The sequence below is a fragment of the Streptomyces sp. NPDC006430 genome (assembly GCF_040612395.1).
Lineage (GTDB): Bacteria > Actinomycetota > Actinomycetes > Streptomycetales > Streptomycetaceae > Streptomyces.
Genome location: NZ_JBEXQA010000005.1, coordinates 56,686 through 111,888, shown reverse-complemented (window position 1 = coordinate 111,888; position 55,203 = coordinate 56,686). Strand labels below are relative to the sequence as shown.

52 protein-coding genes, 3 tRNA genes and 1 pseudogene (2 of these 56 cut by a window edge) are annotated in these 55,203 nt (G+C 71.8%); 26 read left to right on the top strand and 30 right to left on the bottom strand.

All coding sequences use genetic code 11. The annotated features are described in order from the left end of the window. Both cutA and ABZZ20_RS10315 read left to right on the top strand, forming a co-directional pair. Positions 1-249 carry the 3' portion of a divalent-cation tolerance protein CutA gene (cutA, locus tag ABZZ20_RS10320; protein WP_356869135.1) on the top strand. 57 nt of this gene lie to the left of the window's left edge, so the window shows 249 of its 306 coding nt (coding positions 58-306); the start codon falls outside the window, past its left edge; its stop codon occupies positions 247-249. Then, positions 246-665, top strand: coding sequence for a gamma-glutamylcyclotransferase family protein (locus ABZZ20_RS10315; RefSeq protein WP_356868804.1), 420 nt, complete (start codon positions 246-248; stop codon positions 663-665). Before cutA ends, ABZZ20_RS10315 begins: the two co-directional genes overlap by 4 nt. A 67-nt stretch (positions 666-732) precedes the next feature. Here ABZZ20_RS10315 and dnaG read toward each other — a convergent pair whose 3' ends face one another. The 4 genes from dnaG to ABZZ20_RS10295 all read right to left on the bottom strand — a co-directional run bounded on the left by dnaG (position 733) and on the right by ABZZ20_RS10295 (position 6,170). Beyond that, positions 733-2,634 carry a DNA primase gene (gene dnaG / locus ABZZ20_RS10310; RefSeq protein WP_356868802.1) on the bottom strand — a complete coding sequence of 634 codons (1,902 nt, stop codon included), beginning with the start codon at positions 2,632-2,634 and terminating at the stop codon, positions 733-735. A 34-nt stretch (positions 2,635-2,668) separates the two neighbouring features. Continuing rightward, positions 2,669-3,943 (bottom strand): FAD-dependent oxidoreductase, encoded by a 1,275-nt coding sequence (locus ABZZ20_RS10305; protein ID WP_356868800.1) that lies wholly within the window; start codon positions 3,941-3,943, stop codon positions 2,669-2,671. Positions 3,944-4,036: 93 nt separating this feature from the next. Continuing rightward, positions 4,037-5,371 carry a deoxyguanosinetriphosphate triphosphohydrolase gene (locus ABZZ20_RS10300; protein ID WP_356868798.1) on the bottom strand — a complete coding sequence of 445 codons (1,335 nt, stop codon included), beginning with the start codon at positions 5,369-5,371 and terminating at the stop codon, positions 4,037-4,039. A 79-nt stretch (positions 5,372-5,450) separates the two neighbouring features. Beyond that, on the bottom strand, positions 5,451-6,170 hold the full coding sequence (locus ABZZ20_RS10295) for a sirohydrochlorin chelatase (protein WP_356868796.1): 720 nt from the start codon (positions 6,168-6,170) through the stop codon (positions 5,451-5,453). A 410-nt stretch (positions 6,171-6,580) separates the two neighbouring features. Between ABZZ20_RS10295 and ABZZ20_RS10290 the strand changes: the two genes are divergently transcribed. The 3 genes from ABZZ20_RS10290 to ABZZ20_RS10280 all read left to right on the top strand — a co-directional run bounded on the left by ABZZ20_RS10290 (position 6,581) and on the right by ABZZ20_RS10280 (position 10,876). Beyond that, positions 6,581-7,255, top strand: coding sequence for an ElyC/SanA/YdcF family protein (locus ABZZ20_RS10290; RefSeq protein WP_356868794.1), 675 nt, complete (start codon positions 6,581-6,583; stop codon positions 7,253-7,255). A gap of 110 nt (positions 7,256-7,365) precedes the next feature. After that, the gene (locus ABZZ20_RS10285) at positions 7,366-9,444 is read left to right on the top strand and encodes a molybdopterin oxidoreductase family protein (RefSeq protein WP_356868792.1); all 2,079 of its coding nucleotides are present in this window, start codon (positions 7,366-7,368) and stop codon (positions 9,442-9,444) included. A 346-nt stretch (positions 9,445-9,790) separates the two neighbouring features. Continuing rightward, entirely contained in the window at positions 9,791-10,876 is a 1,086-nt protein-coding gene (locus tag ABZZ20_RS10280) for an RNA polymerase sigma factor (RefSeq protein WP_356868790.1), read from the top strand. 80 nt (positions 10,877-10,956) lie between these two features. Here the strand turns inward: ABZZ20_RS10280 and ABZZ20_RS10275 are convergent, their stop codons facing one another. The 4 genes from ABZZ20_RS10275 to ABZZ20_RS10260 all read right to left on the bottom strand — a co-directional run bounded on the left by ABZZ20_RS10275 (position 10,957) and on the right by ABZZ20_RS10260 (position 16,601). After that, positions 10,957-12,879: an ABC transporter ATP-binding protein gene (locus tag ABZZ20_RS10275; RefSeq protein WP_356868788.1), complete on the bottom strand. Its 1,923-nt coding sequence runs from the start codon at positions 12,877-12,879 to the stop codon at positions 10,957-10,959. After that, a complete protein-coding gene (locus ABZZ20_RS10270; RefSeq protein ID WP_356868786.1) occupies positions 12,876-14,609 on the bottom strand; it encodes an ABC transporter ATP-binding protein in 1,734 nt (577 codons plus the stop codon). Before ABZZ20_RS10270 ends, ABZZ20_RS10275 begins: the two co-directional genes overlap by 4 nt. 161 nt (positions 14,610-14,770) lie before the next feature. Next, on the bottom strand, positions 14,771-16,225 hold the full coding sequence (locus ABZZ20_RS10265) for an FGGY family carbohydrate kinase (RefSeq protein ID WP_356868784.1): 1,455 nt from the start codon (positions 16,223-16,225) through the stop codon (positions 14,771-14,773). 73 nt (positions 16,226-16,298) lie between these two features. Next, on the bottom strand, positions 16,299-16,601 hold the full coding sequence (locus tag ABZZ20_RS10260; protein WP_356868782.1) for a YtxH domain-containing protein: 303 nt from the start codon (positions 16,599-16,601) through the stop codon (positions 16,299-16,301). 145 nt (positions 16,602-16,746) lie between these two features. On the opposite strand from ABZZ20_RS10260, the gene ABZZ20_RS10255 reads away from it, so the two are divergent. From ABZZ20_RS10255 to ABZZ20_RS10235, 5 genes are all read left to right on the top strand, one after another. Next, positions 16,747-16,819 (top strand) — tRNA-Asn (locus ABZZ20_RS10255). 5 nt (positions 16,820-16,824) lie between these two features. Beyond that, positions 16,825-16,897: transfer RNA gene (locus tag ABZZ20_RS10250), tRNA-Asn, on the top strand. A gap of 189 nt (positions 16,898-17,086) precedes the next feature. Then, a tRNA-Ile gene (locus ABZZ20_RS10245) sits at positions 17,087-17,163 on the top strand. 434 nt (positions 17,164-17,597) lie between these two features. Continuing rightward, a complete protein-coding gene (locus ABZZ20_RS10240) occupies positions 17,598-17,831 on the top strand; it encodes a type II toxin-antitoxin system VapB family antitoxin (protein WP_356869133.1) in 234 nt (77 codons plus the stop codon). Next, on the top strand, positions 17,828-18,235 hold the full coding sequence (locus tag ABZZ20_RS10235) for a PIN domain nuclease (RefSeq protein ID WP_356868780.1): 408 nt from the start codon (positions 17,828-17,830) through the stop codon (positions 18,233-18,235). The genes ABZZ20_RS10240 and ABZZ20_RS10235 overlap by 4 nt, the downstream gene beginning before the upstream one ends. Before the next feature lie 232 nt (positions 18,236-18,467). Here the strand turns inward: ABZZ20_RS10235 and ABZZ20_RS10230 are convergent, their stop codons facing one another. Beyond that, positions 18,468-19,634, bottom strand: a complete 1,167-nt coding sequence (locus ABZZ20_RS10230; RefSeq protein WP_356868778.1) for a glutamate--cysteine ligase — start codon at positions 19,632-19,634, stop codon at positions 18,468-18,470. A 214-nt stretch (positions 19,635-19,848) separates the two neighbouring features. On the opposite strand from ABZZ20_RS10230, the gene ABZZ20_RS10225 reads away from it, so the two are divergent. Then, on the top strand, positions 19,849-21,120 hold the full coding sequence (locus tag ABZZ20_RS10225) for an MFS transporter (RefSeq protein ID WP_356868776.1): 1,272 nt from the start codon (positions 19,849-19,851) through the stop codon (positions 21,118-21,120). A 77-nt stretch (positions 21,121-21,197) separates the two neighbouring features. Here the strand turns inward: ABZZ20_RS10225 and ABZZ20_RS10220 are convergent, their stop codons facing one another. After that, complete coding sequence (locus ABZZ20_RS10220) at positions 21,198-21,521, bottom strand: cupin domain-containing protein (RefSeq protein WP_356868774.1); 324 nt, start codon at positions 21,519-21,521, stop codon at positions 21,198-21,200. A 100-nt stretch (positions 21,522-21,621) separates the two neighbouring features. On the opposite strand from ABZZ20_RS10220, the gene ABZZ20_RS10215 reads away from it, so the two are divergent. Beyond that, entirely contained in the window at positions 21,622-22,470 is an 849-nt protein-coding gene (locus ABZZ20_RS10215; RefSeq protein WP_356868772.1) for an AraC family transcriptional regulator, read from the top strand. 78 nt (positions 22,471-22,548) lie between these two features. On the opposite strand, the gene ABZZ20_RS10210 is transcribed toward ABZZ20_RS10215, so the two are convergent. Together ABZZ20_RS10210 and ABZZ20_RS10205 are read right to left on the bottom strand one after the other, a co-directional pair. Further along, the gene (locus ABZZ20_RS10210; RefSeq protein WP_356868770.1) at positions 22,549-23,892 is read right to left on the bottom strand and encodes a carboxyl transferase domain-containing protein; all 1,344 of its coding nucleotides are present in this window, start codon (positions 23,890-23,892) and stop codon (positions 22,549-22,551) included. A 17-nt stretch (positions 23,893-23,909) separates the two neighbouring features. Then, on the bottom strand, positions 23,910-24,602 hold the full coding sequence (locus tag ABZZ20_RS10205; protein WP_356868768.1) for a LysE family transporter: 693 nt from the start codon (positions 24,600-24,602) through the stop codon (positions 23,910-23,912). Between the two features lie 70 nt (positions 24,603-24,672). Between ABZZ20_RS10205 and ABZZ20_RS10200 the strand changes: the two genes are divergently transcribed. Further along, on the top strand, positions 24,673-25,122 hold the full coding sequence (locus ABZZ20_RS10200; protein WP_356868766.1) for an Lrp/AsnC family transcriptional regulator: 450 nt from the start codon (positions 24,673-24,675) through the stop codon (positions 25,120-25,122). Positions 25,123-25,234: 112 nt separating this feature from the next. On the opposite strand, the gene ABZZ20_RS10195 is transcribed toward ABZZ20_RS10200, so the two are convergent. The 3 genes from ABZZ20_RS10195 to ABZZ20_RS10185 all read right to left on the bottom strand — a co-directional run bounded on the left by ABZZ20_RS10195 (position 25,235) and on the right by ABZZ20_RS10185 (position 28,788). After that, positions 25,235-26,809, bottom strand: a complete 1,575-nt coding sequence (locus ABZZ20_RS10195; RefSeq protein ID WP_356868764.1) for a GAF domain-containing protein — start codon at positions 26,807-26,809, stop codon at positions 25,235-25,237. Further along, positions 26,806-27,843 (bottom strand): rod shape-determining protein, encoded by a 1,038-nt coding sequence (locus tag ABZZ20_RS10190; protein ID WP_356868762.1) that lies wholly within the window; start codon positions 27,841-27,843, stop codon positions 26,806-26,808. The genes ABZZ20_RS10195 and ABZZ20_RS10190 overlap by 4 nt, the downstream gene beginning before the upstream one ends. A 363-nt stretch (positions 27,844-28,206) precedes the next feature. Beyond that, positions 28,207-28,788 carry a hypothetical protein gene (locus tag ABZZ20_RS10185; RefSeq protein WP_356868760.1) on the bottom strand — a complete coding sequence of 194 codons (582 nt, stop codon included), beginning with the start codon at positions 28,786-28,788 and terminating at the stop codon, positions 28,207-28,209. Positions 28,789-28,867: 79 nt separating this feature from the next. Here ABZZ20_RS10185 and ABZZ20_RS10180 point away from each other — a divergent pair, with 79 nt between their 5' ends. Then, complete coding sequence (locus tag ABZZ20_RS10180) at positions 28,868-29,581, top strand: hypothetical protein (protein ID WP_356868758.1); 714 nt, start codon at positions 28,868-28,870, stop codon at positions 29,579-29,581. Positions 29,582-29,602: 21 nt separating this feature from the next. On the opposite strand, the gene ABZZ20_RS10175 is transcribed toward ABZZ20_RS10180, so the two are convergent. Continuing rightward, positions 29,603-30,025 (bottom strand): MarR family transcriptional regulator, encoded by a 423-nt coding sequence (locus ABZZ20_RS10175; protein ID WP_356868756.1) that lies wholly within the window; start codon positions 30,023-30,025, stop codon positions 29,603-29,605. 98 nt (positions 30,026-30,123) lie between these two features. Here ABZZ20_RS10175 and ABZZ20_RS10170 point away from each other — a divergent pair, with 98 nt between their 5' ends. From ABZZ20_RS10170 to ABZZ20_RS10160, 3 genes are all read left to right on the top strand, one after another. Further along, positions 30,124-31,143, top strand: coding sequence for an NADP-dependent oxidoreductase (locus ABZZ20_RS10170; RefSeq protein WP_356868754.1), 1,020 nt, complete (start codon positions 30,124-30,126; stop codon positions 31,141-31,143). Positions 31,144-31,207: 64 nt separating this feature from the next. Next, positions 31,208-31,630, top strand: a complete 423-nt coding sequence (locus ABZZ20_RS10165; protein WP_356868752.1) for an organic hydroperoxide resistance protein — start codon at positions 31,208-31,210, stop codon at positions 31,628-31,630. 80 nt (positions 31,631-31,710) lie between these two features. Continuing rightward, on the top strand, positions 31,711-32,577 hold the full coding sequence (locus ABZZ20_RS10160; protein ID WP_356868750.1) for an EI24 domain-containing protein: 867 nt from the start codon (positions 31,711-31,713) through the stop codon (positions 32,575-32,577). 124 nt (positions 32,578-32,701) lie between these two features. Here the strand turns inward: ABZZ20_RS10160 and ABZZ20_RS10155 are convergent, their stop codons facing one another. Next, on the bottom strand, positions 32,702-33,427 hold the full coding sequence (locus ABZZ20_RS10155) for a hypothetical protein (RefSeq protein WP_356868748.1): 726 nt from the start codon (positions 33,425-33,427) through the stop codon (positions 32,702-32,704). A 138-nt stretch (positions 33,428-33,565) separates the two neighbouring features. Here ABZZ20_RS10155 and ABZZ20_RS10150 point away from each other — a divergent pair, with 138 nt between their 5' ends. The 3 genes and pseudogenes from ABZZ20_RS10150 to ABZZ20_RS10140 form a co-directional block, all read left to right on the top strand. Further along, positions 33,566-34,168: a DUF1707 and DUF4190 domain-containing protein gene (locus tag ABZZ20_RS10150; RefSeq protein ID WP_356868746.1), complete on the top strand. Its 603-nt coding sequence runs from the start codon at positions 33,566-33,568 to the stop codon at positions 34,166-34,168. Positions 34,169-34,420: 252 nt separating this feature from the next. Further along, a complete protein-coding gene (locus tag ABZZ20_RS10145; protein ID WP_356868744.1) occupies positions 34,421-36,070 on the top strand; it encodes a hypothetical protein in 1,650 nt (549 codons plus the stop codon). A 13-nt stretch (positions 36,071-36,083) separates the two neighbouring features. After that, positions 36,084-37,307 (top strand): annotated as a pseudogene (locus ABZZ20_RS10140) (DUF2142 domain-containing protein); the annotation flags it as partial. A 359-nt stretch (positions 37,308-37,666) separates the two neighbouring features. Here the strand turns inward: ABZZ20_RS10140 and ABZZ20_RS10135 are convergent. Together ABZZ20_RS10135 and ABZZ20_RS10130 are read right to left on the bottom strand one after the other, a co-directional pair. Then, entirely contained in the window at positions 37,667-38,404 is a 738-nt protein-coding gene (locus ABZZ20_RS10135; protein ID WP_356869131.1) for a carbon-nitrogen hydrolase family protein, read from the bottom strand. Positions 38,405-38,641: 237 nt separating this feature from the next. Beyond that, positions 38,642-39,538 (bottom strand): SGNH/GDSL hydrolase family protein, encoded by an 897-nt coding sequence (locus tag ABZZ20_RS10130; RefSeq protein ID WP_356868742.1) that lies wholly within the window; start codon positions 39,536-39,538, stop codon positions 38,642-38,644. A gap of 249 nt (positions 39,539-39,787) precedes the next feature. Here ABZZ20_RS10130 and ABZZ20_RS10125 point away from each other — a divergent pair, with 249 nt between their 5' ends. Then, complete coding sequence (locus ABZZ20_RS10125; RefSeq protein ID WP_030160508.1) at positions 39,788-40,282, top strand: DUF3145 domain-containing protein; 495 nt, start codon at positions 39,788-39,790, stop codon at positions 40,280-40,282. A gap of 72 nt (positions 40,283-40,354) precedes the next feature. On the opposite strand, the gene fabF is transcribed toward ABZZ20_RS10125, so the two are convergent. From fabF to ABZZ20_RS10100, 5 genes are all read right to left on the bottom strand, one after another. Next, positions 40,355-41,620 (bottom strand): beta-ketoacyl-ACP synthase II, encoded by a 1,266-nt coding sequence (gene fabF / locus ABZZ20_RS10120; RefSeq protein ID WP_356868740.1) that lies wholly within the window; start codon positions 41,618-41,620, stop codon positions 40,355-40,357. 79 nt (positions 41,621-41,699) lie between these two features. After that, a complete protein-coding gene (locus ABZZ20_RS10115; RefSeq protein WP_030009997.1) occupies positions 41,700-41,948 on the bottom strand; it encodes an acyl carrier protein in 249 nt (82 codons plus the stop codon). 57 nt (positions 41,949-42,005) lie between these two features. Then, a complete protein-coding gene (locus ABZZ20_RS10110; protein WP_356868737.1) occupies positions 42,006-43,010 on the bottom strand; it encodes a ketoacyl-ACP synthase III in 1,005 nt (334 codons plus the stop codon). A gap of 19 nt (positions 43,011-43,029) precedes the next feature. Continuing rightward, the gene (locus tag ABZZ20_RS10105) at positions 43,030-43,947 is read right to left on the bottom strand and encodes an ACP S-malonyltransferase (RefSeq protein WP_356868735.1); all 918 of its coding nucleotides are present in this window, start codon (positions 43,945-43,947) and stop codon (positions 43,030-43,032) included. A gap of 89 nt (positions 43,948-44,036) precedes the next feature. Next, on the bottom strand, positions 44,037-45,242 hold the full coding sequence (locus ABZZ20_RS10100) for a helix-turn-helix domain-containing protein (protein WP_356868733.1): 1,206 nt from the start codon (positions 45,240-45,242) through the stop codon (positions 44,037-44,039). 80 nt (positions 45,243-45,322) lie between these two features. On the opposite strand from ABZZ20_RS10100, the gene ABZZ20_RS10095 reads away from it, so the two are divergent. Next, positions 45,323-45,976: a pirin family protein gene (locus ABZZ20_RS10095; RefSeq protein WP_356868731.1), complete on the top strand. Its 654-nt coding sequence runs from the start codon at positions 45,323-45,325 to the stop codon at positions 45,974-45,976. A gap of 47 nt (positions 45,977-46,023) precedes the next feature. Here the strand turns inward: ABZZ20_RS10095 and ABZZ20_RS10090 are convergent, their stop codons facing one another. Beyond that, complete coding sequence (locus tag ABZZ20_RS10090) at positions 46,024-46,842, bottom strand: serine hydrolase domain-containing protein (RefSeq protein ID WP_356869130.1); 819 nt, start codon at positions 46,840-46,842, stop codon at positions 46,024-46,026. 70 nt (positions 46,843-46,912) lie between these two features. Between ABZZ20_RS10090 and ABZZ20_RS10085 the strand changes: the two genes are divergently transcribed. Then, the gene (locus ABZZ20_RS10085) at positions 46,913-47,308 is read left to right on the top strand and encodes a MerR family transcriptional regulator (protein WP_356868729.1); all 396 of its coding nucleotides are present in this window, start codon (positions 46,913-46,915) and stop codon (positions 47,306-47,308) included. Further along, complete coding sequence (locus ABZZ20_RS10080; protein ID WP_356868727.1) at positions 47,308-48,324, top strand: aldo/keto reductase; 1,017 nt, start codon at positions 47,308-47,310, stop codon at positions 48,322-48,324. Before ABZZ20_RS10085 ends, ABZZ20_RS10080 begins: the two co-directional genes overlap by 1 nt. On the opposite strand, the gene ABZZ20_RS10075 is transcribed toward ABZZ20_RS10080, so the two are convergent. From ABZZ20_RS10075 to ABZZ20_RS10065, 3 genes are all read right to left on the bottom strand, one after another. Beyond that, on the bottom strand, positions 48,321-49,208 hold the full coding sequence (locus ABZZ20_RS10075; RefSeq protein ID WP_356868725.1) for a DUF4429 domain-containing protein: 888 nt from the start codon (positions 49,206-49,208) through the stop codon (positions 48,321-48,323). The two genes, ABZZ20_RS10080 and ABZZ20_RS10075, sit on opposite strands and share 4 nt — an antisense overlap. A gap of 75 nt (positions 49,209-49,283) precedes the next feature. After that, positions 49,284-50,423: an alpha/beta hydrolase gene (locus ABZZ20_RS10070; protein ID WP_356869128.1), complete on the bottom strand. Its 1,140-nt coding sequence runs from the start codon at positions 50,421-50,423 to the stop codon at positions 49,284-49,286. Positions 50,424-50,600: 177 nt separating this feature from the next. Continuing rightward, positions 50,601-51,245, bottom strand: a complete 645-nt coding sequence (locus ABZZ20_RS10065) for a TetR family transcriptional regulator (protein WP_356868723.1) — start codon at positions 51,243-51,245, stop codon at positions 50,601-50,603. Between the two features lie 131 nt (positions 51,246-51,376). Between ABZZ20_RS10065 and ABZZ20_RS10060 the strand changes: the two genes are divergently transcribed. Then, positions 51,377-52,993: an MFS transporter gene (locus ABZZ20_RS10060; RefSeq protein ID WP_356868721.1), complete on the top strand. Its 1,617-nt coding sequence runs from the start codon at positions 51,377-51,379 to the stop codon at positions 52,991-52,993. 209 nt (positions 52,994-53,202) lie between these two features. Next, on the top strand, positions 53,203-53,604 hold the full coding sequence (locus tag ABZZ20_RS10055) for a peptidase inhibitor family I36 protein (protein ID WP_356868719.1): 402 nt from the start codon (positions 53,203-53,205) through the stop codon (positions 53,602-53,604). On the opposite strand, the gene ABZZ20_RS10050 is transcribed toward ABZZ20_RS10055, so the two are convergent. Continuing rightward, positions 53,585-54,406: a potassium channel family protein gene (locus ABZZ20_RS10050; RefSeq protein WP_356868717.1), complete on the bottom strand. Its 822-nt coding sequence runs from the start codon at positions 54,404-54,406 to the stop codon at positions 53,585-53,587. The two genes, ABZZ20_RS10055 and ABZZ20_RS10050, sit on opposite strands and share 20 nt — an antisense overlap. 82 nt (positions 54,407-54,488) lie before the next feature. Continuing rightward, positions 54,489-55,203, bottom strand: the 3' end of a protein-coding gene (gene aceE, locus ABZZ20_RS10045; RefSeq protein WP_356868715.1) for a pyruvate dehydrogenase (acetyl-transferring), homodimeric type. It continues 2,018 nt past the right edge of the window; only the last 715 of its 2,733 coding nucleotides appear in the window; its start codon lies beyond the right edge, outside the window; its stop codon occupies positions 54,489-54,491.

Sequence of the window (55,203 nt, the reverse complement as noted above, 5' to 3'; positions counted from 1 at the left end):
GAGGCACGGTTGGCGGCCTGCGCGCAGATCTCCGGGCCCGTGACCTCCGTCTACCGCTGGAAGGGCGCGCTGGAGACCTCCCAGGAGTGGCAGGTGCTGTTCAAGACCACCTCGGGCGCCTACCCGGCCCTGGAGGCCCGGCTGATCGCGGACCACCCCTACGACACCCCGGAGATCATCGCCACGCAGGTGGTGCACGGAAGCGGTGACTACCTCGCATGGGTCGCCGCTGAGGTGGTGGCCGGATGACCGCCGAGCTCCCCTTCTTCGTCTACGGGACCCTGCGCCCGGGTGAGGTCAACCACGACCTGTTCCTGCGCGGCCGTACGGCCGCCGAGGAGCCCGCCCGGCTCCCGGACGCGCTCCTCTACGAGGGGCCGGGCTACCCGTACGCGGTCCAGCACCCGGGATCGCAGATCGTGGGCGAGCTGGTCACCCCGGCGCCGGGCGCGTACGGCGTGCTGCTGGCCGAACTGGACCGGCTGGAGGAGTACCACGGCCCCGACCGGCCGCGGAACGTCTACGACCGGGTCCGTCGCGAAGCGGTCCGCCGGGACGGGACCCGGACCCTTGCCTGGGTCTACCTGGCGGCCCCGCTGCTGGCCCGTCGCCTGCGCGAGACCGGCACCGAGATACCCGGCGGCGACTGGCTCGGCCGGCGTTAGGCCCGGCCGGCGTTAGGCCCGGCCGGTGTTGGGCCCGGCCGGTGTTGGGCCCGGTCGGCCGGCGGGGCTACAGGCCCTCGGCGCCGCGGTTGCGCAGGCGCTGGCCGTACTGCTGGAGGACCCAGAGCTCCTCCTGTACCGCCGCCAGCTGTTCCGGCGGGGCCTGGGGGCCCAGGCGCGACAGTGTGCCCTGGATCTCGTGGACTCGGCGGTCCACCGCCCGGAGGCGGACCTGGACCAGTTGGACGCCCGCGTAGACCTCGTCGACCGTCTTCGCGTGGATGGCCTCGACCGCCAGTTCCGTGACGAGGGCCCGGACCGTGTCGTTCGGCGCGGCGTCGCGGACCCGGGCCAGGTAGTCGTCGGTGCCCAGGGAGGCGCCGCCCGCGTCCTGGATGGCTTGGCGGACCGCCGCGTAGGGCGGGGCGGTGAACTCGTCCGTCCCGTACGCGTCGAAAGCCGGCGAGACGAGGGCCGGCCGCTGCAGGGCCAGCTTCAGCAATTCGCGCTCGGTGCGGTGTGCCGGGCTGCGTAGGTTCAGCGCGGGTCCGCCCGCGGGGGCGGCCGGGGCGGGCGCGGCCTCGTAGGGGCGGCTGTTGCGGCCTGCGGTCTGCTGGGGCTGGCCGCCCCGCTCCCGTGCCCAGCGCGCCAGTTGCGCGACCCGCTTGACCACGAACTGCTCGTCCCGGATGCCCAGCATCCCCGCGAGCTGGACCGCCGACTCGTGCTGGATCGCGATGTTCTTGATGTTGGCGACGACCGGAGCCGCCTCGTCCAGCGCGGCCGCCCGGCCGGCCGGGTTCTCCAGGTTGTGCCGGGCCACGATGTGCCGCAGCGCGAACTCGAACAGCGGGGTCCGCGAATCCACCAGCCCGGCCACGGCCGCGTCCCCCTGCGCCAGGCGCAGATCGCACGGGTCCATGCCGCCCGGGGTGATCGCGATCGAGGTCTCGGCGGCGAACTTCTGGTCGTCTTCGAAGGCGCGCAGTGCGGCCTTCTGCCCGGCTGCGTCACCGTCGAAGGTGAAGATCACCTCGGCTGTCGCGTTGTCCATCAGCAGGCGGCGCAGGATCTTGATGTGGTCGCCGCCGAAGGCGGTGCCACAGGTCGCGATCGCGGTCGTGACCCCGGCCATGTGGCAGGCCATCACGTCCGTGTAGCCCTCGACCACCACGGCCCGCGAGGTCCTCGCGATCTCCTTCTTCGCCAGGTCGATGCCGTACAGCACCTGGGACTTCTTGTAGATCGCCGTCTCCGGCGTGTTCAGGTACTTCGGCCCGTTGTCGTCGTCGCGCAGCTTGCGGGCGCCGAAGCCGACCACCTCGCCGCTGATGTCGCGGATCGGCCACATCAGCCGGCCGCGGAAGCGGTCGATGGGCTTCCCGCTGCGGCTGTCCTGGGCCAGGCCGGAGGTGATCAGTTCCCTGTCGCTGAAGCCCTTGCCCCGCAGGAACCGGGTCAGGTGGTCCCAGCCGGCCGGGCTGTAGCCCACGCTGAAGTGGGCGGCTGCGGCCTGGTCGAAGCCGCGTTCCGCCAGGAACCTGCGGCCGATCTCGGCTTCGGCGCCGCCCAGCTGGTCGACGTAGAACTGGGCGGCGGCCTTGTGCGCCTCGACCAGGCGGATCCGCTCGCCACGGCCGCTGGTGCCGGCGGTGTAGCCGCCCTCCTCGTAGCGCAGGGTGATGCCGGCCTGTCCGGCGAGGCGCTCGACCGCTTCCGAGAACGAGAGGTGGTCGATCTTCATGATGAAGTCGAGGGTGTCCCCGCCCGCCTGGCAGCCGAAGCAGTGGTAGAGACCCTTGCTGGGGCTGACCTGGAAGGACGGGGACTTCTCGTCGTGGAAGGGGCAGAGGCCCTTGAGGTTGCCGCCGCCGGCGTTGCGCAGTTGGAGGTAGTCAGAGACCACGGCGTCGATCGGGACCGCGTCCCGTACCGCCTTCACGTCGTCGTCGTTGATCCGTCCTGCCACCCGTGAAGTCTACGGCCGGACGGGGACGAACCCGTCAGGCCCCCTCGGCCGCCACCAGGGAGGCCAGCGGAACCGACGGGTCCGCCAGCGCCTCGCGGTTGACCGGTGCTTTCGACCGGATCAGGGCCTGGATGTGCTCGGTGACATCCCACACATTCACATTCATTCCGGCCAGCACCCGCCCGTCCGACAGCCAGAAGGCGATGAACTCCCGCTTGGCCACGTCACCGCGGATCAGCACCTGGTCGTAGCCGCCCGCCGGGGCGTACCCCGAGTACTCCAGGCCCACGTCGTACTGGTCGGAGAAGAAGTACGGCACCCGGTCGTACGAGACCTCCTGCCCCAGCATCGCCCGCGCCGCCGCCGGACCGCCGTTGAGCGCGTTCGCCCAGTGCTCGACCCGCAGGCGGGTCCCGAGCAGCGGGTGGTGCGCGGCGGCCACGTCCCCGACCGCGAAGACGTCCGGATCGCTGGTGCGCAGGGAGGCGTCCACGGCGATGCCCCCGCCGTGCTCCCGGTCGACCAGGGCCAGCCCGGAGGTCTCGGCGAGCGCGGTCCGCGGCGCGGCACCGATCGCCGCGAGCACGGCGTGCGCCGGATGCTCCTCCCCGTCGTCCGTCCGGGCGGCGAGCACCACGCCGTCGTGGCCGACGATCTCGGTGAGCCGAGAGCCGAAGTGGAAGCGGACCCCGTGATCGGCGTGCAGGTCCCCGAAGAGCCGGCCGATCTCCGGGCCGAGAACCGAGTGCAGCGGCGTGGCCAGCGGTTCGACCACGGTGACCTCGGCCCCGTACCCGCGCGCCGCGGCGGCGACCTCCAGGCCGATCCAACCGGCGCCCGCGATCAGCAGGTGGCCGTTGTCCCGGCCGAGGGTGGCCAGTACGCCCCGCAGCCGCTCGGCGTGGGCGAGCCGGCGCAGGTGGTGCACCCCTGCCAGGCCCGTGCCGGGGATGTCGAGGCGGCGCGGCTCGGCTCCGGTGGCCAGCAGCAGCTTGTCGTAGTGCAGCGTCGTACCGTCCCCGAGGACCACCTTCTTGCCGCCCCGGTCCAACTGGACCGCCGGCTGGCCGAGGTGCAGCTCGATGTCGGCGCGGGCGTACCAGGACGGCTCGTGGACGAAGACGCTGTCGCGCTCCTCCTTGCCCTGGAGGTACCCCTTGGACAGCGGGGGCCGCTCGTACGGATGGTCGTGCTCGTCGCCGATCAGGATCACCCGCCCCGTGAAGCCCTCGGACCTCAGCGTCTCGGCCGCCTTAGCTCCGGCAAGCCCTGCGCCCACGATGACGAACGTCCGGTGTGCGTCGACCACCTGATGCCTCCTCATAACCTCTCCGCCACATGCGACCACATGCGAGCGTCCCGCACTGAGCCTGCCGCGTGAAGGGGGAGTGGCCCGATCGGCTCACCCTTCGGTCCGGCGCGTGCGCCGTGTGAGCCGGGCGTGCAGGGAGCGCGCCGAGGCGTCCGTGAGCGCCGCGATCTGGTCGATGACCGTGCGTTTGCGCGCCCTGTCGTCCGGCGCGGCGTCGAACGCGGCACGGAACTGCGGGTCCAGGCCCTCGGGCGCGCGGGCGCTGAGCGCCTCGGCGAGTTCGGCCAGGACGATGCGCTGGTCGGCGCGGAGCCGTTCCTGCTCGTCGCGCTGCATCACGTACAGGTCGGCGACGGCCTTCAGGACCGCGCACTCGTTGCGCGCCTCGCGCGGGACGACCAGTTCGGCGGCGTACCGGGTCAGACGACCGGAGCCGTACGCCTCGCGGGTGGCGCCCTCGGCCGCCAGACAGAATCGGCCGATCAGCTGGCTGGTGGCGTCCTTGAGCCGGGCCTGGGCGACGGCCGACCCGTCGTACCCGTGCGGCCACCACTCCTGCTCCATCAACCGGTCCAGGGCTTCGCGCAACTCCTCCGGCTCGGTGTCGGCCGGGACGTACCGGCCGATCGCGACCTGCCAGATGGCGGTGCGCTCGGGCTCGGCGAGGAGGAGGTTGGGGTCGAGGTGGCCGGCGTGCAGACCGTCCTCGAAGTCGTGGACGGAGTACGCGACGTCGTCCGACCAGTCCATCACCTGGGCCTCGAAGCACTTGCGGTCCGCGGGGGCACCGAGGCGCAGCCACGCGAAGACCGGCAGGTCGTCGTCGTACGCGCCGAACTTGACCGAGCCGGGGTCGGTGGGGTGACCGCCGCGCGCCCACGGGTACTTGGTGGCGGCGTCCAGACTCGCGCGGGTGAGGTTGAGCCCGACGCTGACGAGCGCGCCGGTGGCCGGGTCGGGCACGAACCGCTTCGGCTCCAGGCGGGTCAGCAGCCGCAGCGACTGGGCGTTGCCCTCGAAGCCGCCGCAGTCCTCGGCGAACTCGTTGAGCGCCTCCTCGCCGTTGTGCCCGAAGGGCGGGTGGCCCATGTCGTGTGCGAGGCAGGCCGTTTCGACGAGGTCGGGATCGCAGCCGAGGGCCGCGCCGAGTTCGCGGCCGACCTGGGCGCATTCGAGGGAGTGCGTCAGACGCGTGCGGGGGCTGGCATCCCAGTCGTACGAGCGGCTGCCGGGAGTGACCACCTGGGTCTTCCCGGCGAGACGGCGCAGCGCTCCGGAGTGCAGTACGCGGGCCCGGTCGCGTTGGAAGGCGGTCCGGCCGGGCCGTTTGTCGGGCTCGGGGGCCCAGCGTTCTGTGTCGGCCGAGTCGTACGGGGCGTCGGGGTCGCGGTGCCGGACGGGTGCGGTGCCTGCCATGCCTTCCATGCTCAGACGGTAACCGGAACCACCGACAAGACGACCAATCTGAGCAATTCGAACCAACGGGGCCCATGTGGCGAGGCCCCTACGCGGTGGCCAGTTCCCGCGGGGTCCGCCGCCGGGCGAGGGCCTCGTCGTAGCGCTGGAGCACGAGGCGTGCCAGCGCCGGGTGGTCGCCGAGCGGGGCGGCGGCCGGGCCGGGCGCGGCGGCGGCGCTCTGCGCGGCGAAGCGGCCGGGGGCGGTGAAGTAGGAGGCCACCGCGATCCGGTGGTGGCCGCGGGAGGCGAGCGTGCGGACAGCGTCGGGAACGGCGGGTGTCGCGGCGGAGGCGTAGGCCGGTACGACCGCGGCGCCGCCGAGGCGTTCGGAGAGCAGGGCGGCGGTTCGGCGGGTGTCCGCCGCCGAGTCGGGGTCGCGCGACCCGGCGGCGGCGAGTACGACGGCCGTACTCGCTCCGGGAGCCCAGCCCGCCTCCAGGAGCCGCTCGTACAGGGCCTCGACCAGCAGCGGGTGCGGGCCGAGCGGGGAGGCGACGCGGGTGTCGAGGTGGCGGGCGCGGGCGGCGGCCGCGGGCAGGTCCCGCTTGACGTGGTGCCCGCGTCCGAGGAGCAGAGGGACGAGCACGGCCGCGCCGGCGGTGCCTTGGAGGGTCTCGCCGAGCAGCGGCTGGTTCAGCTCGATGTGTCCGAGCCGGACGTCGAGGCGGGGACGGAGCTCGCGGATACGTTCGAGCAGGGCCCGGACGGTGGAGAGGGCGCGCGGGTCGCGGCTGCCGTGGGCGACGGCGACGAGGGTGGGCTGCATGCGTGGACTCCGTGAGACCGAGCCCCCGTCGTGTGCCATGGGCGCAGTCCGCTGAGCTGCGTGCCGAGTTGGGCGGTGATCCGGCTCAGCAGCTCCGTGGCCGTGGCGGGGGGAAGCGGGAAGGACAGGGACTCGGGAGGGTGCACCAGCTCCGTCATGAACCGATCCTGCGGGTCGGAGGTTGCGTGGGCGTTGCGCGGGGGTGACAGGTGTTTTCCGGGTGCTCACCCGCTCATTCGTCCGAGTGAAAGGCGGGGAGGGCGGAACTGGGGCCGGGCGTAGATCGTCAATGTGTGCGAGCGGGGTGTGGGGGCACGAGGTGCGAGCCGCGAACCGCACGGCATGGTGAGCGCGGTGCGCGTTGGGCGGAGCGCGGTGCGCGTCGGGCGTTGGGCAAGGGGGGAGCGGTCATGAAGATGCCGAACTGGACGAGAACGGTGACGGGGCGGCGGCGGGCCGTTCAGGCACTGGTGGCCGGGTGCGTCCTGGCGCTGCTGCCGTCGGCGTGGACGCATGCGGTGGCCGCGGACCGACTGCGGACGACGGCCGACGCGCCGGCCGCCGAGGTGGCGGTGGTGTTCGGGGCCGGGCTGTGGAACGGCAGACCGACCCCGTACCTGGCCAACCGGCTGGATGCGGCGGTGGAGCTGTACCGCACCGGCAAGGCCAAGGTCGTCCTGGTCACCGGAGACAACAGCCGCACCGAGTACGACGAGCCCGACGCGATGCGTACGTACCTGACCGCCCGCGGGGTGCCGGGCGACCGCATCGTCAGCGACTTCGCCGGATTCGACACCTGGGACTCCTGCGTCCGCGCCCGGGAGATCTTCGGGGTGAAGCGGGCGGTGCTGATCAGCCAGGGCTTCCACATACGCCGGGCGCTCGCACTGTGCGGCGCCGCGGGCGTGGACGCGTACGGAGTCGGGGTGGATGACGCGCACGACGCGACCTGGTACTACGGCGGCACGCGCGAGGTCTTCGCGGCGGGCAAGGCGGCACTGGACGCGGCCTTCAAGCCGGAGCCGCGGTTCTTGGGGCCGAAGGAGCAGGGCGTGTCACGGGCCCTGGGCGCCCTGGCGGACTGACGGGGCCCGGCGGGCCTCACGGGGCGCCGGCCGGGGCGCTGAGGTGCTCGTACGGGAGGCGTAACCGGGGGCGGCAGCTCGCGTAACACCGCAGCCGCAGGCTGGGACGCATGCACACTCCGGACTCCTCCACCGCCACGCACTGTCCGTACTGCGCGCTGCAGTGCGGGATGTCCCTCCGCCCCGAGCCGGGCGGCGCGAGCGTGGTGGTGGAGGAGCGGACGGACTTCCCCGTGAACCGGGGCGCGCTGTGCGGCAAGGGCCGTACCGCCCCCGCCGTGCTCTCCTCCCGGGTGCGCCTGACCGGGCCACTCGTCCGCACCCACGCCGGACGGCTGGAGCCGGCCACCTGGGAGGAGGCCCTCGACGCCGTCGCAGAGGGCCTCGCCCGCACGGGGCGTACGTACGGTCCGGATGCGGTCGGCGTCTTCGGGGGCGGCGGGCTCACGAACGAGAAGGCGTACGCGCTCGGCAAGTTCGCCCGTGTCGCCCTGCGGACCTCGCAGATCGACTACAACGGCCGCTTCTGCATGTCCTCGGCCGCCGCCGCCCACCAGCGCGCCTTCGGACTGGACCGGGGACTGCCCTTCCCGCTGGAGGACATCCCGCGGACCGGCTGCGTGATCCTCGTCGGCTCGAACCTGGCCGAGACCATGCCGCCCGCCCTGCGCTACCTCACCGAACTCAAGGCGAACGGCGGCACGCTGATCGTCATCGACCCGCGCCGGACGCGGACCGCCGAGCAGGCCGACCTGCACCTCGCCCCGCGCCCCGGGACGGACCTGGCCCTCGCACTGGGCCTGCTGCACCTGATCGTCGCGGAAGGCCGCACCGACGAGGAGTTCATCGCGGAGCGCACCACAGGCTGGGAAGAGGCCCGCTCCGCGGCGATGGCGCACTGGCCGGAGCTGGTGGAGCGGATCACCGGCGTGCCCGTCCCGAAACTCCGTGAGGCGGTCGCCCTGTTCTGCGCACCTTCCTCCGCGATGGTCCTGACCGCCCGCGGGCCCGAGCAGCAGTCCAAGGGCACCGACACGGTCGGTGCGTGGATCAACCTGTGCCTGGCCACCGGCCGCGCCGGCCGCCCGCTCTCCGGATACGGGTGCCTCACCGGCCAGGGCAACGGCCAGGGCGGTCGCGAGCACGGCCAGAAGGCCGACCAGCTCCCCGGCTACCGCAAGCTCACCGACCCCGCCGCGCGGGCGCACGTCGCCGGGGTCTGGGGCGTCGACCCCGACGACCTCCCCGCCCCCGGCCGCAGCGCGTACGAACTCCTCGACGCCCTCGGCACGGACGTGAAGGCCCTCCTCCTGATGGGCTCCAACCCGGTGGTCTCGGCGCCCCGCGCCGCCCACATCGAGGACCGCATCCGCTCCCTGGACTTCCTGGCCGTGGCCGACGTGGTCCTCTCCGAGACGGCGGCCCTCGCGGACGTGGTCCTCCCGGTCACCCAGTGGGCGGAGGAGACCGGCACCATCACCAACCTGGAGGGCCGCGTCCTCTTGCGCCGCCGGGCCCTGACCCCACCGCCGGGGGTGCGCACCGACCTCGAAGTCCTGCACGGCCTGGCGACCCGCCTCGGTGTCGAGAAGGGCTTCCCCACCGCCCCCGAGGAGGTCTTCGAGGAACTCCGCCGTGCGTCGGCCGGCGGCCCGGCGGACTACTCGGGCATCTCCTACGCCCGAATCGTGGCCGAACAGGGCGTCTTCTGGCCCTGCCCTCAGGACTCCCACCCGGGCACCCCGCGCCTGTTCCTGGACCGCTTCGCCACGGACGACGGCCGGGCCCGCTTCGTCGCCGTCTCGCACCGCGACGCGGCCGAGATACCGGACGCCGAGTACCCGGTCCTGCTCACCACCGGCCGCGTGGTCGCCCAGTACCAGTCGGGCGCCCAGACCCGTCGCGTGGACGAGCTCAACGCCGCCGCCCCCGGCCCCTTCGTGGAACTCCACCCGCGGCTCGCGGCCCGCATCGGCGCGGTCGAGGGGGCTCCGCTGGCCGTCACGTCCCGCCGGGGCCGCGCCGTTGCCCCGGCCCGCATCACGGACGCCATCCGTGCGGACACGGTCTTCATGCCGTTCCACTGGCCGGGCGAGGGGCGCGCCAACTCGCTGACCAATGCGGCCCTGGACCCCACCTCCCGCATGCCGGAGTTCAAGGTCTGCGCGGTCCGCGTCGAGCCCGCGTGACCAGCGGAGGGGTCCGGCCGGCCGCTGCCGTGCGTGGCGGAACCGGCCGAGCCCGCCCGCCCGTTGCTCCGCAGCGCGGCCGCCCTACCGGCGAACGCCGGCCGTAGGACCTGAGTGGGGCGGTCCCCTCCGGGCGGGCAGCACCCGGCACCCGGCTTCCGTACGCACACACGGCATCGACCTTCTCGGACATGTGTCCGATCCGCATCGGGGTTCCCGGCGGGGGGTAACCATCCGGTTACGCACCGGACTCAGAAAGTGCTCGCACGCCCCTCGTGGCAGCGATGTGCCGTACCCCACACTGAAGTGCGGTGCCCCCGTCCTCGGAGCCCTGGAGGTCGCCCCCGTGCAGACCCAGATCCTGACCGTCAACGTGAGCCCGCCCGTCCACGAGCCCGAGGCCACCGTGGGTGAAGAGCCCGAGGTCGATGCCGTGGACGAGGAGCCGGACGAGCCCGGGGAGCTGGAGCCGATCGCGCAGGTGCCCGAGCGGCAGCGCCGCGCCGAAAGCACCGGAGCGGGCCCGTCCGCCGACCTGTTCCGGCAGTACCTGCGCGAGATAGGCAGGATTCCCCTGCTCACCGCCGCCGAGGAGGTAGAGCTCGCGCGTCGCGTCGAAGCCGGACTGTTCGCCGAGGAGAAGTTGAGCGGCACCTCCGACCTCGATCTGCGGCTCGCCCTCGACCTCGACAAGCTCGTGGTCATGGGGCGGATGGCCAAGAGGCGCCTGATCGAGTCGAACCTGCGGCTCGTGGTCTCCGTCGCGAAGCGCTACGTGGGCCGCGGCCTCACCATGCTCGACCTCGTGCAAGAGGGGAACCTCGGGCTGATCCGGGCCGTCGAGAAGTTCGACTACGCCCGCGGCTACAAGTTCTCGACCTACGCCACCTGGTGGATACGGCAGGCCATGTCGCGGGCCCTCGCCGACCAGGCCCGCACCATCCGCGTGCCCGTCCACGTCGTGGAGCTGATCAACCGCGTCGTGCGCGTGCAGCGCCGCATGCTCCAGGAGCGCGGGTACGAACCCACCGCCGAAGAGGTCGCTGTCCACCTCGAACTGACCCCCGAGCGGGTGTTGGAGGTCCTGCGCCTCGCCCAGGAACCGGTCTCGCTCCACGCGCCGGTCGGCGAGGAGGACGACGTCGCACTCGGCGATCTGATCGAGGACGGTGACGCCGCCTCACCCATGGAGTCCGCCGCGTTCTTCCTGCTCCGCGAACACCTGGAAGCCGTGCTGTCGACCCTCGGCGAGCGCGAGCGCAAGGTGGTGCAGCTGCGTTACGGCCTGGCCGACGGCAGGCCCCGCACCCTGGAGGAGATCGGGAAGATCTTCGGCGTGACGCGCGAGCGGATCCGGCAGATCGAGTCCAAGACCCTCAACAAGCTGCGCGACCACGCCTTCGCCGACCAGCTCCGCGGCTACCTGGACTGACCACGGGGAAAGGGGTGCCCCCGGACAAGAGGGCACCCCCGACACGACCAACCGCCCGCCCGCAGGCAGGCCGTCCGTCGCTAGTCGACCTCGGCCACCGCCTGCGCGAACTGCGCCGCGTACAGCCGCGCGTACGCACCGTCCGCCGCCAGCAGCTCCTCGTGCGTGCCCTGCTCCACGATCGATCCGTCCTCCATCACCAGGATCACGTCCGCGTCGCGGATCGTGGACAGCCGGTGCGCGATCACGAAGGACGTGCGGCCGTGCGCGAGCCGCGCCATCGCCTTCTGGATCAGCACCTCGGTACGGGTGTCCACCGAGCTCGTCGCCTCGTCGAGCACCAGGATCACCGGGTCGGACAGGAACGCCCGGGCGATGGTGATCAGCTGCTTCTCGCCCGCGCTGACGCCCGCACCCTCGTCGTCGAGCACGGTGTCGTAGCCGTCCGGCAGGGTGCGGATGAAGCGGTCCGCGTGCGCCGCTCGCGCCGCCTCCTCGATTTCGGCGCGCGTGACCTCGCGCGCCGCGCCGTAGGCGATGTTCTCCGCGATGGTGCCGCCGAACAGCCAGGTGTCCTGGAGCACCATGCCGATGCTCCCGCGCAGTTCCTCGCGGGTCATCTTCGCGACGTCCACCCCGTCCAGGGCTATCCGGCCGCCCGTGACCTCGTAGAAGCGCATCAGCAGGTTCACGAGGGTGGTCTTGCCGGCGCCCGTCGGGCCGACGATCGCGACCGTGTGGCCGGGCTCGACGGTCAGCGACAGGTTCTCGATCAGCGGCTTGTCCGGCTCGTAGCGGAAGGCCACCTTGTCGAGCGTGACCTGTCCGCGGACCCGCTCCGGCCGCTCCGGGACCTCGACGTCCGGCTCCTGCTCCTGCGCGTCCAGCAGCTCGTACACCCGCTCCGCCGAGGCGACGCCGGACTGCACCAGGTTCGCCATCGACGCGACCTGCGTCAGCGGCATCGAGAACTGGCGCGAGTACTGGATGAACGCCTGCACGTCGCCGATCGACAGGCTGCCGGAGGCCACCCGCAGACCACCGACGACCGCCACCAGTACGTAGTTGATGTTCGAGATGAAGAACATCACCGGCTGCATGATCCCGCTGACCAACTGCGCCTTGAAGGTGGCCCGGTACAGCGCCTCGTTCTGCTCGGCGAAGACGGCCGCGGACTCCTTCTGCCGGCCGAAGACCTTGACCAGGGAGTGGCCCGAGTACATCTCCTCGATGTGTGCGTTGAGCACACCCGTGGACTTCCACTGCGCGACGAACTGCGGCTGCGACTTCTTGCCGATCTTCGCCGCGACGAAGACCGAGACCGGAATGGTCACGAGCGCGACCAGCGCCAGCAGCGGCGAGATCCAGAACATCATCGCCAGCACGCCGACGATCGTCAGCAGCGAGTTGAGCAGCTGCCCCATCGTCTGCTGGAGCGTCTGCCCGATGTTGTCGATGTCGTTGGTGGCCCGGCTCAGCACTTCGCCGCGCTTCTGCCGGTCGAAGTACGACAGCGGCAGCCGCGACAGCTTGGCCTGCAACTCCTCGCGCATCCGGTACACGGTGCCGTTCATGATGTGGTTCGACAGCCGCGTCGCGACCAGCATCAGCAGGCCGGCGAGGGTGAACACCACCAGTGCCCAGATCGCCACGACCCCGACGGCACCGAAGTCGATGCCCTGGCCGGGGGTGAAGTCGGTGCCGGACAGCATGTCCGCCATACCGCCCTGGCCGTCGGCGCGCAGTCCGTCCAGCGCCTGCTGCTTGGTGAGCCCCTCCGGCATCTGCCGTCCGACGATCCCCGCGAACACCAGGTCGGTGGCCCGGCCGAGGATCTTCGGCCCGACAACCGAGCAGCCGACGCTGCCGACGACGGCTGCGATCATGCCCCACAGTTTGGTCCGGTCCTGCGCGATCTGGCTCAGCAGCCGTTTGCCCGAGCCCTTGAAATCCAGGGACCGCTCGGCCGGCCCCATCATCATCCGTCCTCCGGGCCCGCTCATGCGGCCTCCGCCTCCGTCAGCTGGGAGAGCACGATCTCTCGGTAGGTCTCGTTCTCGGCCATCAGCTCGTGGTGGCGCCCCTCGCCCACGACCTGGCCCTCGTCCAGGACGATGATCCGATCGGCTTCACGGATCGTGGAGACCCGCTGGGCGACGATCACCACCGTGGCGTCCTCGGTCTCGCGGGCGAGCGCCGCGCGCAGCGCCGCGTCCGTCGCGTAGTCCAGAGCCGAGAAGGAGTCGTCGAAGAGGTAGATCTCCGGACGCTGCACCAACGTGCGGGCGATGGCCAGGCGTTGGCGCTGGCCGCCGGAGACGTTGGTGCCGCCCTGGGTGATGGGCGCGTCGAGGCCGCCCTCCAGGTCGGAGACGAAGTCCTTGGCCTGCGCCACGTCCAGCGCGTGCCACAGCTCTTCGTCGGTGGCGTCGGGTCGTCCGTAGCGCAGATTGGAAGCCACGGTCCCGGAGAAGAGGTACGGCTTCTGCGGAACCATGCCGACCGTCTTGGCCAGCAGCTCCGGCTCCAGCCGGCGTACGTCCTCCCCGTCGACCAGCACGTCGCCGCCGGTCGCGTCGAACAGCCGCGGGACCAGCCCCAGCAACGTGGACTTGCCACTGCCCGTGGAGCCGATGACCGCGGTGGTCTCGCCGGGGCGGGCCACCAGGTCCACCCCGCGCAACACGGGGGCCTCGGCACCCGGGTAGCGGAAGTCGGCGCCGCGCAGCTCCAGCTGTCCGCGCCGGGCGAGCTCGCGCACCGGGTCGGCGGGCGGGACCACGCTGGATTCGGTGTCCAGGACCTCCTGGACGCGCTCGGCGCAGACCTCGGCGCGCGGCACCATCATGAACATGAACGTGGCCATCATCACGGCCATGACGATCTGCATCAGGTACGCGAGGAAGGCCGTCAGCTGGCCGATCTCCATGCCGCCGCTGTCGATGCGCATCGCGCCGAACCAGATGACGGCGACGCTGGAGATGTTCACGACCACGATGACGGTCGGGAACATCAGCGCCAGCAGTTTGCCGGCCGCGAGGGAGACGCCCGTCAGGTCGGCGTTGGCCTCGCGGAAGCGTTCCTTCTCGTAGTCGTCACGGACGAAGGCGCGGATCACGCGGTTGCCGGTGATCTGCTCGCGCAGCACCCGGTTGACCGTGTCCAGGCGCACCTGCATCTTCCGGAACAGCGGCCGGGTCTTGAGGACGATGGCGCCGACCGAGAGACCGAGCACGGGGACCACGGCCAGGAGGACGCCCGACAGCTTCACGTCGAGCGAGAGCGCCATGGCGATGCCGCCGACGCACATGATCGGCGCGGAGACCATCAGGGTGAAGGTCATCAACACCAGCATCTGGATCTGCTGGACGTCGTTGGTCGTACGGGTGATCAGCGACGGTGCACCGAACTGACCGAGCTCCCGCGCAGAGAAGCTCTGCACCCGGTCGAAGACCGCGGCGCGGATGTCGCGTCCGACGGCCGCCGAGGTGCGGGCGCCGAAGTAGACGGCTCCTACGTTGCACACGAGTTGGACGAGGGAGACGCCGAGCATCAACGCGCCGAAACGCAGGATGTAGCCGGTGTCCCCGTTCACAACGCCGTTGTCGATGATGTCCGCGTTGAGCGTGGGGAGGTAGAGGCTGGCACTGGTCTGCAGCAGTTGCAGCAGGACCAGCAGGGCGATCGGTTTTCGGTACGGACCCAAATGGGTCCGCAAGAGTCGTATGAGCACGCGCAGGCTCCGGTCGGCAAGATCGAAGGGGTTCAGTCCATCTTCTGCCAACCCGGGTCCGAACCCCACCGGTTTTCGCAAAGGCCGGTCAAAAGGAGTAGACCCGCCGCCGCACTACTCCTACGGCCCTGGTCCCGGCGTCCCGGGTACCCGTACCGGCCCTATCCCTGGAACGCCCCGGGGTGGATCTGCTCCCGCGTCACGATGTACTGCTGGCGCACCGCCTGCCAGGCCGGGTAGTCCTCGCCCGGCTCGAAGACCTGCGCCGCCGGGCCCGGCCACACCGGCGGGGTGTGCGGAGCCAGGGTCCCCTGCTGCACCCCGAGGGCCCAGGCCGCCTGGCGCGCCGCGCCCAGCGCCGCGTAGTCCGCCGGAGCCGGGACGACGATCTGGGTGCCGAACAGGCCCGGAGCCGCGGCCTGTACGGCGGGCAGCTCGGCCGCCGCACCCAGCAGGAACACCCGCCGGATCTCGACCCCGCGCGAGCGCAGCACGTCGAGCGCGTCGACCAGCCCGCACAGCATGCCCTCGAACGCGGCCTGCGCCAGGTGCTCCGGCTTCATCGAGTCCCGCCGCAGCCCGGACAGGGTCCCGGCGGTGTGCGGCAGGTTCGGCGTCCGCTCGCCCTCCAGGTACGGCAGGAGTACGAGGCCGTGCGCGCCGGGGGTCGACTTCAGCGCGAGCGCGGACAGCCCCTCGAGATCGGTGCCCAGCAGCTCGGCGGTGCCCCGCAGGGCCCGTACGGCATTGGAGGTGTTCACCACCGGCAGGTGCAGGCCGCTCGCGTCGGCCAGGGAGGTGATCAGGCCGCCCGGTTCCGACAGTGCCTCGTGGTGGACGGCCATCACCGAGCCGGAGGCGCCCAGCGAAACCACCGCGTCGCCGGGGCCGAGGCCCAGCCCGAGCGCGGCGGCCATGGTCTCCCCGGTACCGGCGGATATCAGCAGCCCCTCCGGAGTCATTCCGGCGGCCTCGGCCGGCCCGAGCACCTCGGGCAGCAGTGCCATGTGCCCGAGCGCCAGCTCGACCAGGTCGGGGCGGTACGAGCCGGTGGCCGCCGACCAGTACCCCGTACCGGAGGCGCCGCCGCGGTCGGTGGTGCGCCGGGCCGGCCGTCCCAGCAGCTGCCAGACCAGCCAGTCGTGCGCGGACATCAGCACCGCCACCCGCCGGCCCGCCTCCGGCTCGGTGCGGGCCAGCCAGGCCAGTTTGGCCACCGGCTGGGCGGAATGCGGCACCGATCCGACGGCCTCGGCCCAGGCCTGCCGGCCGCCGAGCGCCTCGATGAGGTCGGCGGCGGCGACCTGGCCGCGCTTGTCATTGCCGATCAGGGCCGGACGTACGAGGACGCCCTGGGCGTCCAGCGGCAGCAGGCCGTGCTGCTGCGCGGAGACGCCAATCGCCTGGACCCCTTCGAGGAGGCCGCCGCCGGCAGCCTCACCGAGGGAGAGCAGCCAGGCCTGGGGGTCGGTCTCGTGGGGGTGGACGCTCTCGGGATTTCCGGCGGGCTGCGGATGGGGGGCGTACCCCTGGCGCAGTACGGCACCCGTGTCGGTGTCGCACACGACGATGCGAGTGAAGGCGGAAGAGCTGTCCAGCCCGGCGACTATCCCCATGCGGAGAATTCTGCCGCACGCGGGGCCGGGATCCGCCGCCTCGGGGGCGCGGATCCCGGGGGAAGCCGCCGGCTCAGGTGTTACTGGTGCCCCAGTCGTCCTCGAAGCCTCCGCCGGCCCGGTCGCGCAGCCCCCGTACCCGTCCCGCCAGGGAAGAGGGCACTACGTCGCCGACCCTGTCGCTCACCGCGGAGAAGGCCCTGCCGGCGTACGCGCGACCCGTCTGGCCGGCGGTCTCGGCGGCATTGCGCACCACCGGGTTCCGCGCGAGTTCACGGGCCGACTTCTTCAGCTGCTCGTAGCGCTCGCGCCCGGCACGGGTCCCGAGGACGTATCCGAGGGCCAGTCCGACCGCGAACGTGACCTTGTACCGCATGCCTGTCACCCTTCGTCGTGTGGTGCCCGGCCTGCTGGAGATACCGATTGGCGGAGCACCCCCCTGCTTGCGCTAATCTATGACTCGCAGCGGGCGCTCGCCCCCCGGCAAGGCCGGAGGTGGGCTGTTCGATGCACCGCAGCAATCCCCTGTAGCTCAATTGGCAGAGCAGCCGGCTGTTAACCGGCAGGTTACTGGTTCGAGTCCAGTCGGGGGAGCGCAGTCCCCTGTAGCTCAATTGGCAGAGCATTCGGCTGTTAACCGGAGGGTTGCTGGTTCGAGTCCAGCCGGGGGAGCGTGAAAGAAGAAGAGGGCCCCCGGCGGGTCCTCTTCTTTTTCGTGCCCCGGCCATGGAACCGGGCAGCCCTCAGAACGGTCTCCCTCACCAGGCGAAGCCGATCATGCGAGGCATCCGAGGCAGGAGATCGTATGAGCGGCTATGCTGCGGCAGACGGCGCGCACACATGTACGCGCCACGCCGTGAAGGGGCGGTAGCTCAGCCGGTTAGAGCAGCGGACTCATAATCCGTCGGCCGTGGGTTCGAGTCCCACCCGCCCCACCACCGCTTGATGGAGCAGAAACGTTCTGACTGGCGTCTTAGCCGGCAGGGCCGGAAGCTCCGGGGAGCCTGATGACTCCCGTCGATCAAGGTTTCATGATCGACAGGGCCCGCTGTGGACGCCGATGTCGGCATGTCGGACGCAGTCCACATCGCCTGAAGCGCGATCTGGTGGTGAGTCCCAACTGCAGGATCGGGCCCGCTGCGAGTGGAGCGGCTCAGCCGTCGGATGTCGGAGTCGGGCTCTGCTTCGGGTGGGCCGGGGCCGAGCCCCTTCTGATTGACCTCCATCTCGACCATGCCGCTGGTGGCCTGGCGCACATCCGAATCAACCAGGCCCCCGCCCTTCGTCGGCGGCGGGTACTGCCGTCCCCTGCTCACATGCATGTTGGCGATGTATCGTAGTTGCATACATTGCCCTCATGGAGGTGGTTGCTGTGTCGGTGACCCAGATCGATCTCGATGACGAGGCGCTGGCCGAGGCCATGCGGTTGATGGGCGCCACGACGAAGAAGGAGACGGTCAACGCGGCCCTGAGGGACTACGTGAACCGGGTGCGCCGGCTGGAGGCCGCGGAGAAACTGGCCGCCCGTGGTGCGCGGGGCGAGTTTGAGCAGGCTGCTGCCGCATACGACGCTGCGAAGCAGGCGCGGCGGGCGACCTTCGAGTGATCTCCTACCTGCTCGACACCTCTGCGCTGTGGTACCTGTTCCGCACTCCGGGGGCGCTGCAGCCTTGGGAGGGGCACATCGCCGCCGGGGTGTTCCGTGTTTGCGAGCCCACGAGGGCCGAGTTCCTGTACTCGGCCGCCAGTCCGTCCCACAGGGATGAGCTGGCCGAGGAGTTGGACGCGCTGTGTCCACTGTCCGCGGTGCCGAAGAACGCGTGGCGCTGGGTGGACACCGCCCAGTACAAGCTCACCCAGCGCGGCCAGCACCGCGCCGCCGGGCCGATCGACCTGTTGGTGTGCGCGACTGCGGTCCACCACGGCCACACTGTGCTCCACGTGGACAACGACTTCGCATCCGTGGCGAGTGTCCTCAAGGACGTGCAGCAGCGGGACATCCGCACCTGAGCCGTCGCGGGTAGCACGCACGCATCGCAGAGCTTCGGCTGAAGGCCCGCGGCGTCTCGACGCAGCGCAACAGCGCGTCCTTCAGGTCTTCGAGAAGAGAGGACCGTATCCGTCGGCTGCGGGTTCGAGTCCCACCCACCCCCACCGCTTCGCAGGCGTGCAGGAACGTTTCGAGCTGCGTGTCCGCGAGTCCGCCCGCCCCGAGGGGCGGGCGTCGTCGTTGCTGCGGGCGCTAGAAGTCCTCCGTTTCGTCCGCCAACTGGCGCAGGACGTCGGTCAGGTCCTGGCGGCGGGCGAACGCCGTGCGCTGGCGGTGTGCGCCCGAGCCGTCGCGCAAGAGGCCTCCCAGGGTCTTGGCCGCGTGGTCGAGCTCGCCGGACGCCGCCAGTTCCGGGGCGACCAGGTCCAGCAGGGCCTCCGCCAGATCCGCCGCCGGGAGCTCCACGCCCGTGTACGGGTCCAGGCCGAAGCCCTCCAACCCGTCGTGCGCCGCACGCCAGCGCGCGAGGCGCAGGACGTCGTCCCGCAGCGTCGGTTCGGGACGCTCCTCGGTGATGTCCCGTAGCGCCGTTGCCACCAGGGCGCGGGCCAGTTCGGCCTGGAGGACCGCCGTGTCGATGTTCGGGGACATGTCCGGCGCCCGGATCTCCAGTGTCGGCCAGTGCCCGGACGGGCGGAGGTCCCAATAGACCATCTTGGTGTCCAGGGCCGCCCCGGAGCCCAGCAGGGTCTGCACCGACCGCCGGAAGTGGCCCGTGGACGTGTAGTGCGGGGGCAGCCCCGCCGAGGGCCAGCCCGACCAGGCCATCGCCCGCCAGCTGGCATGCCCCGTGTCACGGCCGCCCCAGAAGGGTGAGTTGGCGGCAAGTGCGATCAGCGTGGGCAGCCACGGTCTCACCCGGTTGGACACCGCCACCGCCGTGTCCACGTCCAGGGTGCCGATGTGGATGTGGCGGCCGCAGCTGACGAGGGTGTCGGTGAGCGCGCCGAAACGGCGGTGCTGCTCGCGCTGGCGCGGCTCGTCGTCGGTCAGGTGCAGCGGCCCCTCCACGGAGAGCACGGGCGAGGGCGCGGCCAGCAGCCGGCAGCCGTGGGAACGGGCCGCCCGGGCGAGGGTGCGCCGCAGGATGGCGAGCTCCTCGCGCAGCATCGGCGCCGAGTCGGATACCGGGGTGGCGATCTCCACCTGGTAGCGGGTGCCCTCGGGGTGGACTTCGTGGGGCAGGCCCGCGGCGGTGGCCAGGACGAGCGGGGCGGCCGGGACCACCCGGAAGGTGCGGGCGTCGACGAGGAGGAACTCCTCCTCGACACCGACGGTCAGCGGGGCTGTGAGAGGGGTGGCGTGGACGCCGTTGTCCGCGCTGCCGGTGCTCGTGGTGCTGTTGCCAGGTTCGATCACTACGCCTCCCTGGACATACGAGTCTTTTCATCATGAGCCGAACACCAGGCGGGGAGCGCGCGTCGATTCAGTCAAATGTCCGGTGATAGTGGCGAGTTACCGGCAAGGGGCGGCCCGGCCTGAGGCCGCGGGTCCGGGTGGGGCGACTGTTGCGGGTGCGTGAACAGGCCAAGCGGTTCCCGGGCCGCCGATCGGCCGCCGGTTATCATCCGCTGTGACCGGTACGAGCACACCCACCCGACGCCCGACGCGGATATTCGCGGACCTGACCCCGCTGCGCACGTCCCCCGACTACCGGCGCCTGTGGATCGGCGGCACCATCTCGTGGATGGGCCAGGCGATGACCGCCCTCGCGATCTCGCTCCAGGTCTACGACATCACCCGGTCCAGCTTCTCCGTCGGGCTGGTCGGGCTCTTCTCCCTGGTCCCGCTCGTCGTCTTCGGCCTCTACGGCGGGGCCATCGCCGACACCGTGGACCGGCGCAAGCTCGGCCTGTACAGCTCCCTCGGCCTGACCGCCCTGTCGATCGTGCTGGCCGGCGCCGCGCTGCTCGACCACCACGGGGTCTGGCTGTTGTACACGGTCGTCGCGCTCCAGGCCGTCTGCGGCGCGCTCAACGGACCCGCACGGTCCGCCATGATCCCGAGACTGCTGCCGACCGAGCAGCTACCCGCCGCCAACGCGCTGAACTCGGTGACGATGACCTCCGGGACGATGCTGGGCCCGGTGCTCGGCGGGCTCGTCGTCGGCTGGTGGGGGTACCAGGCCGCGTACCTGATCGACGCCGTCACCTTCTGCGCGGCGCTCTACGCGATGTGGCGGCTGCCGTCGATGCTCCCCGAGCGGGAGGACGGCGCGACCGGCCGGCGCCGCCGGGCGTCCGTGCTCGACGGGCTGCGCTTCCTCGGGACCCGGCCCAACATCCGGATGACCTTCTTCTCCGACATGGCCGCCATGGTGCTGGCCCAGCCCAAGGCGCTGTTTCCGGCCATTGCCGTGCTCTGGTACGGCGGCGATGCGAAGACCGTCGGCCTGTTGGTGGCCGCACCCGCCGTCGGGGCGCTGCTGGGCGGGTTGTTCTCCGGTTGGCTGGGCCGGATCCGCCGGCACGGGCTGGCGATCTTGATCTCCGTGGCCGCCTGGGGGCTGGCCGTCGCCGTCTTCGGACTCACTCGGAACCTGTGGCTCGGGCTGTTCTTCCTGGCCCTGGCCGGCTGCGCGGACACCATCTCCATGGTGTTCCGCTCCACGATGATGCAGGCCGCCACCCCGGACGAGATGCGCGGTCGCCTCCAGGGCGTGTTCATCGTGGTCGTCGCGGGCGGGCCCCGGCTCGGGGACTTCCTCGCCGGGACCACCGCAGAACTCACCTCCCCGACCGTGGCGATCACGGGCGGCGGGCTCGGGTGCGTGCTCGTGCTGAGTTTGCTCGCGGCGCGCTGGCGCGGGTTCGCCCGGTACGACGCCAGGTCGCCGCAGGCGTGACGCGGGAGGCGTGACGCGGCAGAGGTAGCGCGGCAGAGGTAGCGCGGCGGCGGTCGCCGCCCGCCTCGCCCCCCCGGCTACCGCGGGGCGGCGTCCCCGGTGTTGACCGTGCCGGCCGGCTCGAACAGCAGGATCGAGACTTCCTCGTCCGCCACCGGGCAGTGCTCCACTCCGCGCGGGACGACGTACAGATCGCCGGGTCCGAGGGTCACGTCCCCGTCGCGCAGGCGGATCGTGAGGGTTCCGATGACGACGAGGAACAGTTCGTCGGTGTCCTCGTGGGCGTGCCACACGAACTCGCCCCGGAGCTTGACGGCCTTGACCTCATAGTCGTTGACCCGGGCGAGGGGGCGCGGGGACCAGTGCGCGTCGAACGCGGCCAGCTCCTGCGCGATGTTCACGGGGTGCGGTGTCGGGTGCGGTGCTGGGTGCGCTGTCGGGTGAGTCGTCATGCTGAGAGCCTGCGGGGGCGTGCCACGGCCCGTCTTGTACGTTCCTGACATGGCCGCGATCCGTCCGCGCAGCACCGTCTCCGCCTGGCAGCCGCCGGTTCCGGGCATCTCCGAGGTCTTCCACGCCCGTTTCACCGACCACGCCTACCCGGCCCACGTGCACGACACCTGGGCGCTGATGATCCTGGACGGTGGGCGCGTCGACTTCGCGCTGGAGCGGGAGCGGCATGGTGTCGGGGTGTCGGACGCCGTGGTGCTGCTGCCGCCCGGGGTCGCGCACGACGGGCGGACGGTCACCGAGGCCGGCTTCCGCAAGCGGGTGCTCTACCTCGACACCACCGTCCTCCCGGAACGCCTCGCCGGGGCGGCCGTCGATGCGCCCCTGCTGCTCGACCGGGCGCTGCGCGAGCGCGTGCACGGGCTGCACCTGGCGCTGGTCCCGGGGGAGGGGGCGGTCGAGCGCTTCGAGGCGGAGTCGCGGCTCGCGTTCGTCCGGGAGCGGCTGTGGACGAGGCTGGCGGGACGTGTGTGTGCACCTGGTGAGGTGCCGGCCGCGGGGGTCGCCGTACGGCTGCGCGAACTGCTCGATGCACGGGTGGTCGAGGGGATCGGCCTGGAGGAGGCGTCGCAGGAGCTGGGACACGTCCACCCCACGCACCTGATCCGCAGCTTCCGGAAGGCGTACGGGCTGCCGCCGCACGCCTATCTGACCGGGCGACGGGTCGCGCGGGCGCGGGGGCTGCTGCTGGCCGGGATGCGGCCGGCCGAAGCGGCCACGGCGGCCGGGTTCTACGACCAGGCGCATCTGACGCGGCACTTCGGGCGGTACGTGGGGACCAGCCCGGCGCGGTTCGCCCGATCCGGGCGGGTGAGCACGGCAGCCGCTCGGATCGGGTGAGCCGGCCGGCTGCTGCTGCTCGTACCGGGTCGCCGACGCGATCGCGCCCCTGGTCCGGCGGGTCCCGGGGTCCCGCGATCAGGCGGGAGCGACCACGCCGCGGGCCACGCCCAGATCGACCAGGTCCTGGGGGCGGATGCGGAGTTGGTCCGCGGTGTTCGGCGCCTCGGCAGGGGGGCGCTTCAAGATGGCCGCCGCCAGTTCGGGGGCGATCACTGAGAAGTAGCTGTCCGGGGTGACCCAGGTGTTCCCCGACGCGGCCAGGGCGAGCGCGCCGCCCGAACCGCCCTCCCCGATCAGGAGGGTGGTCACCGGAACCCCGGCCGCCGCGACCGCCGCGAAGACGTCCGCGATGGCCGGGCCGGCGCCCGCGCGTTCGGCGGCGGCGTCGTTGGCGGCGCCGGGGGTGTCGACCAGGGTGAGCACAGGGATGCCGAGGCGGTCCGCGAGGCGGATCACGCGGGCCGCCGTACGGTATCCCGCCGGGCGGGTCGCGGTGCCGCGCTGGGCGGCGTACGCGACGGCCCGCCCCTCCCGCAGCCCGAACCCGCACAGCATTCCGGGGTCCGTGGCGCCCGCCCGGTCCCCGGAGAGGGGGAGACGAAGGGCGAAGTACGCGTCGAGGTACGCCTCGGCGCGCGGCCGATCCGGATGGCGGGCCTGGCGTACGGCGTCCCAGCCGGTGGCCGGGGGCGGTACGTCGGACAGCGCCGCGGGGGGCTCGACCGGCTCGGCCGAGCGGGGCGCGGCCAGGACGCGGAGCCAGTCGGCCAGCGTTCCGGGGAGTGCGGCGGCCGGCACCACCGCATCGACGTGCCCGGCGGCGTACTGGCCTTCGGCGGTGTACGCGGCCGGGTCCGCGTCCGCCGGCCGGACCCGGGAGCCCGCGAAGCCGACCTGCGCACCCGGTAGCGCGAGGACGACGTCCGCCCCCGCGCCGAGCGTGGCCCAACCGCCGCCGGTGGTGGGATCGCGGAGGACGGCGATCTGGGGGAGCCCGGCGGCCCGCGTCAGGACGGACTGGCGTGCCACGCGCTGGAGTTGGGTCAGCGCGAGCATGCCCTCCTGCATGCGGGAGCCGCCCGTGGCGATCAAGGACAGGAGGGGGAGGCGGTGTTCGCGAGCGTACGTGTACGCGGCTTCGAGCCTGTCTCCGGTGCGCTCGCCCAGGGAACCGCCGAGGTAGCCGAACTCGAAGGAGATCACGACGGCTCGATGGCCGCCGATGAGGGCGGTTCCGGTGACGACGGATTCCTGCTCGCCGGTGCGGGCGCCGGCCCGCACGCGGGAGTCGTCGTAGCCGGCCCAACCGAGGGGGCCGTCGGAGGCCGACTCCCGGTGGGGGGAGGGGAGTTCGGTGAAACCACCGGGGTCGGTCACGGAGGCGATGGCCGCGCGGGCCGAGAGGCGGGTCGTCGTCACGGGGTCACCCTATGGGGTCATGGCAGGGGGAAGGCGATCTTCAGTGCGTAGGCCGCGACGAGGCCGTAGCCGAGGCGGAAGGTCCAGGTGCGGGCGGTCGGGGAGATCCTGCGACCCGCGAGCGAGCCGACCGTGACGAGGGTCTGCTGCCAGAGGAGGGAGGCGGCGGCGACGCCGGTGAGGAAGGCGGTGGCGGCGGTCGGGGTGGTGAGGGTGGCGGCCTGGGCGGTGGTGAGGGCGGCGAAGTAGAGGGCGGTGGTGGGGTTCACGGCCGTGAGGCCGACGTACCGGGCGAAGGCCTTCGCCGGCCTCCCGCCCCGCTCCTGGCCGGACCCGGCGCCCCGCTGGCCCGGTGAGGCCGACGACGGGGGCGACGACGGGGGCGACGACGGGGGCGGGGCCGATGCGGAGAGGGGGCGGAGTCCGGCGCGGTACAGGCCGTGGGCGGCGATGCACAGGAGGACGGTCGCCGAGGCGAGGCGGATCCAGGCCTCGATCGGGGAGACGTGCGAGGCCACCCACGGGCCCAGCGCGGTGGCGAGGGCCGCGTAGCCCAGGTCGACGGTCGCGACGCCCGCTGCCGCGGCCACCGCCGTGGCGCGGTGCCGCATCGCCTCCTGGAGCAACAGCACGCTCATCGCGCCCATCGGCATGGCCACGCCCAGGCCCGCGACCGCGCCAGACAGGACGGGGGAGAGGAGTTCGCTCATGAAGGGGAGGGTGGGGCGGGGCCCGGTGGGCGGGGCGGCGATTACCGGCCCCGACTGCGAGAATCGCGGTATGGATCGCCTTGACAGGGAAATACTCGGCATCCTGCAGCAGGATGCGCGGATCTCGTACCGCGATCTCGGCGTCCGCGTAGGACTCAGTGCCAACGCCGCCGCCGACCGGGTGCGCCGGATGCGGCGGGACGGGGTGATCCGCGGGTTCACCGTGATCGTGGACCCGGCCGCCGACGCGCGGGGCGGGCTCGTGGTCTTCATCGACCTCACGCTGCGCCAGGACACCACCAACGAGGCGTTCGAGCAGCAGGTGGCGAAGCTTCCCGGGATCACCGAGGTGGTTCACGTGACGGGGGAGTACGACTACCTCGTACGGGCCCGGGCCGCCGACCCGACCGCGCTCGACGCGCTGCTGCGCCGGCTCAAGCGGGACGCCGGGGTGGCCCAGTCCAGTACGCGGATCGCTCTGCGGGCCGCAGCGCGGCCCCCGGGCACGCAGGTGCAGTGACCCGCAGGGCTGCTCGCCCGGCTGACGGAAGCCGGAACCACTGTCCGGACGTGCCCGGTCCGGACGTGTACTGAGTGGGCATGCCGTCCGGACACGCCCGTCCGGACGTGTCCTACAGCTCCGACTCCCACCGGAGCGTCGTCCCCCGGGTCGTCTCCCCGGTGCGGCCGTCGTCCGTCACCGTCAGGCGAACCCGGGCCGCGGTCGCCTCCACCCGCACCTCGATCGAGGTGACCTCCGCGCGCCGGTGGGCCGCGGCCAGGGCGCCGCGCAGGGCGGAGAGCAGGTCGCCCGCCACCGGTTCCGTGACCAGGGCGTCCACCGCACCGGCGAAGTGCACCGACGGCTGGAAGCCCAGCAGGGCCGCCGCTCCGCCCGTCTCCCGCAGGACCCGGCCCCGGAAGGTCGTCGGGGCGTCGGTCGGTGGCTGCTGGAGGGCGAAGATGGCCGTGCGCACCTCCTGGATGGTGGAGTCCAGTTCGTCCACCGCCCGGCTCAGTTCGTCGCCCACCGTGTCCCCGGTCGGCGCGGACGCCGACCGTTTCTTCGCGCTCTCCAGCATCATCTCCGTCGCGAACAGCCGCTGGACCACCAGATCGTGCAGGTCCCGTGCGATCCGGTCACGGTCCTCGTAGACGGCCAGTTGCTCCCGGTCGTGCTGCGCGTCCGCCAGTACGAGGGCCAGTGCCGCCTGGGAGGCGAACTGCGAGGCGAGCAGTCGGTCCACGGCGTCGTACGGGCGCCCGCCCCGGGCGCGCGGCAGGGCGAGGGTACCGATCAGCTGGCCGCCGCTCTGGAGGGGGAGCATCATGCTCGGCCCGAAGCGTTCCCGCACGTGAGTGGTCATCCGCGGGTCCGTCGCCGAATCCTCGATGAACACCGGCTCGCCGCCCAGGAGCTGTTCCAGTACCGCAGAACCTGGCGCGATGGAGGTGCCGACCAGGTCTCCGGGGTCCCCGTGCGTGGAGGCGGCCACGATCTCCATGCCGCCCTCGGGGGTCGGCTGGAGGACCACGCCGGCCGCGGCGTCCGCGAGCAGCCGGGCCCGTTCGGCCACGCACATCAGTGCGTCCTCGGCCGGGCGGCCGGCCAGCAGGGTCGTCGTGACGGCTGCGGCGCCCTCGATCCAGCGCTCCCGGCGGCGCGCCGTCTCGTACAGCCGGGCGTTGCCGACCGCTATGCCCGCCTGCGAGGCCAGGACGCGCAGCAGGGCGAGGTCCTCGTCCGTGAACGGGACGCCGCCCCGCTTCTCGGTGAGGTACAGATGACCGAAGACCTCCGTGTGGACCCGGATGGGCACGCCCAGGAAACTGCGCATGGCGGGATGGCCGCCCGGCGGGGAGCCCACGGAGCGCGGGTCTTTCGACAGGTCGTCCAGCATCAGCGGGCGCGGATCGCCGATCAGGGCGCCCACCAGGCCCGAACGCCCGTCGAGCATGCGGGGGATCGAGGCCCGCTCCGCCTCGGTCAGCCCGGTCGTGTACAGGTCGGTCAGGTGGAGGCGCTCGTGGTCGACGACCCCGAGCGCGCCGTACCGGGCCGCGCACAGCTCGGTCGCCGAGTCCACGATGTGTTGGAGGGTGGCCTGGAGTTCCAGCTCGGAGCCGACGTTGAGGACTGCATCCAGGAGCACGGGCAGACCGGCCGCGTGCCTGTGACCGGCCGGCTCGGGCGCAGCGTCCGTCATTCGGTCAGCGGGTTGAGGACCATCGGGGCGATCTTCCCTTCGAGCATCGCGCCGAGACCGAGCACGGCGCACACGTCCGGCCGTTCCGCGATCGCGACGGGCATGCCGGTGGCGTCGCGCAGCATCTGGTCCAGGCCCGGCAGCAGGGCGCTGCCTCCCACCATCATGATCCCTCGGTCGGTCAGGTCGGCGACCAGGTCCGGCGGGCAGTCGCGCAGCACCTTGCCGATGCCGTCGAGGACGGCGGTCAGCGGGGTGTGGATGGCGTCCCGTACGGCAGCGGTGTCCACGTGGACCGAGCGGGCCAGCCCGGTCGCCACGTCGCGGCCGTGGATGAGGGTGGAGGCGGGGCCCTCCGCGGTGATGCCGTTGCCGTGCAGGGCCACCTGGAGCGGCCGGACGGCCTGGCTGGGCAGCATCAGCTCGTGCGCGTGGCGAAGGTGTTGGACCACGGCGTGGTCGATGGCCTCGCCGCCGACCGGAATGCGTACGGCGGTGACGATCGAGCCGAGGGAGAGGACGGCGACCTGGGTGGCAGCGGCGCCGCACACCATGATCATCGTCGCGGTCGGCTGCTCCACGGGCAGGCCGCAGCCGACGGCCGCCGCGATCAGGGTGTCGACGAGTTCGACGCGCCGGGCGCCGAGTCCGACCAACGTCTCCACGGCGGCCCGCTGGGCGAGCGGGTCGGCGTCGTGCGGGGTGCAGGCGGCGGCCCGCAGTCGAGGCTTGCGGCGCAGGGCGCGGCGCAGCTTCTCGCCGAGCAGGTGGCGCAGCATCCGCTGGGCCATATCGATGTCGACGACCGTGCCGCCGGAGACGGGGCGCACGACCCGGATGTAGTCGGGCGTACGACCGGTCATCCGTTCGGCGAAGGCCCCTACGGCGATGAGTGCACCGGTCCGGGTGTTGATGGCGGCGACGCTGGGCTCATCGACGACCAGGCCGGCGCCCTTGACGTACACGCGGGTCCTGGCGGCTCCCAGGTCGACGGCGACGTGGCAGCGGCGCAACTGCTCAAGACTGACGGTCACGGCAGATCCTCCCGAGAGCGCTGACGCAAGAAGACCGGCGGCTGCCGGCTGCACTCATATCTTCTCGGGCGAATGGGGCATATCGCCTGCTGGGATGCTCCGGCCGGGTGTGGCGCACGAGGTGGCGGGTGCTGCACGGGGGTGGATTTCTGTACCGACAGGCACCACGGTGCCCGCACTGTCCGCGCTACTCGTGGGTAACGAGGTAAAGGGCGATGTGATGCTGACGCCCCGCCAGGGGCTGCTGGCGCTCCTGACGCTCTGCCCGGCGCTCCTCGCACCCCTCCCGGCCCGTGCGGCCGACGGTGTGCAGCCGCACAACCCGGTGGTCCTCGTCCACGGCTACAACGCCGACCCGGGCAATCAGGCCTCGATGCCGTCGACCGAGACCCGCTGGAGCAGGCCGTACGTGAACTCCGCCACGCACGGCCGGGCCTGTGCGGTGAAGGCCAGCCGCCACCGGGTCGGTGCGGTGCCCTCCATCGGCCGCACCGGAGCGAAGGCCCGTGCCACCTCGTCGACCGTGGCCGACCAGGGCCGCAGGTCCTGAGGCGTCTCCAGTACGGGCCCCCGCGCGCCCGGGGCCCGTACCAGCCACTCGTTCCACACCGCCCCGTCCGGCGCGGCCAGCACCTCGAAGCGCAGGTCCGGCCAGAGGGGCACCGGCCACAGCAGGGCCTCGCACTCCAGGTCACCGATGGTGCGGGCCTGCGTGGACTCCGGCGGCCCGAGCACCGAGCGGTAGCGGGCCAGGGCCCCGCGCGAGCGGGGCGAGCGGACCATCGCCTGCCAGCGCTTGTTCGCCTCCCGCTGCTCGGCGAGGGAGGCACCGAGCCGCTGGCGCGCCTGCTCGGCGAGGTCCGGCCGGAAGTCCGCCATCCGGCGCAGCAGCACCAGTTGGAAGGCGGCCGGACCGAAGGGACCCTGCGGTGTGGAGGGGGTCATGGAGGCCACGATTCCACACAGGACCTTTACGAACCCGCGATAGGGATGTTGCGGGGAACCACGTAGCGTGCGAAAGGTCATGGACTATTGCCACGCATGCCGGAGGCACCTCAACGGCGCGCTGGCGTGCGCCGGGTGCGGAACCCCGGTCGAGTACCTGCCGCCCGCCGCACCCGGGGCGCCTGCCGTGCCCGCCGCCCCGTACGGCTCCGCGCAGCCGGAGCAGGCCGACCCCTTCGCAGACTCGCTCGTCGTGCTGTCCGATGCGCACCGCGGCCGGGCCGGTGCCCGCCGCCGCGCCACGCACCGCCGGCGCCGCCGGACCGTGCTGACCATCGGGCTCGGACTGGCGCTCGCGGTCGGGGGCACGGTCGCACTGGCCCGCCTCGTCACCGACGGGCAGCGCACGGACCGGGCCGCCGAGGTGGTGCTCACCGACGGGAACGGCCCGCAGGACCCGGCTCCGCTGCCGAGCGACAAAGCGACTCCCGCCGCGCCTTCGGCGCTGAAGCCGGTGAAGGCCCCGGGGAGCGCGAAGGCCTCCGCGGGTGGTACGAAGCCGGCCGGACCCGGGCCGTCTGCCGGGGGGACTTCGCAGCCGGGTCGGTCGGCGTCGGCCTCCGCCTCGGGAGGGACCGGGCCGACCAAAGGTGCCACCGGTGCGGGGCCGTCCGTAAAGCCCGGTCGGTCGGGGACGCCCGCGCCGGGCGGTTCCGGGACGGCGCAGCCGCCTCCGCCGAGCCCGAGCCCGACGCCGACCAAGGGCGACTGCTGGTTCTTCCTCTTCTGCTGAGCGGCCGGACGGCCGGTCGGGTCAGCCCAGCATTCGCTTGAGCAGGTCGCGCAGGACCGCCCGTTCGGCCGTGGACAGCCCGGCCAGCGGTTCGCGTGCGAAGTCGAGCGACTCGCGCAGCCGCTCGGCGGTCTGCAGTCCCTCTTCCGTCGGGGCGGCCAGCTTGACCCGGCGGTCGGCCGGGTCGGGCCTGCGCTCGACCAGGCCGCGCGATTCCAGCCGGTCCACGATGCCGGTGATGTTGGAGGGCTCGCACTTCAGCTTCTGGGCGATGCGGCGCATCGGCATCGGATCCAGGGACAGCAGGTTCAGCACGCGGGCCTGGGCCCCGGTGAGCTGGTGGCTGGCGGCCGCGTGCTCGTACTCCTCGTGGTAGCGGGCCACGACGGTGCCGATGAGCTCGACGACCTCGACGGTCAAGGGATCTGCGCGACGACTGGGCATGGATCCAGCGTACCCATTTACTTGACAACGTGAAATATCCAGGCGCATGGTTGTTTCACCTTGTGAAGTATTCGTCGATTCTCGATCCGGGAGCGTCCATGTCTGAGATCCCTGCCGTCAGCCGCGAATGGCACCTCGTCCGCCGCCCGCAGGGCTGGCCCGTAGCCGAGGACTTCGCCCTGCGCGAGGTCGAGGTCACGGCCCCGGCCCCCGGCCGGATCCTGGTGCGCAACCTCCACATGTCCGTGGACCCCTACATGCGCGGTCGGATGAACGACGTGAAGTCGTACGTCCCGCCCTTCCAGCTCGACAAGCCGATGGACGGTGGCGCGGTCGGCGAGATCGTGGCCTCCGCCGCCGAGGGCTTCGAGGTCGGCGAGCACGTGCTGCACGGCCTGGGCTGGCGCGAGTACGCGGACGTGGACGCCAAGCACGTCACCAAGGTCGACGCTTCGCTCGCACCGCTCTCCGCCTACCTCGGTGTGCTCGGCATGCCGGGCCTGACCGCTTACGCCGGGCTCTTCGAGGTGGCCTCTTTCAAGGAGGGCGACGCCGTCTTCGTCTCCGGCGCGGCGGGTGCGGTCGGCAGCCTCGTCGGCCAGTTCGCGAAGATCAAGGGCGCCTCTCGAGTGATCGGTTCGGCCGGCTCGAACGAGAAGGTGACGCTCCTCACGGAGAAGTACGGCTTCGACGCCGCCTTCAACTACAAGAACGGCCCCGTGGCCGAGCAGCTGAAGGAAGCCGCCCCCGAGGGCATCGACGTCTACTTCGACAACGTCGGCGGGGAGCACCTGGAGGCCGCCATCTCCTCCCTGAACGTGCACGGCCGCGCCACCCTGTGCGGTGCGATCGCGCAGTACAACGCCACCGAGCCGACCCCCGGCCCGCGCAACCTCGCCCTCGTCATAGGCAAGCGGCTGCGCCTCCAGGGCGTGCTGGTCAGTGACCACGCGGGGCTCCAGCCGCAGTTCGTCCAGGACGTCGCCGGCTGGCTGCGCTCCGGGGAGCTCGTGGCCGACGAGACGGTGGTCGAGGGCGTGGAGAACGCGACCGAGGCCTTCCTCGGAATGCTGCGGGGCGAGAACACCGGAAAGATGATCGTTTCTTTCACCGGTTAGGCTCACCCCACAACGCCACGACCGTGGGCGCGAGCCGTGGCGATGACCAGGAGGATCCCCTTTCATGTCCATCCAGCAGTCCGACGTCGTCTACACCGCTGTCGCCACCGCGGAGAACGGCCGTGACGGCCGCGTCGCCACCCACGACGGCCAGCTCGACGTCGTCGTCAACCCGCCGAAGGAACTGGGCGGCAGCGGCGCCGGCACCAACCCGGAGCAGCTGTTCGCCGCCGGTTACGGCGCCTGCTTCCAGGGCGCCCTCGGCGTCGTCGCCCGCAATGAGAACGCCGACATCTCCGGCTCCACCGTCACCGCCGAGGTCGGCATCGGCAAGAACGACGAGGGCTTCGGCATCATCGTCAAGATCTCCGCCGTGATCCCGAACGTGGACGCTGCCACCGCCAAGGGACTCATCGAGAAGGCCCACGAGGTCTGCCCGTACTCCAAGGCGACCCGCGGCAACATCACGGTCGAGCTCGCCGTCTGATCCGGCTCGCGCTCCGCGAAGGCCGCATCCTGGACCGGGGTGCGGCCTTCGCCGTCCGCCGCCCGCCTTAAGCTGGGCCCATGCGTGATCTTGCGGGGGGATTCGGCTACCTGCTGGCCGGACAGAGATGGGTACTGCGACACGGCCGCTGGCTGGGCTTCGGCCTCCTGCCGGGGCTGGTCTCACTGGTGCTGTACGCCGGCGCACTGATCGGCCTCGGTTACGGCGCCGACGACCTGACCGCCTGGATCACCCCCTTCGCCGACGACTGGTCCTCGCCCTGGCTCGGCCTGTTCCGGGGCTTCCTGACGGCCCTGGTCTTCTGCTTCGGGCTGTTCCTCGCGGTGATCACCTTCACCGCGGTGACCCTGCTCATCGGCCAGCCGTTCTACGAGTCCCTCTCGGAACAGGTCGACCGCAGCGAGGGCGGCACCGTCCCCGAGTCCGGGCTGCCGCTGCTGCGGGAGCTGTGGATCTCGGCCCGGGACAGCGTGAAGGTGCTCGTCCGGGTGCTGCTGTACGGAATCCTGCTCTTCGCCCTCGGTTTCGTCCCGGTGATCGGGCAGACCGTGGTCCCGGCGATCGGGTTCTGCGTGTCGGGGTTCTTCCTCGCCGAGGAACTCACCGCCGTCGCGTTGCAGCGGCGCGAGGTGGAACTCGCCGACCGGCTCGCCCTGCTGCGGACGCGGCGGATGCTGGTGCTCGGCTTCGGGGTCCCCCTGGTGCTGGCGTTCCTGGTGCCGCTGGTCGCGGTGTTCCTGATGCCGGGTGCGGTGGCTGGGGCCACGCTGATGGTCCGGGACCTGACCGGGGAGGACGAGTCCCGGACCGCCGGGACGGACTCCGGGACGGGCACAAGCTCCGGGACGGATGCCGGGACCGGGGCCGGTGCGCCGGCCGGAGGAACGACCGGAGGGTTCGGACCGCCACCGCCCGCGTACTCGTAGACCGCCCGCCCCGCAGGACCACCGCCCCAGCAGCCTGATCGTGCCGACCCCTTACCCCCGTCGGGACGATCGGCCGGCCCCCCGGCCAGCCGGTGCAGCCTTCGGAGCCCACGCGGCGGTCCCTCTAGTGAGGGGCGCGGGGCTCCACCCACAGCGCTTCGCCGACGGCGCACAGATCGCCGCCGGCCGTGGCCAGGGCCGTGCCCACGCGGTACTTGCGGCCCTCGCTGCCGAGCAGCCAGGCATAGGAGACGAGGCCCGCGCCGACCGGCACCGGCCGGATCAACCGCCCGGTCAGGGCGGCCGTGACCGCCCCGGCCCGCCGGTCGTCGAGCAGTCGTCCCGCCGCGTTGCCCGGGCAGTCCAGCGCGCCCCACACCAGCTCGGGCGGCAGCAGTCCGTCCGCACCGGCGAGTTCGGGCCCCGGGGTCCAGGCGGCGGCTACCAACCCGTGGCCGGAGACCCGGCCGCAGTGCAGGCGCAGCCCGGTGGCCGGCGTGCGGTGCAGTCCGCAGCCGAAGCAGTCGACCGTTCCGTCCGGGGGAGCCGCCCGGTATGCGTCGGCCGCCGCCGACGCCTGCTCCCAGGAGGGGGCTCCGGGGACCTCCACCGCCGGCTCGGCGGGGGTGGCCGCCGCGAGCAGGAGTTCGCCGTCCGTCAGCGCGACGGCGCCGTCAGCGTCCCGGGCGAGCTGCACCGGGGTGTCCGTGGGCACCGGCCGGCGGAAGTCCACCCGTACGGTCTTCGCGGTCGACCGCGTGGCCAGCACCCCGGCCACGTAGCCGCCGAAGGCCACCCCGGGATATCCGCAGAGGTGGGCCGGAACCGTGATCGTCTCGAAGTCGGTCATGCCCGCCACCTCATCACATGCGCGGCGCCCCCCCCGTCACAGGCGTCGGCCCGCAGGAGCGGCAACTATCGAGGCCGTCCGTTCGTCTTCCCTCCTGGAGAGACGTGCACCGCGTGCAGGGGCTTGGGAGGTGGCCGGATGGCCGAACAGCCGTGGGGACATCCGTACCCGGTCCACCCGCAGCAGCAGGCGTACGGGCAGCCGTGGCAGCCCGCGCCCACCCCGCAGTCCGCCATGCGGGCCTCGCACACCGACCGTGACCGGGCGGTGGACGTCCTCAAGGCCGCGTTCGCGGAGGGCCGGCTCTCCCGCGAGGAGTACGGGCAGCGTTTCGACGCGACGTACCGGGCACAGACGTACGGCCAGCTCGCCCAGTTGGTCGCGGACCTGCCGGCCGGACCCGTGGTGGCCCCGTTCGGCGTCGCGGTGCCGGCGCTGCCACCTGGCTTCGGCCCGATGCCCATGCCCATGCCCATGTCCCTGCCGATGCCGATGCCCGTGCCGCCCCGCAGGGTCAACGGGATGGCGATCGCCTCGCTCGCGCTGGGCGTGCTAAGCCTGCCCACGCTCGGCGCGGCCGGTTTGGGGGCCGTGATCACCGGTCACATCGCCAAGGCCCAGATCCGCGCCCGCGGCGAGGAGGGTGGTACGCCCGCCACGATCGGTCTGGTGCTCGGCTGGCTGTCACTCGGCGGCTGGGTGCTGCTCGTCCTGCTCGCCGCATCGGGGGCGCTCGATTGACCTGCGCCTTCATCTGGAGGGACAACGGCCGTCCCGGGCGGGCCCCGGCCACCGTCCCGGGGCCCGCTGGTCTTCCCAAACGGCCCGATAGTATGCGTGACAACAAGAGCCAAGGCTGTCCCACACCGTCCTTGAGTCCGCCGCCCCCGTCCGGAACTGCGGACCGGCGGCCACGGAGCCGGACAGTGGCCTGCCGAGCTACGACGACCGGCCGTCGCGCCGAGCACCGACCAGCAGTGAGGGACACCGTCAGTGACAGTCAGTACCGAGGGGGCAGCGGCCGTGCGCCCGGATCCCCCGAGCGGGCCGGCCGGACACGCCCTCGGCACCACGGGGTCCTCCGAACACGCCCCGCGGCGCGCACTGCGCTCCCGCGGCGCCCTCCTGCTGCTGGAAGCCCTCGTCGCGTTCGCCGCGGCACTGGTCCTCCCGCTGTTGGCACGGGGGTTTGAGCTCGACCCGCTCAACCGGATAGCGCAGGTCAGCGGCCTCGCCGCGATTCAGCTGAGGTTCGCGCTGATCGGACTGCTGTTCGTCGCCGCGGTGGTGCTGGCGATGCGACTGCGCGGAGGCCGCCACTTCGACCTGGCCACCCGAATAGCCGCCGCCGCCGTCGCAGGCCTGGCCAGCGGCTTCGTCGCGGCGGGCGCGGTCGTCGCGCTGCTGGGCACGCCGTGGCCGATGTTCGGCCTCAACGGCGACAGCGGGCGCATCGTCGAATGGGCCCACGCGGTCGCCAACGGGCAGCCCTCGGGGTCGCCGGTCTACCCGCCGATGCCGCTGTACACCCTCGGGTACTACGCCGAGTGGTTCCACGGCGGCAACACCGCGTACGCCTTCAAGGACCTGCAGATCCTCGGCGCCGCCGCCTTCGGGCCGCTGGTCTACCTCGCCTGGCGGATGCTGCTGAGTCCGATCCGGGCGCTCGCCTTCGGCGTCGCGCCCGCCTTCGCGCTGATCGACTCGTACAAGCCCTACAGCCAGACGGTGCTCGTGCTGCTGGTCCCGGTGTTGGTGGCGATGGTGGTGGCGCTGCGCCGCAGCGGCACCGAGGCCTGGCGACCGCTGCTGCTCAAGGGCGCAGGGTTCGGCGCGCTGTTGGGCGTGCTCTTCCTCACGTACTCGGGCTGGTTCCTGTGGAGTGCGGCCGGCGTGCTGTTCGCCGCCCTGCTGTACTTCCCGTGGCGGACCGGCCGGCTCAGGGGCGCCGCTTTCATGGGGGCCGCCCTGGCGGCGTTCCTCGTGGTGGCCGGGCGCTACCTGGCGGTCATGCTGACCGAGGGGCAGAACACCAAGGACTTCAACTTCCGGTTCGACAACTTCACCGACCCGGCCTACTACCTGATGTGGCGCACCGACATGCCGGGCAAGGCGGGCGACTGGCCGCCGCCCGGAGAGTTCGGCGGGGTCGGGCTCTTCGCCCTGGTGACCTTCGTCTGCCTGGGCGCCGCCATCTGGCTGGGCCTGCGCAAGCCGCTGGTCGTCACCATAGCCGCGATGTTCATCAGTGCGTGGGTGATGCGCATGTACATCGCCTCTCACATGTACGAGACGCAGACGGTGCAGCTGTACACCCGCACCAACAACCAACTGCTCTACTGCGGCCTGATCCTGTGCGCACTGGTGGCGCACCTGGTCTCGCTGCGGTTGGCGGAGCGGTCTACCCCGTTCCCCGGCCGGGAGGGCGCCGTGATCGGCGTACTGTGCGCCCTCCTGCTGCTGCTCGGCACGGTGTCCTCTTCCATGGCGGACCGCTACATGCCGGCCAAGGACGGCACGTACCGCATCCTGCCGTGGGTGTCGCACACGGTGCGGCAGCAGAACGGCAAGTGCCCCAAGTTCGCCCCCGGAGGCATCTGCTCCCAGGACGGCGACCAGAGCTGGCTGACCTTCATCCGATGACCAGAAGGACGAGATGATCTCCGCACTGACGCGGCTGGCCGACTGGTCGGCCCGGACCCCCAAGCGGCTCTGGGCCATCGCCTTCGCGGTCTTCTTCACCCTGGCCGCCTCGTGGTCCGTTGCCACCCCGCTCGGCGGGTCCCCTGACGAACACGCACACTTCATCCGGGCGGCTGCCGTCGTGCGCGGCCAGATCAACGGAACCGAAGTGATGGTTCCGCACACGGTGCAGGACATCGAGGGCAATTTCGCCGAGACCGGCGTGCAGCTCCCGGAGTGGTACCAGCAGCTGCGCACGGTGCACGGGTGCTACACGTGGCCCAAGACCAAGCCCGCCTCGTGCGCGCCCAAGCTGGGCGGCTCGGAGAAGCCCGCCCTGGTCACCACTGCGGCCGGCCGCTACCACCCGGCCTACTACCTGGCGACTGGCTGGCCGAGCCTGCTGGTCAAGGGCCCCAACGGGCTGTACCTGATGCGTTTGATGTCGGCAGCGCTCTGCTCGGCCCTGCTGGCCAGCGCGCTGGTCACCGCGGCCGAGTGGCGCCGGCGCGGGCCCGCCCTGCTGGGCGTGCTCACCGCCGCCACGCCGATGAGCCTGTACATGGCCGGCATGGTCAACCCCAGCGGCGGTGAGATCGCCGCCGGGATCCTGGTGTGGACCGCCCTGCTGTCCATCCTGATGTCGCCCGATCCGCTGCTGCTGAACCGCCGGCTGGCCAGGTTGGGCATCGGCGGCATGGTGCTGATCAACATCCGGCCCCTCGGACTGATCTGGTTCGCCGGGGCACTGTTCTTCGGGCTGCTGCTGGTGCGCCGGACCGACGTGCTGCGCGCGGTGCTGCACCGCAGGGTCCTGTGGTTCTGGACGGCCCTGCTGGCCCTGGCCACGGTCGGTGCCCTGCTGTGGGCCGCGGCCCACCCGGACCACTCGGTGATCGACACCCAGTCGCTCACCGCCAAGTGGGCCGCCAAGAAGACGTTCATCGATACGGACGTCTACATCCAGCAGATGCTCGGCTCCTTCGGGTGGCTGGACGTCCAGGCGCCCAACCTCACGTACCTCACATGGGTGGGTGCGATCGCGGTCCTGGTGGTGCTGGGGCTGACGTTGGGCCGAGGCCGCGAGGTGCTGGCACTGATCGGCATGTTGCTGGCCATCGTGCTGGTGCCGGTGCTCGCGCAGGCTTCGCAGGCGGAGAAGATCGGCATGGTGTGGCAGGGCCGGTACCTGCTGCCGTTCGCCGTGGGCCTGCCGTTGATGGCGGCCCTGATCGGTGTGAGCCGCACGCCCGAGCGGGGATTCCCGTGGCGCAGGCTGGCCGGGTTCGCCGGTGCCGGGCTCGGACTGGCGAACGCGGCGGCGTTCTTCTGGACGCTGCGGCGCTACACGGACGGAGCCAACGGTTCCCTGGTGCCGATGCGTGCGCACTGGAACCCGCCGGGCGGCTGGTCGATGTGGACCGTCGTGTACGCGGCGGCGGCCTTCGCCCTGGTGCTCCTCGTGCTGATGCCGGACCGCGCCGCCCGGGGCGTCACGGGTGTCAGCAGCGGATCCGGCCGGGGCTCGTGGGCGAAGGCGCCGGCCGCGCCGGACCGTCAGGCGTCCACCGCGGCCGTCGCCGCGGCCGTCACCTCCGCCGTCACCACGGACGGGGTGCGCTCGTCGGCCTCGGCCAGCACGGTGCCGTCCGGGGACCAGAGCGCGGCGCGGCCACAACCCGTCCACGGGCCGGCCCGGCCCGTGTGATTGGCGAGGGCCACGTACATGCCGTGATCGCGCGCGATCCGCGGGTGGATCGTGGCCCTCTCCCGCATCCCGTCGCCCGTCCCGTACAGGGAGCTCGCCAGGTGGACCCGGCAGCCGTCCGCCGCTGCGCGGGCGGCGAGCTGCGGGACGTGGTTGTCGTAGCAGATGCTCAGGGAGAAGCGGATGTCGCCGAGCGTGAAGCGGCCCTCGCTCCCGCCCGCCGTGAAGACGTCCTGCTCGTGCTGGTACAGGTGCTGCTTGGCGTACGTCGTCACGTGCCCGCCGTCCGCCCCGTAGACCATCGTCGCGATGACGGGTCGTGGTCCGGCGGTGCGCAGCGCGACGTTGACCGCGACGGCGATGCCGGCGGACCGTACCGGATCCATCCGCGGGTCGTCGGCGCCCTCCACCCACAGGCCCGGGTCCGCCGCCAGGGCCGCCAGCTCGTAGCCCGTGAGTGTGAACTCGGGGAACACGACAAGCTCTGCGCCCTGCTCCCGGGCTTCGGCTGCGAGCGCGACGGTCTGCGCGGCGTTGGCGGACAGGTCGGCCGGGATGCAGGTGAGCTGGGCTGCGGCGATCTTCACCGGGCCAGGATGCCAGCCGGGACGCGGACCCTGCGCCTCCGATACGGCCGTCGTGGCCGTCGCCCCGCTTTCCCGTTCGGACACGGCCCCGGCCGCACCGACGGCGATCCCGGAGACCTGGACGGTCGCCGGGTGGCCGGAAATCATCTATGAACCGGGCCCGCGGCGGGCCAATCATTCAGGAACCGGGCCGGGGGCGGGCCCTGACACCTTCCCCCGGTCCCCGGTCGACCCGTATCAGTGCGGGGGTTCGGCCGCCGTCACCTGGCGGTGCGCCAGCTCCGCCAGCCGGGCCTGTCCGTCCCTGCCGGGATGGAACCAGTCCCAGCGACTCAACTGCTCCGCGGAGAAGGGGTACTGGAACACCGCGCCGCCGTCGTAGCGGCACAGCGGGTCCTTCGCGCAGACCTCGCGGAGCGCCTCGTTGTACTCGACCACCCGCGCCCTGACCTGCTCGCGCCGGGCCGTCGCCCCGGTCGCCGCCGAGAGCGGGTCCGCCAGCATCGACTGGCAGATGCCCAGCTTCCAGATCTGCCGCACCATCGGGCTGTCCTTGCCCTGTTCCCACAGCCGCTGGAGGTCCGGCACGCTGGAGACGTACAACTCGGACGTGGGGGAGGCCGCCCGCAGGCCGGCGATGGCCTTCTCGAAACCGGCCCGGAACTCCTCCACCGGTGTCATCGACGAAGCCGTGGGGCGGCAGGCGTCGTTCGAGCCCACCATCACCGTGACCAGGTCGGGCCTGTGTTGGGCCGCCGTGGCCAACTGCCCCGCCAGGTCCGCCATCCGCGAGCCGGTCACCGCGTAGTTCCAACTGCGCGCCGGAGCCTCGGCCTCGCCGAGTAGCCGGCTGGCCAGCGAACGGACGGCGGGGTCGTTCCCGGTGGCCCAGGAGACCTCGGGGCAGTCCGCCAGCACCGAACAGGCGTCGAACCCGCGCGTGATGGAGTCGCCGACGGCCGCGATCGACGCGGGTGCGGTGTTCCAGCGCGGCCCGGCCTGCGCCCCGCGCTCACCCTCCGTGGCCGACTCGCCCGACTGACACCCGGTCAGCACCCCGGCCAGCACGATCATCGCCGCGCCCGCGCCCGCGAGGGTCCGGCGCGCGCGCCGGCGCAGAGCGGTGGTGCACATCGGGTGGTCCCCTCCTCGTCGCCCCACGTCCTTCGGGGGCGTCCTGCTGAGTGAATGCTCTGCCTTTGGCGGCCTGGGACCGACCGTACGTCACACCATGACCCCTGGCGCACGGTAGCTTTTTCCCGTGGCGTTTCGGCCGCAGGTCCCGTGGCGCAATGTCAAATAATTTCCGTTACATTACATCACGTCACATACTGTCCGTTTTCTGGAGTTTATTCCCGACCTCGTCCCACACTGGAGGTCCCGGTGACGACACGTGGAGTTCTGTACGTGCATTCCGCACCACGCGCGCTCTGCCCGCACGTGGAATGGGCTGTTGCGGGCGTGCTCGGGGTGAGGGTGAACCTCGACTGGATCAGGCAGCCCGCCTCCCCGGGCACTTGGCGAGCCGAGTTCTCCTGGCAGGCCGAAGCGGGTACCGCGTCGAAGCTGGCCTCCGCGCTGCGCGGCTGGCACCTGCTGCGCTTCGAGGTGACAGCGGAACCCTGCCCGACGGCCGAGGGCGAGCGCTACAGCTCCACCCCGGAACTCGGCATCTTCCACGCCGTCACCGGCATGCACGGCGACATCCTGATCCCGGAGGACCGGCTGCGCGCCGCCCTCGCCCGCTCCGCGCGCGGCGAGACCGACCTGGAGGCCGAGATCGCCAAGCTGCTCGGCAAGCCCTGGGACGACGAGTTGGAGCCCTTCCGCTACGCGGGCGAGGGCGCCCCGGTCCGCTGGCTGCACCAGGTGGTCTGAGGCCGGGGACGTACGGAGGGGCCCCGCCCGGCAGCTGCCGGGCGGGGCCCCTCCGTACGTACTGCGCGCCGGTCAGACGGTGCGGAACGCCAGCGTGACGTTGTGGCCGCCGAAGCCGAACGAGTTGTTGATCGCGGAGATCGGGCCGTCGGCCGGCAGCTTGCGCGGCTCGCCGACGACGATGTCCGCGTCGATGTCCTCGTCGAGGTCGTCGACGTTGATGGTCGCCGGGGCGATCCGGTGGTAGAGCGCGAGCACGGTCGCGACGGTCTCGATGCCGCCGGCGCCGCCCAGCAGGTGGCCGGTCATCGACTTGGTCGCGGAGATCGCGATGTGGTCGAGGTCGTCGCCCAGGACCTTGCGCAGGGCCTTCAGCTCGGCGGTGTCACCCTGGGGGGTCGACGTGGCGTGCGCGTTCAGGTGGACCAGCTCGGCCGGGTCCAGGCCCGTGTTGTCGAGCAGGTTCTGCACCGCGGCCGCGACACCGCGGCCGGTCGGCTCCGGCTGCGCGATGTGGTGGCTGTCGGCGGACAGGCCCTGGCCCAGCACCTCGCAGTAGACCCGGGCGCCGCGCGCGGCGGCGTGCTCGGCGGACTCCAGGATCACGACGCCCGCGCCCTCGCCGAGGACGAAGCCGTCACGGGCCTTGTCGTACGGGCGCGAAGCCTGCTGCGGGTTCTCGTTGTTCTTGGACATCGCCATCATGTTGGCGAACGCCGCGATCGGCAGCGGGTGGATCGCGGCCTCGGTGCCGCCCGCGACGACCACGTCGGCACGGCCGGTGCGGATCATCTCGACGGCGTAGCCGATGGCTTCGGCGCCGGAGGCGCAGGCGCTGACCGGGGTGTGCACGCCCGCCTGGGCGTTGACCTCAAGGCCGACGTTGGCCGACGGGCCGTTCGGCATGAGCATGGGGACGGTGTGCGGGGAGACCCGGCGCACGCCCTTTTCCTTCAGTACGTCGTACTGGTCGAGCAGGGTGGTGACGCCGCCGATGCCGGAGGCGATCACGGTGCCCAGGCGCTCGGGCGCGATGGACGCGTCCTCGCCCGCCGGGGCGGTGAAACCGGCATCGGCCCAGGCCTCACGGGCGGCGATGACGGCGAACTGGGCCGAGCGGTCCAGCTTGCGGGCCAGCGGTCGCGGCAGGACCTCGCTGGGGTCCACGGCGACCGGGGCGGCGATACGGACCGGGAGCTCGGCGAAGCGCTCGCCCTCAAGGGGCTTGACGCCGGAACGACCGGCGAGCAGACCTTCCCAGGTCGAAGCGCTGTCGCCACCCAGCGGAGTGGTTGCGCCGATACCGGTGACGACCACGGTGCGATTGGTCGGGCTCACAGGAATTCTTTCTCCACGTCTCAGGGGGTGCTGAATTGTCACGGCGCCACCGCTAGGTGGCGACAAACGCTCGTCAGGCTCAGGCCTGGTGCTTCAGGATGTAGTCAGCGGCGTCGCCGACCGTCTTGAGGTTCTTGACGTCCTCGTCCGGGATCTTGACGTCGAAGCGCTCTTCGGCGGCGACGACGACCTCGACCATGGAGAGCGAGTCGACGTCCAGGTCGTCGGTGAAGGACTTCTCGATCGCGACGTCCTCGGTCGGGATACCGGCGATCTCGTTGACGATCTCCGCGAGACCCTCGACGATCTCTTCCTGCGTGGCGGCCATGTGGCGCTCCTTCTCTAGCTAACTGGGTGAAACAGGGCGGGATGTGGATCCCGGGCCCTAGGGGAGGGTAACGACCGTCGCGGCGTAGACGAGTCCCGCCCCGAATCCGATGACGAGCGCGGTGTCGCCGCTCTTTGCCGCTCCGGTCGCCAGGAGCCGCTCCATTGCGAGCGGGATCGAGGCGGCCGACGTGTTGCCGGTGGTCTCCACGTCACGGGCGACCGTGACGTGTTCCGGCAGTTTGAGAGTCTTCACCATCGAGTCGATGATCCGCATGTTTGCCTGGTGCGGGATGAAGACGTCCAGGTCCGCAGCGGTGATCCCGGCCGCGTCGAGCGCCTGCTGGGCCACCTTCGCCATCTCGAAGACGGCCCAGCGGAAGACCGCCTGGCCCTCCTGCGTGATGGCCGGGAACTTCTCCCCGCCGTCCTTGCCGAGGTACTTGTCCCACGGCACGGTCTGCTTGATCGTCTCGGCCTTGTCGCCTTCGGAACCCCACACCGTGGGGCCTATGGCCGGCTCGTCCGAGGGGCCGACGATCACGGCGCCGGCGCCGTCGCCGAACAGGAAGGCCGTCGCGCGGTCCTCCAGGTCGGTCAGGTCGGACAGTCGTTCCACGCCGATGACGAGGACGTACTGGGCCGAGCCCTCGATGACCAGGCCCTTGGCCAGTGTCAGTCCGTACCCGAAACCGGCGCAGCCCGCGGAGATGTCGAACGCGGCCGGCTTGACCGCGCCGATCCGGTGCGCGATCTCGGTCGCGACGGCCGGGGTCTGCTTGAAGTGCGAAACCGTCGAGACGATCACGGCACCGATCTGCTCGGGCGAGATGCCGGCATTGGCCAGCGCCTTGCCGGAAGCTTCCACGGACATCGCGGCGACGGTTTCCTGGGGCGAGGCCCAGTGCCGGGTCGCGATGCCGGAGCGGGAGCGGATCCACTCGTCGGACGAGTCGATCGTCTCCAGGATGACCTCGTTGGAGACCACACGGGTCGGTCGGTAGCCGCCGACGCCGAGGATGCGGGCGTACGGGGAGCCCTGTGCAGGCTTGATCTTCGACATGCTGTTTGGGCTCCTTCTCTCAGGCCGCGTGCTCGGCGAGGAGCGCTGCGGCCTTTTCGAGATCGTCCGGGGTCTTCAGGGCCACGCTCGGTACGCCCTTGAGCGCACGCTTGGCCAGACCCGTAAGAGTGCCACCCGGACTCAGTTCGATGATCCCGGTGACACCCAGTTCGGCGAACGTCTCCATGCACAGGTCCCAGCGGACCGGATTGGCGACCTGGCCGACCAGGCGGGCGACGACTTCGGCGCCCGTGGTGACGACCTTTCCGTCCTTGTTCGAGACGTACGTCAGCTCCGGGTCGGCCGGGGCGAGGGCCTGCGCGGCCTTCTCCAGCGTGGCGACCGCGGGAGCCATGTGGTGCGTGTGGAAGGCGCCCGCGACCTTGAGGGCGACGACCTTCATGGAGCCCTCGGGCTTCTCGGCGACCAGGGCCTCGACCTGTTCCACCGTGCCCGCGGCCACGATCTGGCCGGCACCGTTGATGTTGGCCGGGGTCAGACCCAGCTTCTCCAGGTGTGCGACGACCACGTCCCGGTCGCCTCCGAGCACCGCGGCCATGCCCGTCTCGGTGACGGCCGCCGCCTCGGCCATGCCCAGACCGCGGGTCCGTACGAAGGACAGCGCCTCCGCGTCGGAGAGCACGCCCGCGTACGTCGCGGCGGTGATCTCGCCGACGCTGTGGCCCGCGACGGCACCGAAGGCCGAACGGGAGCCGAGCGCGGAAGCGGACAGCAGACCGGCGGCCACCAGCAGCGGCTGGGCCACGGCGGTGTCGCGGATCTCGTCCGCGTCGGCCTTCGTGCCGTAATGGGCGAGGTCGAGCCCGATGGCGTCCGACCATGCGGCGACGCGGTCAGCGGCGCCGGGGAGGTCGAGCCAGGGAGTCAGGAAGCCGGGCGTCTGTGCGCCTTGGCCGGGAGCGACGAGTACGAGCACCCTCACACTCTCTCTTGTGGATGGTCCCTGCCGCCCGTGGGGACAGGGACCAAGAACCGTCGGGGTAATTGTTGATGTCCGACAAAAGTCTAGGACTGCTGATCTCCGTCGGCCAGACGCCCGAGGATCAAAGCGATCCGCAATGTGAACGCCGAGCGGACATCGGAGGGTGACCAGCCGGTGACGTCGGTCACACGTCGGAGCCGGTAGCGCACCGTGTTGGGGTGCACGAACAGCATCCGCGCGGCCCCTTCCAGGCTGCTCGCCTGCTCCAGGTACACGCTCAAGGTCTCCAGCAGTGCGGACCCCGCCTCCTCCAGCGGTCTGTAGATCTCCTCCACCAGCTGCTCGCGGGCGGAGGGATCCGAGGCGATCGCGCGCTCGGGCAGGAGATCGTCCGCCAGTACCGGCCGCGGGGCGTCCTGCCAGGCGGTGCACGCCTTCAGACCGGCCGCAGCCGCTTGCGCGGACTTGGTGGCGTTCAGCAGGTCGGCAACGACGGGACCCGCCACCACCGGACCCGCAGCGAACGGCCCGATCAGCGACTTCGCCACCTGGATCGGATTGTCGCTGCCACCCGCGATCACGACCAGGCGGTCACCGAGGACGCCCGTCAGGACCTGGAGCTTGTGGTGCCGGGCCGCACGCCGGATCGCCTCGACCGTCAGCTCGCTGTCGCCCTCCGGAGCGGTGCCGAGCACCACGCACACGTGCTCCGGCGAGTTCCAACCGAGTGCCGCCGCCCGCGACAGCGCGCCCTCGTCGGCCTCGCCGGACAGCACCGCGTTCACCACGAGGGACTCCAGCCGTGCGTCCCACGCCCCCCGCGCCTCGGCGGCCTGCGCGTACACCTGGGCCGTCGCGAACGCGATCTCCCGGGCGTACACCAGCAGCGCCTCGCGCAGGATCGACTCGTCGCCCGGGGCCGCCACCTCCTCGATCGCGGTCTCCATGACCTCGATCGTGGTGCGGACCATCTCGACCGTCTGGCGCAGCGTGATGGCCCGGGTCAGCTCGCGCGGAGCCGTCCCGAAGACGTCGGTCGAGATCGCCTGCGGGGTCTCGGGGTGTCGGAACCACTCCGTGAACGCGGCGATACCGGCCTGCGCGACCAGGCCGATCCACGACCGGTTCTCCGGGGGCATCGCCCGGTACCACGGCAGGGTCTCGTCCATGCGGGCGATCGCGTTGGCGGCGAGCCGGCCGGAGGACTTCTCCAGTCGGCGCAGCGTCGCGGTATGCGGATGGGCGGGAGCGGCAGGCGCGGGGGAATGGTCACGTTCGGGTTGGGGCACGGGACAAGACTGCCTTATCCGGACGGCGGCGCGGAGTCCGGTCCCACGGCGGCGCGCGGCCGGGGGCTACCGTGGCCTCCATGATTGACGTTCGCCGCGGGGCCGACCGGTACGAGGGCGGGGATCCGGACGCCGGGATCGCCACCCGACACGCCTTCTCCTTCGGCGGGTTCTACGATCCGGACAACGTGCGGTTCGGTCCGCTCCTGGCCTGCAACGAGGAGACCCTCGCCCCGGGCGCCGGTTTCGACGAGCACCCGCACAGCCACACCGAGATCGTGACCTGGGTGGTCGAGGGCGAGCTCACGCACAAGGGCAGCACCGGCGAGAGCACCGTGGTGCGGCCCGGGGACGTGCAGCACCTCGCCGCCGGCTCCGGTGCGCGGCACGTGGAGCGCAACGACGGCACGGTGCCCCTGCGCTTCGTGCAGATGTGGCTCGCGCCGCTCGCCGCCGGCGGGGAGCCCTCGTACGACCTCGTCCGCGACGTCGCCGACGGCAGTCCCTACGAGGTCCCCGCGGCCGGAGCCGTCCTGCACGTGCGGCGCCCCGGCGCGGGCGAGCGGTTCGCCGTACCGGCGGCGGAGCGGGTCTACCTGCACGTGGTGCGTGGCGACCTGCGCCTGGACGGGGAGGAACTCGGGCCCGGGGACGCGGCGCGGATCACCGGCGAACGGGACCTGGAGATCGTGGCCGGGTCTCCGGGGGAGCTGTTGATCTGGGAGCTTCCCTAGCCTTTTCCGGGCGGTGGCCCCTGCCTGCGGCGGCGGGCAGCGCCCGGTCAGCGGCCGGAGAGCTCGGCGAGCACCGCGTCGGTGAACGCGGGCCAGGCCTCCACGGCCCACGGTCCGAACGCACGGTCCGCCAGCGCCACGCACGCGGCCCGTGCGTCCGGGTCCACCCACAGGAAGGTGCCGGCCTGGCCGAAGTGGCCGAACGTGCGCGCCGAGGACGCGGCACCCGTCCAGTGCGGGGTCTTGCCGTCGCGGATCTCGAAGCCGAGTCCCCAGTCGTTGGGGGACTGGTGTCCGTACCCCGGGAGCACGCCCTTGAGTCCCGGGTGCACGACGGAGGTGGCCTCCGCGACCGTGCGCACGTCGAGCAGCCGGGGCGCCTGCAACTCGGCGGCGAACCGGACGAGGTCGGAGACGGTCGAGATGCCGTCCTTCGCGGGCGAACCCTCCAGCGTGGTGGAGGCCATGCCGAGCGGCTCGAACACTGCCTGGTGCAGGTACTCCGCGAAGGGGATGCCGGTGGCCTTGGTGATGTGGTCGCCGAGCACCTCGAAACCGGCGTTCGAGTACAGCCGGCGGGTGCCGGGCGCGGCCATCGCGCGGTGCTCGTCGAAGGCCAGGCCGCTGGTGTGCGCGAGCAGGTGACGGACCGTCGAGCCCTCGGGCCCGGCCGGCTCGTCGAGCTCGATCGCCCCCTCCTCGTACGCGACGAGCGCGGCGTACGCGGCGAGCGGCTTGGTCACCGAGGCCAGCCGGAAGCGGTGGTCGACGGGCCCGTGGGAGCCCGCAAGGCTCCCGTCGGCGCGTACGACGGCCGCCGCTGCGGTCGGTACCGGCCAGTTGTCGATGATCTGCAGGCTGGGCAGGTTCTCCACGCTCTCCATGCGGCCGAGCCTACTTGCTTGGAGTGCACTCCAAGGTTTTAGCGTGGTGGCCATGAGCCTGACGGAGACGCGGTACACGATCAGCGAGGTCGAGGCCCGAACCGGTCTGACCCAGCACACCCTGCGCTGGTACGAGCGGATCGGCCTGATGCCGCACGTGGACCGTTCCCACTCGGGACAGCGCCGGTTCAGCGACAAGGACCTCCACTGGCTGGCCTTCGTGGGCAAGCTGCGGGCCACCGGGATGTCGGTGGCCGACATGGTCCGCTACGCCGAACTCGTGCGCGAGGGCGAGCAGACCGTCGACGAGCGCCGCGAACTGCTGGAACAGACGCGGCGCGAGGTGCGGGCGCGGATCGCGGAGCTCACCGACGCACTCGCCGTACTGGATTTCAAGATCGATATGTATGCCATGGGCACGACGACGGGGAAGAAGGCGACACAGTAATGACACAGAACACCACCATCGAGCAGGTCGAACTCGGCAAGGGCGGTCCGCGGGCCGGCATCCAGGGCCTCGGGTGCATGGGCATGAGCGAGTTCTACGGGGACACGGACGAGGCCCTGGCCCGCGAGACCCTGGAGGCGGCGCTGGCCGCCGGAGTCACCCTGTTCGACACCGCGGACGTCTACGGGCGCGGCCAGAACGAGGAGTTCATCGCACCGTTCGTGGCCGCGCACCGGGACGAGATCACCCTCGCGACCAAGTTCGCCATCGAGCGTTCGGACGACCCGCGTTACCGGGGCATCCGCAACGACCGCGCATACATCCGGGAGTCCGTGGAGAACAGCCTGCGGCGTCTCGGGACCGAGGTGATCGACCTGTACTACATGCACCGGCGGGACCCGGCCGTGCCATTCGCCGAGTCGGTGGGCGCCATGGCGGAGCTGGTGCAGGAGGGGAAGGTGCGCTACCTGGGGCTGAGCGAGGTCACCGGCGCGGAGCTGAAGGAGGCGTACGCGGTGCACCCGATCGCGGCGCTCCAGTCGGAGTGGTCGCTGTTCAGCCGGGACGTGGAGCGCAGCGCGGTGGGTGCGGCGGCGGAGCTGGGCGTGGCCTTCGTGCCGTACTCCCCGCTCGGGCGCGGCTTCCTGACCGGCGCCTTCACGGACGCGGCGGAGCTGTCGGAGGGCGACTTCCGCGCGTTCCAGCCCCGGTTCACCGGTGACAACGCCAAGGCCAACGCGGAGCTGCTGGCACCGGTGCGGGAGATCGCGCAGACGCACGGGGCCACCCCGGCGCAGATCGCGCTGGCCTGGGTGCACCAGCAGGCGCAGGTGCACGGGCTGACGGTGGTCCCGATCCCGGGCACCCGCAAGCCGAGCCGCCTCGCCGAGAACACCGCGGCGACGCGGATCACCCTGACGCAGGCGGAGCTGGCACTGCTGGAGCCGATCGCCTCCCGGGTCGCGGGGGACCGCTACCCGGACATGACCTGGACGTCGGCGGCCAGGGACTCCTAGGCCTGGGCCGTATCGGCCGCGAAACGGTCGCGGAGGGCCGCGTACTCGGCGTCCGTCAGCAGGCCCGCGCCGTGCAGCTCGTTCAGATGGTGCAGGCGCTCGTCCGCGTGGGCCCGGGAGTGCCCTCCCGCGGAGGCCGGGGCGGGCACCGAGGCGACCGGGGTGCGGCCGCGCAGGGCGGCCAGGACGGCCGCCGCGAACGGCAGTGACTCGTGCACCGCCCCGTACCCGACGCCGAACACCGCGGCGGCCAGGTCGTGGTCGGGCCGCGGGTCGCCCGTGGCGTCCCGCGGCAGCAACCGCAGGTGGCCGCCCGGTCCTTCCGGCGAGCGCCACTCGACGCCGGTCAGCGCGCTCAGCGCGTAACGCTGGTCGCCCGCCTTCCACTTGGTGCTGGTGGCACCCGTACGCGACCAGTGGAAGGTGACGGCCGAACCGTCGAAGGCCAGTCGCGCGTCGTACGCCTTCAGTTGGAGCGGCGGCTCCGGCACCCGGACGAGGAAGCGCCCGGCCGGCTCGGCCGCCTCGGGTCCCAGTCGGTCCCGCAGTGCTCCGGCGAACTCGGCCACCTGTCCGGACCGGTCAGCGGCCAGCACCAGTCGGTACGGGTCCCAGGCCGCCCGCAACTGCCCGGCGGCGGCCTCCATCAGCGGATCCGCCCCCGGCCGCGGTACGGCGTGCAGGACCACCGCATCCCGTTTCCCCCCGGATCCGGTCGCGCTGACGGTCACCCCGGACAACGCCTCGAAGGGGATCCTCCGTGCCCCGAGGGCGTGAAGGAGTCTCGGCGTCCTCGGCGTTCTCATCCCCCGTGCGAAGCGGATGAGTATCGAGTCCGAGTCGAACTCCCAGACGGCATGATTTCCGGCCAGTACGTCACCCATGCGGCACATGGTAAAGGGACGCACCCCCGTGCGTCCCCCTTGGTGCGGAGCCCGTTTTCCAGCTCTCTACGCGGGTCAATCCCCGTCTGTCCCGGAAATTCCACGGCGGCATGCATCGTCCCCGGTCGCGCACATGATGGAACCGAACGTGCCGGTTCCGATTTTGGCGAAATTGTCCAGAGAGCCGGTACCTGGCTCGAAATAGCCGGTGTGCAGCTTGGCTCCCGCCGAGGACAGTAGCCGCGCCCCGAACTCCGGCGACACCGGATCCGCCCCGTGGCCCACCCCGCCGACCTCCAGGTGCGGCACGTCCGCGATCCAGTCACCGGAGTCCCGCGTGGCCCACACCCGCGCGGAGGTGTGCAGGTCGGCGACGGACTCCGCACGCATCCCCGGGCTGCCCGCCACCACCAGGTCCGTCACCCGGTCCGGCAGCGCGTGCGCGGCGACCCCGCACACCACCGAGCCGTAGCTGTGGCAGAACAGGGCCACGCTCGCGTCCCCCGGCAGCGCCGCGGCCAGCGCCTCCAGCCGTACGGAGCCGTCCACCGCCATCCGCCCGGTCGCCGCGTCCATCCCGACCCCGGTCGGCGCGGTGTAGCCGGCCCAGGCGATGACCGCGGTCCGGCTGCCGGGAGCCGCCGCGCGCTGCGCCTCGTACAACGACTGCGCCATGCCCACGGGGGCCGTGAGACGGCGTTGGGTGCGCTCGAAGGTGAGGACGTCGGTGTCGACACCGGGGACGATCACCGAGATCCGGCCGGCCCGTTCGAGGTCGCCGAAGACCTCGGCGACGCGCCCGCTGCCGGTGGGGTCGAAGGTGAGGATCTGTCGGCCGGGCTCCGTGAGCGCCGCGAACCGGTGGGCGCGCCGACCGGCGGTGGTGCGGTCGGCCGGGGTCAGGCTGACGTCCCGGCTGCGGGCCTCCTCCACCTGCTCGGCCTGCTCCAGGGCCCGCAGGTTCGCCCGGTAGCGGAGCGGGGCCGGTACCCCGTCGAGGTTGCCGACGACGAGGGGGTACCCCTCGGCGAGACGGGCCCGTTGGGAGGCGTCCAGGTCGGCGAAGAAGCGGGCCACCGCCCGTACAGGGGCGTCGGCGGGCGGCACCGACCGGCCGTCGATCCGGGCCGTGGACCAGGCGGCGAGGGCGGCTGCCCGCAGCGAGGTGCCGGCGTCGGGGCGGTGCACGGCGGTCCAACCGGTGGTCGCCAGCATGAGGAAGACCACCGCGAGCGCGAGCAGGGTGCGCAGGGCGGCGGGGCGCGGGTCGGCGCCGGCGGTGGAGTGGGCGAGGCCGTGCAGGTTCACTGGGACCAGCGTAGGAGACCGGATCCGGCCACGGTGCCCGGGGTGACCGGGTTCACGGCCGACTGCGGTGCTCCGTACGCCGGCTCAGCGCCAGTCAGCGGCGAGGGCCGGGCCGATCTGGTCCAGGTAGGCCTCGGTCATCTGCCGGATCGCGGCCACGCTGGCGTCCTCGCCCTGCCCCCACAACCGCCCCGTGACCCTCATCACCCCGCAGAACGCGGCGACGGCCACCCGCGGCCGCGGATCGGCGTCCACGTCCAGGCCTTCACGCTCGGCGACCAGTCGGGCGATGCGCTCCTCCAGGTCGGTGGAGCGGCGCAGGTGGACGGCGAGCAGTGCTGGGGTCGACTCGATGAGTAGGTAGGTGCGCATGTAGAGGTCGACGGGGACCACGTCGCAGAGGGCTTGGTCGAGGGTGTCCCAGGCGTCGAGGACGGCGCTCCGCAACGCCTCGAAAGGGCCCTCGGCGGCCGGTCGTGCGCGCAGCGCGGCGACGAAGTGCGACTCGACCAGGTCCTGGACGGCGAAGGCGACCTCTTCCTTGTTGGCGAAGTACCGGAAGAAGGTGCGCTGGGAGACGTTCACGGCGTCGGTGATCTCATCGACGGTGGTGTGTTCGTAGCCCTGCGCCGTGAAGAGGAGGAGGGCGGCGCGCAACAGGGCGTCCCGGGTGCGCCGCTTCTTGCGTTCGCGCAGCCCGGGCGCCGGCACCGGCCGCTCGTCGGTCATCACTGCGGGGTGTCCTTTCCACATGCCGATCTGACGCTGAGTGAGCGGTCAGGGTACCTGTGACGGACCTGACAGCCGCGGTACTGCTCACCCGTTTGTGAAGTGTCAGAAGCTGTCACTAGCCTGTTCGCATGACTAGTCAGATCACCGTCGACGACCAGAACGGTTGGGGCCCCGCCAAGGGGCCGGGCTCGGGACCGGTCCGCTCCGGGCTGCGCGGCCACCCCTGGCTGACCCTCTTCGCCGTGGCGATCGGCGTCATGATGGTCACCCTGGACGGCACGGTCGTCGCCGTCGCCAACCCCGCGATCCAGCAGGACCTCGGCGCCACGCTCGCCGACGTCCAGTGGATCACCAACGGTTACCTGCTCGCCCTCGCCGTCTCCCTGATCACCGCCGGCAAGCTCGGCGACCGCTTCGGACACCGGCAGACCTTCCTCATCGGCATCGCCGGTTTCGCCGCTTCCTCGGCTGCGATCGGCCTCTCCTCCAGCGTCGAGCTCGTCATCGGCTTCCGGGTGGCGCAGGGACTGTTCGGCGCGCTGCTGATGCCCGCCGCGCTGGGCCTGCTGCGCGCCACCTTCCCCGCCGAGAAGCTCAACATGGCCATCGGCATCTGGGGCATGGTCATCGGTGCCTCGACCGCCGCCGGGCCCATCGTGGGCGGCCTGCTCGTGGAGAACGTGAGCTGGCAGTCCGTCTTCTTCGTCAATGTGCCCGTCGGCATCCTCGCGCTGGCCTTCGGGCTGTTCATCCTGCTCGACCACCGCGCCGAGAACGCCCCGAGGTCCTTCGACGCCGTCGGCATCCTGCTGCTGTCGGCCGCGATGTTCTCGCTGATCTGGGCGCTGATCAAGGCCTCGGAGTGGGGCTGGGGCGACGGCCGGACGCTCCTGTTCCTCTTCGTCTCCGTGGTCTGCTTCGTGTGCTTCGCCGTCTGGGAGACGAAGGTCACCGAGCCACTGATCCCGCTGGGCATGTTCCGCTCGGTGCCGCTGTCCGCGGGCACCGTGCTCATGGTGCTGATGGCCTTCGCCTTCATGGGCGGCCTGTTCTTCGTCACCTTCTACCTGCAGAACGTGCACGGCATGAGCCCGGTCGACAGCGGCCTGCACCTGCTGCCGCTGACCGGCATGATGATCATCGGCTCGCCGTTGGCCGGCGCCGCCATCACCGCCGTCGGCCCGCGGATCCCGCTGGTCGCGGGCATGGTCGCCACCGCCGCCGCCTGTTTCGGAATGTCCGCCCTCACCCCGGGCACCGGCACGCTCGCCATGTCGCTCTGGTTCGCCCTCCTCGGCATCGGCCTCGCGCCGGTCATGGTCGGCGCCACCGAAGTCATCGTCGGCAACGCCCCGCTGGAGCTGTCCGGCGTGGCCGGCGGCCTCCAGCAGGCCGCCATGCAGGTCGGCGGCAGCCTCGGCACCGCCGTCCTCGGCGCGGTCATGGCGAGCACGGTCGGCAACTCCTTCGGGGACAACTGGCAGGCCGCACAGCTGCCCCCGCTCACCGCGGAACAGCTGGGCCAGATCGAGAAGGGGGTCCAGGTCGGACTCGCTCCGGTCCCGCCCGGAGCCCCGGCGCCAGTCGCCGAGGCCATCACCAAGGTCGCGCACGACACGTTCGTGTCCGGCATGAGCACCGCCTTCACCGTCGCCGGCTGCGTCGCGGTGCTCGCCGCGGTCGTCGCCTGCTTCACCAAGCGCGGAGAGAACGCCGCCGCGGGGGCGGGCGCCGCCCACGTCTGAGCCGCCTCGCGGGCCGTCCCCGACGCCCCGCGCACGCGTCAACCGCGTACGCACTCCAGCCCCGCCGGACGGATCCGGCGGGGCTGTCGCCTATCCGGGTGGACCCGCCCCCAGCCCCTTCCGTACAGCCGTCACCGCAGGTCAGCGTGGTGTCTGCGGCTCCCCGGAAGTGGTCCGGGGAGCCCGTGTCCACAAGGAGTTGACCTGTCATGCGTACGAGTTCACCCGCCCGCCCCGCCACCGTCCTGGCCGCGACCTTCCTGGCGCTCGCCGCCCTGGTCCCGAGCACGGCGAGCGCCGCACACGCCGCCGGCGCGCCGCCGGGGAAGGCCCCCGCCTGCGCCACCGGGCAGCTGTGCCTGTGGGCTAAGCCGGAGTTCAAGGGCACACGTCGCGCCCACGAGCTCAGCACCCTGGACATCAACAGCTGCACGGCGCTGCCCGCCGGCACCAGCGCCCAGTCGCTGATCAACCGCACCGGCCGCCCGGTCACCACCTACCAGTCCGCCGAGTGCGCCGAGACCGGCGAGTTCCAGACCTACCCGGGCGACGGGGTCTGGCTGCCCGCATCGCCCTACCTGGTCAGGGCCTTCAAGGTGTGGGACCGCTAGCGGCGCCCGTCGCCGCAGCCGCTCCGGGCGTCTGGGCCGGTACCTCTGCCCCCGCCTCGGCCCCCGCGCCCGGGGCGGCCACCGAGCTCAGCCGACCGACCTCGGCGCGCAGCGCCCGTACCTCCGCGGTCAGTTCGGCGATCGCGGCGGTCTGTGCCCGCTCCACCAGGTCGTCGCGCTCGAAGCGGGAGATGAACCAGGCCGCGATGTTGGCGGTGACCACACCCAGCAGCGCGATGCCGGACAGCATGAGCCCCACCGCGAGCACCCGACCGAGCCCGGTCGTGGGGGAGTGGTCCCCGTACCCCACCGTCGTCATGGTGGTGAAGCTCCACCACACGGCATCGCCCAGGTTCCTGATGTTCCCGTTGGGGGCGTCCCGCTCCACGCTGAGCACGGCCAGGGATCCGAACATCAGCAACCCGACCACCGCCCCCGCCACGTACGTGGTCAGTCGGATCTGCGGAGCCATCCGGGCCCGCCGGCCCACCAACAGCAGGGTGGACACCAGCCGCAGCAGCCGCAGCGGCTGGAACATCGGCAGCAGCACCGCCCCCAGGTCCAGCCAGTGGGTCCGTACGAAGGCTTTTTTGTCCGTCGACAGGCCCAGCCGCATCAGGTAGTCGGCGGCGAAGGCCCCCCACACCACCCACTCGGTGACCGTGCAGGCACGGTGCACGTCCGCGTCCGCGTCGGGTGCGACGATCGGCACGGCGTACGCGACGGCGAAGGCCACGGCGAGCACGAGCAGCGGAGTCTGACTCCGCCGCTCCCACCGCAGCTGGCGGGAGGGTTCCTTCATACGGAGCATCGTAAGGAACGGATAAAGCCCAGCGGGCCCCCGGCAGTGCCGAGGGCCCGCTGCGAAGTCGACCAGGTTGACGCTACGCGTCGCCGCCCGCCGCACCCGGGTCCGCCGCCGTGACGTCCAGCAGCCGGTACCGGTCCACGGCCTGCTTCAGCGCGGAGCGGTCGACCTTGCCGTCCTTGGCCAGCTCGGTCAGCACCGCCAGCACCACCGACTGCGCGTCGATGTGGAAAAAGCGCCGGGCCGCACCACGGGTGTCCGCGAAGCCGAAGCCGTCCGCACCCAGCGAGGTGTACCTGCCGGGCACCCAGCGCGAGATCTGGTCCGGGACGGAGCGCATCCAGTCCGAGACCGCCACGAACGGCCCTTCCGCATCCGTCAGCTTCCGCGTCACGTACGGAACGCGCTGCTCCTCCTCCGGGTGGAGCAGGTTGTGCTCCTCCACCTCGACGGCCTCGCGGCGCAGCTCGTTCCAGGAGGTCGCCGACCAGACGTCCGCCCTGACGTTCCACTCCTCGGCCAGGATCCGCTGCGCCTCCAACGCCCACGGCACCGCCACGCCCGAGGCCATGATCTGCGCCCCGATCTCGCCGGACGTGCCCGTGGACACCCGGTGGATGCCCTTCAGGATCCCGTCCACATCGACGTCCGCCGGCTCGGCCGGGTGCTGGATCGGCTCGTTGTAGACGGTCAGGTAGTAGAAGACGTCCTCGGCATCGGGCCCGTACATCCGCCGCAGACCGTCCTTGACGATGTGCGCGATCTCGTAGCCGTAGGCCGGGTCGTACGCC

Bases quoted from the DNA above. Each gene is read 5' to 3' on its own strand.
- ABZZ20_RS10115 (WP_030009997.1), bottom strand. From the start codon at position 41,948: ATGGCCGCCACGCAGGAAGAGATCGTCGAGGGTCTCGCGGAGATCGTC.
- ABZZ20_RS10265 (WP_356868784.1), bottom strand. From the start codon at position 16,225: ATGGGGATAGTCGCCGGGCTGGACAGCTCTTCCGCCTTCACTCGCATC.
- ABZZ20_RS10170 (WP_356868754.1), top strand. From the start codon at position 30,124: ATGTCTGAGATCCCTGCCGTCAGCCGCGAATGGCACCTCGTCCGCCGC.
- ABZZ20_RS10065 (WP_356868723.1), bottom strand. From the start codon at position 51,245: ATGACCGACGAGCGGCCGGTGCCGGCGCCCGGGCTGCGCGAACGCAAG.
- ABZZ20_RS10180 (WP_356868758.1), top strand. From the start codon at position 28,868: ATGGACTATTGCCACGCATGCCGGAGGCACCTCAACGGCGCGCTGGCG.
- ABZZ20_RS10205 (WP_356868768.1), bottom strand. From the start codon at position 24,602: ATGAGCGAACTCCTCTCCCCCGTCCTGTCTGGCGCGGTCGCGGGCCTG.
- ABZZ20_RS10150 (WP_356868746.1), top strand. From the start codon at position 33,566: ATGGCCGAACAGCCGTGGGGACATCCGTACCCGGTCCACCCGCAGCAG.
- ABZZ20_RS10200 (WP_356868766.1), top strand. From the start codon at position 24,673: ATGGATCGCCTTGACAGGGAAATACTCGGCATCCTGCAGCAGGATGCG.
- ABZZ20_RS10165 (WP_356868752.1), top strand. From the start codon at position 31,208: ATGTCCATCCAGCAGTCCGACGTCGTCTACACCGCTGTCGCCACCGCG.
- ABZZ20_RS10055 (WP_356868719.1), top strand. From the start codon at position 53,203: ATGCGTACGAGTTCACCCGCCCGCCCCGCCACCGTCCTGGCCGCGACC.
- ABZZ20_RS10260 (WP_356868782.1), bottom strand. From the start codon at position 16,601: ATGCGGTACAAGGTCACGTTCGCGGTCGGACTGGCCCTCGGATACGTC.
- ABZZ20_RS10085 (WP_356868729.1), top strand. From the start codon at position 46,913: ATGAGCCTGACGGAGACGCGGTACACGATCAGCGAGGTCGAGGCCCGA.
- ABZZ20_RS10195 (WP_356868764.1), bottom strand. From the start codon at position 26,809: ATGACGGACGCTGCGCCCGAGCCGGCCGGTCACAGGCACGCGGCCGGT.
- ABZZ20_RS10075 (WP_356868725.1), bottom strand. From the start codon at position 49,208: ATGGGTGACGTACTGGCCGGAAATCATGCCGTCTGGGAGTTCGACTCG.
- ABZZ20_RS10160 (WP_356868750.1), top strand. From the start codon at position 31,711: ATGCGTGATCTTGCGGGGGGATTCGGCTACCTGCTGGCCGGACAGAGA.
- ABZZ20_RS10080 (WP_356868727.1), top strand. From the start codon at position 47,308: ATGACACAGAACACCACCATCGAGCAGGTCGAACTCGGCAAGGGCGGT.
- ABZZ20_RS10315 (WP_356868804.1), top strand. From the start codon at position 246: ATGACCGCCGAGCTCCCCTTCTTCGTCTACGGGACCCTGCGCCCGGGT.
- ABZZ20_RS10215 (WP_356868772.1), top strand. From the start codon at position 21,622: ATGGCCGCGATCCGTCCGCGCAGCACCGTCTCCGCCTGGCAGCCGCCG.
- ABZZ20_RS10295 (WP_356868796.1), bottom strand. From the start codon at position 6,170: ATGCAGCCCACCCTCGTCGCCGTCGCCCACGGCAGCCGCGACCCGCGC.
- ABZZ20_RS10155 (WP_356868748.1), bottom strand. From the start codon at position 33,427: ATGACCGACTTCGAGACGATCACGGTTCCGGCCCACCTCTGCGGATAT.
- ABZZ20_RS10110 (WP_356868737.1), bottom strand. From the start codon at position 43,010: ATGTCGAAGATCAAGCCTGCACAGGGCTCCCCGTACGCCCGCATCCTC.
- ABZZ20_RS10130 (WP_356868742.1), bottom strand. From the start codon at position 39,538: ATGTGCACCACCGCTCTGCGCCGGCGCGCGCGCCGGACCCTCGCGGGC.
- ABZZ20_RS10095 (WP_356868731.1), top strand. From the start codon at position 45,323: ATGATTGACGTTCGCCGCGGGGCCGACCGGTACGAGGGCGGGGATCCG.
- ABZZ20_RS10300 (WP_356868798.1), bottom strand. From the start codon at position 5,371: ATGGAAGGCATGGCAGGCACCGCACCCGTCCGGCACCGCGACCCCGAC.
- ABZZ20_RS10175 (WP_356868756.1), bottom strand. From the start codon at position 30,025: ATGCCCAGTCGTCGCGCAGATCCCTTGACCGTCGAGGTCGTCGAGCTC.
- ABZZ20_RS10050 (WP_356868717.1), bottom strand. From the start codon at position 54,406: ATGAAGGAACCCTCCCGCCAGCTGCGGTGGGAGCGGCGGAGTCAGACT.
- ABZZ20_RS10060 (WP_356868721.1), top strand. From the start codon at position 51,377: ATGACTAGTCAGATCACCGTCGACGACCAGAACGGTTGGGGCCCCGCC.
- ABZZ20_RS10275 (WP_356868788.1), bottom strand. From the start codon at position 12,879: ATGAGCGGGCCCGGAGGACGGATGATGATGGGGCCGGCCGAGCGGTCC.
- ABZZ20_RS10185 (WP_356868760.1), bottom strand. From the start codon at position 28,788: ATGACCCCCTCCACACCGCAGGGTCCCTTCGGTCCGGCCGCCTTCCAA.
- ABZZ20_RS10070 (WP_356869128.1), bottom strand. From the start codon at position 50,423: ATGCTGGCGACCACCGGTTGGACCGCCGTGCACCGCCCCGACGCCGGC.
- ABZZ20_RS10290 (WP_356868794.1), top strand. From the start codon at position 6,581: ATGAAGATGCCGAACTGGACGAGAACGGTGACGGGGCGGCGGCGGGCC.
- ABZZ20_RS10285 (WP_356868792.1), top strand. From the start codon at position 7,366: ATGCACACTCCGGACTCCTCCACCGCCACGCACTGTCCGTACTGCGCG.